The 56,893-nt window shown below is 27.1% G+C and carries 50 protein-coding genes and 4 tRNA genes; 27 read left to right on the top strand and 27 right to left on the bottom strand.

Translation table 11 applies throughout. The annotated features are described in order from the left end of the window. Positions 1-40: 40 nt before the first annotated feature. The 6 genes from ACYQ44_RS04365 to mnmE all read right to left on the bottom strand — a co-directional run bounded on the left by ACYQ44_RS04365 (position 41) and on the right by mnmE (position 2,532). Positions 41-115, bottom strand: a tRNA-His gene (locus ACYQ44_RS04365). A 20-nt stretch (positions 116-135) separates the two neighbouring features. Beyond that, a tRNA-Arg gene (locus tag ACYQ44_RS04360) sits at positions 136-212 on the bottom strand. Next, positions 213-288, bottom strand: a tRNA-Gly gene (locus tag ACYQ44_RS04355). Between the two features lie 21 nt (positions 289-309). Further along, positions 310-385: transfer RNA gene (locus tag ACYQ44_RS04350), tRNA-Pro, on the bottom strand. 90 nt (positions 386-475) lie between these two features. Beyond that, positions 476-1,183: a hypothetical protein gene (locus ACYQ44_RS04345; protein WP_459995495.1), complete on the bottom strand. Its 708-nt coding sequence runs from the start codon at positions 1,181-1,183 to the stop codon at positions 476-478. Between the two features lie 8 nt (positions 1,184-1,191). Continuing rightward, complete coding sequence (gene mnmE / locus ACYQ44_RS04340; protein ID WP_459995494.1) at positions 1,192-2,532, bottom strand: tRNA uridine-5-carboxymethylaminomethyl(34) synthesis GTPase MnmE; 1,341 nt, start codon at positions 2,530-2,532, stop codon at positions 1,192-1,194. 198 nt (positions 2,533-2,730) lie between these two features. Here mnmE and ACYQ44_RS04335 point away from each other — a divergent pair, with 198 nt between their 5' ends. Then, complete coding sequence (locus ACYQ44_RS04335; protein ID WP_459995492.1) at positions 2,731-3,273, top strand: GNAT family N-acetyltransferase; 543 nt, start codon at positions 2,731-2,733, stop codon at positions 3,271-3,273. A 12-nt stretch (positions 3,274-3,285) separates the two neighbouring features. On the opposite strand, the gene ACYQ44_RS04330 is transcribed toward ACYQ44_RS04335, so the two are convergent. The 3 genes from ACYQ44_RS04330 to ACYQ44_RS04320 all read right to left on the bottom strand — a co-directional run bounded on the left by ACYQ44_RS04330 (position 3,286) and on the right by ACYQ44_RS04320 (position 5,277). After that, positions 3,286-4,131 (bottom strand): GNAT family N-acetyltransferase, encoded by an 846-nt coding sequence (locus ACYQ44_RS04330; RefSeq protein WP_459995490.1) that lies wholly within the window; start codon positions 4,129-4,131, stop codon positions 3,286-3,288. An 84-nt stretch (positions 4,132-4,215) separates the two neighbouring features. Further along, positions 4,216-4,662, bottom strand: a complete 447-nt coding sequence (fliS, locus tag ACYQ44_RS04325) for a flagellar export chaperone FliS (protein WP_459995488.1) — start codon at positions 4,660-4,662, stop codon at positions 4,216-4,218. 9 nt (positions 4,663-4,671) lie between these two features. Next, entirely contained in the window at positions 4,672-5,277 is a 606-nt protein-coding gene (locus ACYQ44_RS04320) for a DUF8042 domain-containing protein (RefSeq protein WP_459995486.1), read from the bottom strand. 313 nt (positions 5,278-5,590) lie between these two features. On the opposite strand from ACYQ44_RS04320, the gene ACYQ44_RS04315 reads away from it, so the two are divergent. The 9 genes from ACYQ44_RS04315 to ACYQ44_RS04275 all read left to right on the top strand — a co-directional run bounded on the left by ACYQ44_RS04315 (position 5,591) and on the right by ACYQ44_RS04275 (position 13,444). After that, on the top strand, positions 5,591-6,124 hold the full coding sequence (locus ACYQ44_RS04315; protein WP_459995485.1) for a helix-turn-helix domain-containing protein: 534 nt from the start codon (positions 5,591-5,593) through the stop codon (positions 6,122-6,124). 29 nt (positions 6,125-6,153) lie between these two features. Continuing rightward, the gene (gene speD, locus ACYQ44_RS04310) at positions 6,154-6,549 is read left to right on the top strand and encodes an adenosylmethionine decarboxylase (protein ID WP_459995483.1); all 396 of its coding nucleotides are present in this window, start codon (positions 6,154-6,156) and stop codon (positions 6,547-6,549) included. An 11-nt stretch (positions 6,550-6,560) separates the two neighbouring features. After that, positions 6,561-7,442 (top strand): polyamine aminopropyltransferase, encoded by an 882-nt coding sequence (speE, locus tag ACYQ44_RS04305; RefSeq protein ID WP_459995482.1) that lies wholly within the window; start codon positions 6,561-6,563, stop codon positions 7,440-7,442. 60 nt (positions 7,443-7,502) lie between these two features. Further along, the gene (locus ACYQ44_RS04300) at positions 7,503-8,495 is read left to right on the top strand and encodes an elongator complex protein 3 (RefSeq protein ID WP_459995481.1); all 993 of its coding nucleotides are present in this window, start codon (positions 7,503-7,505) and stop codon (positions 8,493-8,495) included. A gap of 309 nt (positions 8,496-8,804) precedes the next feature. Further along, positions 8,805-9,899 carry an iron-containing alcohol dehydrogenase family protein gene (locus tag ACYQ44_RS04295; protein WP_459995479.1) on the top strand — a complete coding sequence of 365 codons (1,095 nt, stop codon included), beginning with the start codon at positions 8,805-8,807 and terminating at the stop codon, positions 9,897-9,899. Positions 9,900-9,931: 32 nt separating this feature from the next. Next, entirely contained in the window at positions 9,932-10,570 is a 639-nt protein-coding gene (locus ACYQ44_RS04290; protein WP_459995477.1) for a histidine phosphatase family protein, read from the top strand. Next, entirely contained in the window at positions 10,567-11,277 is a 711-nt protein-coding gene (locus tag ACYQ44_RS04285; protein ID WP_459995475.1) for a 2-phosphosulfolactate phosphatase, read from the top strand. Before ACYQ44_RS04290 ends, ACYQ44_RS04285 begins: the two co-directional genes overlap by 4 nt. 15 nt (positions 11,278-11,292) lie before the next feature. Further along, complete coding sequence (locus ACYQ44_RS04280; RefSeq protein WP_459995473.1) at positions 11,293-12,951, top strand: peptidylprolyl isomerase; 1,659 nt, start codon at positions 11,293-11,295, stop codon at positions 12,949-12,951. Positions 12,952-12,994: 43 nt separating this feature from the next. Further along, positions 12,995-13,444 carry a flavin reductase family protein gene (locus tag ACYQ44_RS04275; protein ID WP_459995472.1) on the top strand — a complete coding sequence of 150 codons (450 nt, stop codon included), beginning with the start codon at positions 12,995-12,997 and terminating at the stop codon, positions 13,442-13,444. A 21-nt stretch (positions 13,445-13,465) separates the two neighbouring features. Here ACYQ44_RS04275 and ACYQ44_RS04270 read toward each other — a convergent pair whose 3' ends face one another. After that, entirely contained in the window at positions 13,466-14,578 is a 1,113-nt protein-coding gene (locus tag ACYQ44_RS04270) for a DUF362 domain-containing protein (RefSeq protein ID WP_459995471.1), read from the bottom strand. A 91-nt stretch (positions 14,579-14,669) separates the two neighbouring features. Between ACYQ44_RS04270 and ACYQ44_RS04265 the strand changes: the two genes are divergently transcribed. Next, complete coding sequence (locus ACYQ44_RS04265; RefSeq protein ID WP_459995469.1) at positions 14,670-15,500, top strand: DMT family transporter; 831 nt, start codon at positions 14,670-14,672, stop codon at positions 15,498-15,500. Between the two features lie 7 nt (positions 15,501-15,507). On the opposite strand, the gene ACYQ44_RS04260 is transcribed toward ACYQ44_RS04265, so the two are convergent. The 13 genes from ACYQ44_RS04260 to ACYQ44_RS04200 form a co-directional block, all read right to left on the bottom strand. Then, on the bottom strand, positions 15,508-16,047 hold the full coding sequence (locus ACYQ44_RS04260) for an NUDIX domain-containing protein (protein ID WP_459995468.1): 540 nt from the start codon (positions 16,045-16,047) through the stop codon (positions 15,508-15,510). Positions 16,048-16,078: 31 nt separating this feature from the next. Then, positions 16,079-16,756, bottom strand: a complete 678-nt coding sequence (locus ACYQ44_RS04255) for an ABC transporter ATP-binding protein (protein WP_459995467.1) — start codon at positions 16,754-16,756, stop codon at positions 16,079-16,081. Continuing rightward, the gene (locus ACYQ44_RS04250; protein ID WP_459995465.1) at positions 16,690-17,679 is read right to left on the bottom strand and encodes an ABC transporter permease; all 990 of its coding nucleotides are present in this window, start codon (positions 17,677-17,679) and stop codon (positions 16,690-16,692) included. The genes ACYQ44_RS04255 and ACYQ44_RS04250 overlap by 67 nt, the downstream gene beginning before the upstream one ends. Positions 17,680-17,685: 6 nt before the next feature. Beyond that, complete coding sequence (locus tag ACYQ44_RS04245; protein WP_459995464.1) at positions 17,686-18,621, bottom strand: ABC transporter substrate-binding protein; 936 nt, start codon at positions 18,619-18,621, stop codon at positions 17,686-17,688. Positions 18,622-18,882: 261 nt separating this feature from the next. After that, positions 18,883-20,205, bottom strand: a complete 1,323-nt coding sequence (locus tag ACYQ44_RS04240; RefSeq protein ID WP_459995463.1) for a sodium/glutamate symporter family protein — start codon at positions 20,203-20,205, stop codon at positions 18,883-18,885. After that, entirely contained in the window at positions 20,186-21,304 is a 1,119-nt protein-coding gene (locus tag ACYQ44_RS04235; protein WP_459995461.1) for a lysophospholipid acyltransferase family protein, read from the bottom strand. The genes ACYQ44_RS04240 and ACYQ44_RS04235 overlap by 20 nt, the downstream gene beginning before the upstream one ends. A gap of 86 nt (positions 21,305-21,390) precedes the next feature. Continuing rightward, on the bottom strand, positions 21,391-23,073 hold the full coding sequence (locus ACYQ44_RS04230; RefSeq protein ID WP_459995460.1) for an alpha-amylase family glycosyl hydrolase: 1,683 nt from the start codon (positions 23,071-23,073) through the stop codon (positions 21,391-21,393). A 15-nt stretch (positions 23,074-23,088) separates the two neighbouring features. Then, positions 23,089-23,895: a MurR/RpiR family transcriptional regulator gene (locus ACYQ44_RS04225; protein WP_459995459.1), complete on the bottom strand. Its 807-nt coding sequence runs from the start codon at positions 23,893-23,895 to the stop codon at positions 23,089-23,091. 12 nt (positions 23,896-23,907) lie between these two features. Next, on the bottom strand, positions 23,908-24,879 hold the full coding sequence (locus ACYQ44_RS04220) for a carbohydrate ABC transporter permease (RefSeq protein WP_459995457.1): 972 nt from the start codon (positions 24,877-24,879) through the stop codon (positions 23,908-23,910). Continuing rightward, positions 24,873-25,739 (bottom strand): carbohydrate ABC transporter permease, encoded by an 867-nt coding sequence (locus ACYQ44_RS04215; RefSeq protein WP_459995455.1) that lies wholly within the window; start codon positions 25,737-25,739, stop codon positions 24,873-24,875. The genes ACYQ44_RS04220 and ACYQ44_RS04215 overlap by 7 nt, the downstream gene beginning before the upstream one ends. A 55-nt stretch (positions 25,740-25,794) precedes the next feature. Further along, on the bottom strand, positions 25,795-27,075 hold the full coding sequence (locus tag ACYQ44_RS04210; RefSeq protein ID WP_459995454.1) for an ABC transporter substrate-binding protein: 1,281 nt from the start codon (positions 27,073-27,075) through the stop codon (positions 25,795-25,797). A 170-nt stretch (positions 27,076-27,245) separates the two neighbouring features. Next, positions 27,246-28,562 (bottom strand): glycosyltransferase, encoded by a 1,317-nt coding sequence (locus tag ACYQ44_RS04205; protein ID WP_459995453.1) that lies wholly within the window; start codon positions 28,560-28,562, stop codon positions 27,246-27,248. A 117-nt stretch (positions 28,563-28,679) separates the two neighbouring features. After that, the gene (locus ACYQ44_RS04200; RefSeq protein ID WP_459995451.1) at positions 28,680-29,561 is read right to left on the bottom strand and encodes an ADP-ribosylglycohydrolase family protein; all 882 of its coding nucleotides are present in this window, start codon (positions 29,559-29,561) and stop codon (positions 28,680-28,682) included. Positions 29,562-29,652: 91 nt separating this feature from the next. Here ACYQ44_RS04200 and asnS point away from each other — a divergent pair, with 91 nt between their 5' ends. After that, positions 29,653-30,951 carry an asparagine--tRNA ligase gene (gene asnS / locus ACYQ44_RS04195; protein ID WP_459995450.1) on the top strand — a complete coding sequence of 433 codons (1,299 nt, stop codon included), beginning with the start codon at positions 29,653-29,655 and terminating at the stop codon, positions 30,949-30,951. Between the two features lie 89 nt (positions 30,952-31,040). Here the strand turns inward: asnS and ACYQ44_RS04190 are convergent, their stop codons facing one another. Then, positions 31,041-32,411, bottom strand: a complete 1,371-nt coding sequence (locus ACYQ44_RS04190) for an MATE family efflux transporter (protein WP_459995449.1) — start codon at positions 32,409-32,411, stop codon at positions 31,041-31,043. Positions 32,412-32,566: 155 nt separating this feature from the next. On the opposite strand from ACYQ44_RS04190, the gene ruvB reads away from it, so the two are divergent. From ruvB to ACYQ44_RS04155, 7 genes are read left to right on the top strand one after another with little or no spacing between them, the layout of a single operon-like run. Beyond that, positions 32,567-33,592 carry a Holliday junction branch migration DNA helicase RuvB gene (gene ruvB, locus ACYQ44_RS04185; protein ID WP_459995447.1) on the top strand — a complete coding sequence of 342 codons (1,026 nt, stop codon included), beginning with the start codon at positions 32,567-32,569 and terminating at the stop codon, positions 33,590-33,592. Between the two features lies 1 nt (position 33,593). After that, complete coding sequence (locus ACYQ44_RS04180; RefSeq protein WP_459995446.1) at positions 33,594-34,277, top strand: YggS family pyridoxal phosphate-dependent enzyme; 684 nt, start codon at positions 33,594-33,596, stop codon at positions 34,275-34,277. 5 nt (positions 34,278-34,282) lie between these two features. Then, positions 34,283-34,582 carry a YggT family protein gene (locus tag ACYQ44_RS04175; protein ID WP_459995444.1) on the top strand — a complete coding sequence of 100 codons (300 nt, stop codon included), beginning with the start codon at positions 34,283-34,285 and terminating at the stop codon, positions 34,580-34,582. A gap of 4 nt (positions 34,583-34,586) precedes the next feature. Continuing rightward, entirely contained in the window at positions 34,587-35,414 is an 828-nt protein-coding gene (locus tag ACYQ44_RS04170; RefSeq protein ID WP_459995443.1) for an NAD(+)/NADH kinase, read from the top strand. Then, positions 35,411-36,136 carry a phosphate signaling complex PhoU family protein gene (locus ACYQ44_RS04165; RefSeq protein ID WP_459995442.1) on the top strand — a complete coding sequence of 242 codons (726 nt, stop codon included), beginning with the start codon at positions 35,411-35,413 and terminating at the stop codon, positions 36,134-36,136. Before ACYQ44_RS04170 ends, ACYQ44_RS04165 begins: the two co-directional genes overlap by 4 nt. Before the next feature lie 3 nt (positions 36,137-36,139). Next, positions 36,140-39,589, top strand: a complete 3,450-nt coding sequence (locus ACYQ44_RS04160; RefSeq protein WP_459995441.1) for an LptF/LptG family permease — start codon at positions 36,140-36,142, stop codon at positions 39,587-39,589. Between the two features lie 11 nt (positions 39,590-39,600). Continuing rightward, entirely contained in the window at positions 39,601-40,266 is a 666-nt protein-coding gene (locus ACYQ44_RS04155) for a uracil-DNA glycosylase (RefSeq protein ID WP_459995440.1), read from the top strand. 38 nt (positions 40,267-40,304) lie between these two features. Here ACYQ44_RS04155 and ACYQ44_RS04150 read toward each other — a convergent pair whose 3' ends face one another. Further along, positions 40,305-41,678: an alpha-amylase family glycosyl hydrolase gene (locus ACYQ44_RS04150; protein WP_459995439.1), complete on the bottom strand. Its 1,374-nt coding sequence runs from the start codon at positions 41,676-41,678 to the stop codon at positions 40,305-40,307. A gap of 129 nt (positions 41,679-41,807) precedes the next feature. On the opposite strand from ACYQ44_RS04150, the gene ACYQ44_RS04145 reads away from it, so the two are divergent. The 5 genes from ACYQ44_RS04145 (at position 41,808) to ACYQ44_RS04125 (ending at position 49,390) form a co-directional block, all read left to right on the top strand. Further along, entirely contained in the window at positions 41,808-42,653 is an 846-nt protein-coding gene (locus tag ACYQ44_RS04145; RefSeq protein WP_459995438.1) for a GNAT family N-acetyltransferase, read from the top strand. Positions 42,654-42,790: 137 nt separating this feature from the next. Further along, a complete protein-coding gene (locus ACYQ44_RS04140; RefSeq protein WP_459995437.1) occupies positions 42,791-45,046 on the top strand; it encodes a xanthine dehydrogenase family protein molybdopterin-binding subunit in 2,256 nt (751 codons plus the stop codon). Positions 45,047-45,076: 30 nt separating this feature from the next. Next, the gene (locus ACYQ44_RS04135) at positions 45,077-46,492 is read left to right on the top strand and encodes a pyridoxal-phosphate dependent enzyme (RefSeq protein ID WP_459995436.1); all 1,416 of its coding nucleotides are present in this window, start codon (positions 45,077-45,079) and stop codon (positions 46,490-46,492) included. Further along, positions 46,489-47,844, top strand: a complete 1,356-nt coding sequence (locus ACYQ44_RS04130) for an 8-oxoguanine deaminase (protein WP_459995434.1) — start codon at positions 46,489-46,491, stop codon at positions 47,842-47,844. Before ACYQ44_RS04135 ends, ACYQ44_RS04130 begins: the two co-directional genes overlap by 4 nt. Before the next feature lie 160 nt (positions 47,845-48,004). Continuing rightward, the gene (locus ACYQ44_RS04125) at positions 48,005-49,390 is read left to right on the top strand and encodes a sensor domain-containing diguanylate cyclase (protein ID WP_459995433.1); all 1,386 of its coding nucleotides are present in this window, start codon (positions 48,005-48,007) and stop codon (positions 49,388-49,390) included. A gap of 32 nt (positions 49,391-49,422) precedes the next feature. On the opposite strand, the gene ACYQ44_RS04120 is transcribed toward ACYQ44_RS04125, so the two are convergent. Together ACYQ44_RS04120 and ACYQ44_RS04115 are read right to left on the bottom strand one after the other, a co-directional pair. Continuing rightward, positions 49,423-51,576, bottom strand: a complete 2,154-nt coding sequence (locus tag ACYQ44_RS04120) for a Tex family protein (protein WP_459995431.1) — start codon at positions 51,574-51,576, stop codon at positions 49,423-49,425. Positions 51,577-51,631: 55 nt separating this feature from the next. After that, on the bottom strand, positions 51,632-52,912 hold the full coding sequence (locus ACYQ44_RS04115; protein WP_459995428.1) for a trigger factor: 1,281 nt from the start codon (positions 52,910-52,912) through the stop codon (positions 51,632-51,634). 208 nt (positions 52,913-53,120) lie between these two features. Between ACYQ44_RS04115 and ACYQ44_RS04110 the strand changes: the two genes are divergently transcribed. The 3 genes from ACYQ44_RS04110 to purB are packed head-to-tail and all read left to right on the top strand — an operon-like array spanning position 53,121 to position 56,732. Continuing rightward, positions 53,121-54,776 (top strand): GGDEF domain-containing protein, encoded by a 1,656-nt coding sequence (locus ACYQ44_RS04110; protein ID WP_459995427.1) that lies wholly within the window; start codon positions 53,121-53,123, stop codon positions 54,774-54,776. A gap of 4 nt (positions 54,777-54,780) precedes the next feature. Next, positions 54,781-55,440 carry an MBL fold metallo-hydrolase gene (locus ACYQ44_RS04105; RefSeq protein WP_459995425.1) on the top strand — a complete coding sequence of 220 codons (660 nt, stop codon included), beginning with the start codon at positions 54,781-54,783 and terminating at the stop codon, positions 55,438-55,440. Then, entirely contained in the window at positions 55,437-56,732 is a 1,296-nt protein-coding gene (purB, locus tag ACYQ44_RS04100; RefSeq protein ID WP_459995423.1) for an adenylosuccinate lyase, read from the top strand. Before ACYQ44_RS04105 ends, purB begins: the two co-directional genes overlap by 4 nt. Positions 56,733-56,893 lie beyond the last annotated feature (161 nt).

The following is a 56,893-nucleotide window of genomic DNA, read 5'->3' as shown; positions in this document are numbered from 1 at the left end:
ATATAACAAAAAAAGGAAGCTCAAAGCTTCCTTTTTTGTTTGGGGTGGCATGTGGGATTTGAACCCACGACATCCTGATCCACAGTCAGGCGTTCTACCACTGAACTAATGCCACCATCGCTAAATAAAAAAAGGTGGCGCGCCCAGAGGGACTCGAACCCCCAACCCTTGGATTAGAAATCCAATGCTCTATCCTATTGAGCTATGGGCGCTGGAGCGGCCGACGAGACTCGAACTCGCAACCCCTGGCTTGGAAGGCCAGTGTTCTACCAATTGAACTACAGCCGCACTAAAAAGGTCGCCACCTTCTGGTCGGAGCGACTGGGATCGAACCAGCGACCTCCGGTTCCCAAGACCGGCGCGCTACCATCTGCGCTACGCTCCGACGCATTCATCTTCATCAGATGTCCGAGAATTATAATACCACAAAAATCATTACTAGTCAAGTAAAAAAATATTTCAAGATTTTTACAAGTTATATTTCATCTAATTTTTTAATAACTTTTTGAAGAATATCGGGTTCTTCATAAAACGAAATAAGATCTCCATCCATTGTAGATATAGAAATACAAAAACTTTCTAAATAAGGTTTATGCAATGTTCTTAACCTTCTATTAGGTAAAAATAAATCCTGTATTTTTGTATAATACAACTCTTGTTTTCCTTTAATGTCATATAAATTGTATGAATTTATTTTTTCTATGGGAATAATATTATTATAAAAATCACCATTCGGCATTTTAACAGAATATGCTATTTTTCTTTCTCCTATTGCAAAGACAGATGGTATTAATTTTCCCGCTTCTTCAATAGAAGAAATTTCACCTCTGCCAAAAAATAAATGATAAAAACTCCATTTTTTATAGTCAAAATTATTCGATTTAATATATTCGCGCAATATATCCACTTTTTTTTCTTCATTAGCAGCGACTAAAAAAATTCCTGAGACAATAATCAAATAAAATAAAATAAAAAAATTAGTAAAGCCAAAAAGTAAAGCTATAGCTTCACTCCCGATTATTGTTGCAGATAAAAAAGAAAATACTTGTTTTCCTTTATTTTTTAAAATTTGATAATAAATTATAAAAGCAATTAGAGAGATTCCAAAAAACAGCCAACCCTTAATATATAATTGAGCAAATGGAATTAATCCAAATAAAATAGATAAAATTGTATAATTCATATATACACCTACTTTCCTACACAGAAATTTCCGAATATATTATCTAGTAATGTTTCAGTATAATCTTCGCCTGTTAGCTCATTTAATCCTTCAATAGCTTTTCTTACATCAAACATAATAGCATCATTGGTTAAACCTAGTTCAATCCCTTCAATAGCTTTAATAATAGAATCAATAGCTTTTTTAACAGCTATTTTTTGTCTTTCATTAGTTAGAGTTAAATTATTAGTAGTAACGGTATTTTTTAATTTATCATAGATTAAATCTTCTAAATTATTGATATTTCCAGTAGCGGCTGAAATTCTTACAATATCATGGTTTTTCCATGGGACATAAAAATTATCATTATTTTTGATATCTGATTTATTTATAACTATAATAATATCTTTGTTTAATTTTTTAATTTTTTCATATATTTCTATGTCATAATCTTCAATACCTGTGGAATTATCTAAAATAAATAGTATTAATTTAGATTCTTCAACAGCTTTTAAAGATCTTTGAACACCTATTTTTTCAACAATATCTTCTGTTTCTCTTATTCCGGCAGTGTCTATAGATTTTATATATATTCCTCTTATATTTAGATTTTCTTCAATTGTATCTCTTGTAGTTCCAGGGATATCCGTTACTATTGCTCTATCCTTTCTGAGTAATGCATTTAATAATGTTGATTTCCCTGCATTAGGCTTTCCGACAATAGCCATTTTTATTCCTTCGATCGCAGATATTCCGTTATCGGCATTTTCATATAAGTATGTAAGTTCATTTTTGATTTTATTTAAAGATTCAAGAAATTCAAAATTGTCCACTTCGAAATCATCTGGATAATCCATTTCAACTTCTATTCTCGCAGCAATTTCAAATAGTTTATCTTTAATATTTTTGATTTTTTTTGAAAGAATGCCCTCCATTTGATTTGCGGCAGCTTTCAATGCATATTCTGAATTTGCGTGGATTAATTCATTGATTGCTTCAGCTTTCATTAAATCCATTTTTTTATTCATTACAGCTCTTTTTGAAAATTCTCCAGGCAAGGCTTCACGAATATTTTTGGATAAAATAATATTCAATATTCTTTTGGTTACTAAAATGCCGCCATGACCAAAGATTTCGAGCATATCTTCGCCGGTATAACTTTTTGGACCTTTGTGATATACCCATGTAACTTCATCTATTATTTCATTATTATCTTTAATCCAACTATAATACATTTTTTTGGGTTCAGGGTTTTTAGTATTGAAAAGATCATTAATTAAGTTTATAGTTTTATTGCCAGTAATTCTAATAACTGAAATTGCACCAGTTCCTAATGGAGATGAAATAGCAGCTATTGTATCAAAAATCATAATATCACTCCCAAAAATTTTTCTTCTATATTATACCATAATTACATATATACTTTTTTAATATTATAGTCTTGAAATGTAAATAATTAGAAGTTAATAACGATTTTAAAATTTGAATTTTATTTCTATTAATTGACATAAAAGGGGAGAAATTGTTATACTATTATAAATTAATTTTAATTTTTTGGGGGTGAAAAAATGTTTGAGGGGAAAAAGGTTAGATTAAGGGCATATAAAAAAGAAGATTTAGATAAAGTTGTTGAATATATTAATGATATTGAAGTTAGAAGAGGATTAACACCAGGTATTATGTTTCCTTTTAGATATGAAGATGAAGAAAAATGGTATGAAAGTATTAATCCTCTAGGGAATGGGGAATATAATTTTGCCATTGAATTGAAAAAAACGGGAGAGTATATTGGTGGTTGTGGTATTCCTAATGTTGATTGGAAAAACTCTGTTGTAACAGTTGGTATTTTTATAGGGAAGCCATTTTTAAATAATGGATATGGAACTGAAGCTATGAAATTATTGGTTAATTTTGTTTTTAATGAGATGAATATAAATAAGGTAAAATTGCATGTTTTTAGCTTCAATAAACGTGCAATAAGATCTTATGAAAAAGTTGGATTTAAAATAGAAGGAGTTTTGAGAGAACAGATTTTTAGAGAAGGTAAATATCATGATGAAATAATAATGGGAATTTTAAAAAGGGAATGGGAAAATATTAATCGCGACTGATGTCAGTCGCGATTAATGGATTCTTTTTTCCATTTCTATTTGTTGCAGAAACGAGTTAAATTCAAATTTTTTTATAATAGAATAAAGAGGGTCATTTTCTGGAAGGGATACTAAAGAAACACTTTTAAAGTTTAAATCAGCAAATCTGTTTAATAAGTCCAGCAATATATCTTCATATAGAGTTGGATCAACTACAGGAGAAACGTCTACAATAAAAGCACCATCTTTTGTTGTTCCCCATACAACATAACCTATAGTAAATCCTTTTCTTGTTATTTTTTCCATTTGATATCTGTCTTTTGATAATTCTAGGGTTTTAGGTTCTCTTTGCCAGTTTGGTTTTCTTCCAATATAATGTAAGGCTTCAACAGCTCTATCATGTATAAATTTATAATCTGTGATTACATAATTATATTTCGGTTCATCTCTTTTTTCAATATACTTTATAAAACTTTCTAAAATTCTTTTTTCTTTAAATCCATGTTTTTTGTAAAACTTAATAGCATTTTTTTCATCTCTAACAACTTCTAAAGTTACCTTTGTAATACCTTTCCACTTCATTTTCTCTATTGTGTAATATAGAAGCTCTGATCCGTATCCTTTTAATCTATATTCTTTTAAAAATCCAAAAGCATCTATTCTTCCACGAGTTCCTCTAATTGAAATCAAGGAAAAACCTATGGGGTTATTACCATCAAAAACAATATAAGAATCTTCTAATGAAATAGAATTTTCTCTTATATCATGTTCAAATGAAGTTATTGTCCAATTAATAGGTACGGTATAATCTTTAAAAGTATTGTTAACTAAATCAACAATAGTGACAATAGGAACTTCTGATGCTTTTTTAAATTCCATAATATCCCCCCTTTTTATTAAATTATACCACAAAATTTTTTATAAAAATAAAAAGGGTTGAACTCAACCCTTTTCGAATTATTCCTATGTAGAAATATCAAAACCTTTTCTTTCAGGAGCATTAACTTGCTGTTTGATAACATCTCCCGACTGTTTCATTGCTTCTCGCCAAGCTTCTAATAAAGTATTTAGCAAAGTTTTGACTTCTTCTAAAATTTCTTTATCTTTATTCAAATTAGCCTCTAATAGTCTTCTATACATATATGAATATAATGCTCTTAAATTTTTTGAAATTTCTCCCCCTTTTTCCATGTCCAAAGATAGATTTAATTCCATTATAATATCTTCTACTCTAACAATTTGATTATGAGCATCTGATATTTTTTTACTTTCAATAAATTTTGCAGCTCTATTAAGTCTTTCTATAGCATTTAAATATAATAATTCAACTAATTTTGCCGGACTAGCTGTTTTAACCATATTCTCCACATATTTGTTATTTGCTTGTTGAAAATTGTTTGGTTGATACATTAAATCACCTCACTCTATTTCGTTAATAGCTCTTTTGAAAGCATTTTTAAATATATTCAATAATTCGGGAAAGTCATAATCTAAAATATCGGAGATTTCTACATTATCAGATATGTTTTGAGATTCAATTATTTTTTCCAATATTTCTTTTTGTTTATTCATTTCTTCTTGATTAATAAAAGTTTTATTTAACACTTTGGAAGCTTGTGAGAGTATAGTATTCATAGCCTGTAAACCCTCAGCTAAAGCGTTTATCATTTTATGCCCTTCTTGAGTATTTAACATAATCTCTTTTGATATAGAACTGAGAGAATTTTCGATTTTAGAAATATACTGTTCTCCTTCTAATAGTAATTTTTTTACAAGACCATATAAATTATCAAAAGTCAATTCTATTAACTCTCCTCCTTCAAAAAAAGCGTTCTTTATATCGTCGTAAAATTTCATTGGTATTTCTTTATCATTTATTTTTATTCCTGTAAGTACAGAATTTAGTTTTTCGGTTTGAAAAAAATTGACTAATTCATTGAAATTTTTGAATTGATCTTTAGAAAATTCTCTTTCAAAAACTTCATTATCCGATTCATAGATTATTTTAACCTTTATATTTCCCATGATATTACCTCCTAATATATGTCATGTTTATTATCGTCTAAATCAATTATAACATTAATAAATGAAAACAATAACAACGTAAAAGAGATTTAATATTATAAATATCTTTTTGACAAAAAATTATGTTGACAATTAAATAAAAAAAGATTATAATAATAAACGTATTGTTTATTATAGTGTTCAAATAAATATAAAAGATGTTATAAAATTAGAGAGTTTGTAGAAGTTCTTTATATAAAATAGGCTTGAAAAAAGTGTTATAAGTGTTCAGTATAAAATACAAAAAAGACACTTTAAAAATACAGGTGATATTATGAAAATTGGTGAAAAATTAAAGAAAATGAGACTTTCAAGAGGATTAACTCAGGAAGAATTAGCAGTAAGAGCAGATTTGACTAGAGGATTTATTTCACAATTAGAAAGAGATTTGACTTCACCAACTCTTGAAAGTTTAGAAATGATTTTAAGAGCTTTGGGAACAAATTTAAAAGAATTTTTCTCAGATTTTGAGGAAAAAAAGATTATATATAAAAAATCTGAAAGAGTACCTATTTATGATACACCAGATGGAGTAAAAGAAGAATTGCTCATGACAGATACTGAAGTAAAGAAGCTTGAACCAATAATAGTGGAATTATCCCCTCAAGCACAAACTGAAGAAGAAAATTACCATGAAGGTTCTGAGTTTGGATATGTTTTGGAAGGTAACATAGAATTATGGTTGGATGATGTGAAGTATAAAGCCAAAACGGGTGATGCTTTTTATTTTAAAGCAGATAAAATACATTATATAAAAAACTCAAGTAAAAAGAAAAAAGCAAAGGTTTTATGGATAGAAATACAATAATAAAATATAAACCATGGGGAGGGTTGTAAATGGCAAAATCATTAGGAAGACATATTATTGCAGAATTCTATGAATGTGATAAAGATATTTTAGATGATGTTGATAAAATTGAAGAATTAATGAAAAAGGCTTCTATCGAATCAGGAGCCACAATAGTAACCTCGACTTTCCACAGATTTTTGCCCCATGGGGTAAGTGGAGCTGTTATTGTTTCTGAATCACATTTTGCTATTCATACATGGCCAGAATATGGCTATGCTTCAGTGGATATTTATACATGTGGAGATCATGTAGATCCATGGAAAAGTTTTGAATTTTTGAAAAAAGCATTTAATTCTCAAAGAGCACAAACAATAGAACATTTAAGGGGTATTTATGAAGAAATAGGAATAGATGAAAATTCACCTCATAAGGTTGAAGTTTAGGAGGGATAGAAATGGAGAAAAATCTTGAAGCGGGAAGACATATGTTATACATGGAATGGTATACTGGTGGAGATGTAGGGTTATTTATGAAAATGAATAGGGTATTGTTTTCTGGGCAAAGCGAATATCAAAGAGTTGATGTTTTTGAAAATCCAGAATTAGGTAGAGTTTTTTCATTAGATGGAATAACTATGACAACAGAAGTAGATGAATTTATGTATCATGAAATGTTAGTACACGTGCCAATGTTTATTCATCCAAATCCTAAAAGGGTACTAGTAATTGGCGGTGGAGATGGAGGGTCTACAAGAGAAGTATTGAAACATCCTTCAGTTGAAGAAGTAATATTGTGTGAAATAGATCCAATGGTTATTGAAGCAGCAAGAAATTACTTACCAACAACAAGTGTAGAATTTGATAATCCAAAATTGAAAATAGTAAATGAAGATGGATCAAAATATGTAAGACAATTTGAAAATTATTTTGATGTTATTATAGTAGACTCTACAGATCCTACTGCTGGTGAAGGTGGACATTTATTTACTGAAGAATTTTATAAAGCATGTAATAATGCATTAACAGAAAATGGTGTGTTTTCAGCAGAAACAGAAGATCCATTTTATGATAGAGCTTGGGTTGGAATAGCTTATAATAGAATTAAAAAAGCATTTCCTGTAGCGAAAGTATATATGGGATTTATGACTACATATCCATCAGGAATGTGGAGTTATACATTTGCATCAAAAGGATTAGATCCATTAAAAGATTTTGATCCTGAAAAAATAAGAAGTTTTGAAAAGAAGGATACATTAAAATATTATAATGAAGAAATTCATGTTGCAAGTTTTGCATTACCAAATTTTGTAAAAAAATTAATAGGATTAGAAAAGTAAAAAGTAATAAAAATTACCGGTGGATTTATATCCACCGGTTTAATTAATAGAGGTGAAAATGTGTCAAGGGAATATATAATACCAATTTTTATTCCACATGCTGGATGTAAAAAAATTTGTGTTTTTTGCAATGAATATTCAGCTACAGGTATAAAAATAAAACCAAATAAAGAAAATTTAAATAATACTTTTGAAAAATATATCAAATATTTCCCAAAAAATATCATACCTTTTATTGCATTTTATGGAGCTACATTTACTGGCATGAATGATAAAGATATGAAATTTTATTTAGATTGGGCTCAAGAAAAGATAAATAATAGAAAATCTTTAGGAATAAGATTTTCAACATCACCAGAAGAAATTACTAAAGAAAAGATAAATATATTAAAAAATTATAATATAAATTTTATTGAATTAGGTGTTCAATCATTTTATGAAAATGTTTTAAATGCATCAAACAGACCTCATAATATAGATGATATATGGAATGCAATAGAATTACTCGAAAAAAATAATATAGATTATGGAATTCATTTAATGACAGGCCTTCCAGAGAGTTCATATAATAAAGATATAAATTCTGCAATAATAACAACTTTTTTGAAAGCTAAAAGTGTAAGAATACATCCAACAGTTGTATTAAAAAATGCAAAATTAGAGAAAATGTATGAAAATGGTTTGTATAAACCAGAAACTCTTAATAAAGCAGTTGAAAAAGTGGCAAAAATGACAGAGATAATAGAAGCATCTGGAAAGAGAGTAATAAGACTTGGAATTTGTTTATATGGAAAAGAAAAAGACAATGTTGTAGCAGGACCGTATCATGATTCTTTTGGGGATTTAGTAAGAACTAAAATAGCAGAAGATATTATTTTAAATTTTTCCGATTTATTAGTACCAATGAAATTCAAATCAAATTTTATTGGATTTAAAAAGAAAAATTTAGAATTACTTGAAAATTCTAGAATTAAATTTCATAATGAAGAATATTTTCAATATAAAGGCGAAAAATTGAATTATAAGGATATATTAAATATTATTTTAAAATAGAGCTCATTTGAGCTCATTTTTAATTTTAAGGTATTTTTAAGAAAATAGTGTATAATATAATTAATATATAGAAGACTGTCTAAAAAGTTAAATTCATTCAGACAGCTTGATTGCTAATCCTTAAAATTATTCATTCTCAGCCGTCGCTCAAACAATACATCGTATATTGTTTCGCTCAAAATTACATCCATGTAATTTTGACGGCTTACATTCATAATTTTAAGGCCAATCTTCGAGTCTTCATTTCATTTTAGACTTTTTAGAGAATACATCCTATATAATTAATATATAAGTTATGGGGGTGTTTGGATGTTATATTATATGCCAACAAAATTATTTTATGGAAAAGACTGTATTTTTTTAAATAAGGAAGAGTTGATATTAGGAGAAAAAGCAATAATTGTTACAGGGAAAAATTCCGCAAAAATCACAGGAGCGTTAGATGATGTGATTAAAGTATTGAAAGAATTTGATATTCCATACATTCATTATGATGGTATTGGTGAAAATCCAACATATGAAATGGTAATGACTGGAAAGGAAATAGCAATTAAAAATGAATGTGATTTTGTTATTGCAATAGGTGGCGGAAGTCCAATGGATGCTGGAAAGGCAATTGCCGTTTTAACAGCAAATCCTGAATTAACTCCAGATGACTTATTTGATATGAATAATTACGACGTTGCTTTGCCTATAGTAGCTATTCCTACAACATCTGGTACAGGTAGTGAAGTAACTCCATTTGCCGTTTTAACAAAACCAAATGGTAGAAAGACAGGATTTAAGAGCGAATTAATTTTTCCAGATGTTTCTTATTTGGATCCTAAATATATGATTAAAATGAATAAGAATTTAACGCTCACTACAGCTGTTGATGCTTTATCTCATTCAATTGAAGGAATACTTTCTAAAAAATCTACTATTATGTCTGATATGCTTGCTAAAGAGTCGATTAGACTTATCTATGAATACTTACCAAAAGCATTAGAGGACTTAGAAAATGTTGAATATAGAGAGAAATTGGCAATAGCCTCAACTCTTGCTGGTATGGTAATTGCTCAAACCGGAACAATACTTCCACATTCTTTAGGATATAGAATTACCATTCATAAAGAAATAAGACATGGTCAAGCAACAGCAATATTTTTACCTTTGGTAGCAGAAGAAGTTGATAAATATTCTCCAGAAAAAACAAAAATAATAAAAGATGTATATGGGACCTTAGATAATTTCTTTAAATTTTTAAAAGATTTAGGTGTTTACAATTTTAGTATAACTTTTTCTAATGAAGAATTAGAATTATTTACAAAAGAAGTAATGTCTTCATCTCATATAAAAAATACACCAGGATTTTATGATGAAAAAAAGATTAAAGATATGTATACAAAAATTACGAAAATATGATAAAATATTTAATAGATTAAGGGGGAAAACTTTTGAAAATATATTTAATTCGCCATGGAATGACAGATTGGAATTTAAAAAGAAAATGGCAGGGAAATGTTGATATAGATTTGAATGAAATAGGGATTAAACAAGCAGAAAATTTAGGGAGAAGATTTAAAAATATAAATTTTGTAAAGGTTTATTCTTCACCATTAAAAAGAGCTTATAATACAGCTTTACCTATTGCAGAAAATATTCAATCAAAGCCGGAAATTATTGAAGATTTTAAAGAAGTTCAAGTGTCATTGTGGAATGGATATAATATTAATGAAGTGAAGAAAAAATTTTCAATGGAATTTGAATTATGGTCAAAAGATCCATGGGCTTTTATTAGTGGCGTTGAATCATTAGGGGAAGCTCAAAAACGTGGAGTTAATTCTTTAAAAAAAATTATTAGAAAAAATGATGGAAATATTGTAATAGTTTCTCATGCATTACTTGTAAGAACGCTTATTTGTTGGGTTTTAAATTTACCTTTGAATCAGCATAGGAATTTTATGCTTGATAATGCATCAGTTACAACAATAGAAATTTTGGAAAGCAAGGTAAGAATATTGAATTTAAATGAAACATGGCATCTTGATGAAGGTAATTTAATACATCCTAGTACAGTGGAGGAAGAAATGTGAGACTGTATACATATTTTTTACCAAATTCAAATTTAGAATCTCATAAGTATTATATTGTTATAGATACATTAAGAGCAACGTCTACAATAGCAATACTGTTATCAGTAGGTGTAAAGTATGTAATGGCAACAGACAGTCCAGATAAAGCATTTAAACTTAAAAATGAATATTCTATTTTAGTTGGAGAAAGAAATGCTATAAAAATATCAGGGTTTGATTATTCAAATTCTCCTTCTGAAATATTAAAAAATGCATCAAATCTAAAAGAAAAGAACGCAATTTTATGTACAACGAACGGATCTAAAGCTTTATTATTAGCTAATTCAAAAGGGATAACAATAGCAGCTTCTTTACTGAATTTAAAAGCTGTTATAGAATATATAATATCTAAGAAGATAGATGATATAGGTATTATATGTAGTGGAACAGACAATAGAGTTTCATTGGAAGATGTATTTACAGCTGGAAGACTGCTTTCAATATTATCTAAACAAGATATTACATATTTAAATGATGAATCATATATAGCTTTGAACATGAAAAATATTCCGCATGTGAGAATAATGCAATATTCTTTACATTCCCAAAAGTTAAAAAAGATGGGATTAGATAAAGACTTAACAATGTGTTTTAATGAAGGATTACTAAATGTGGTACCTATTTCAAAAATGGGTGATAATAAGTTTAAATCAAAAATAGATATATAAATTTGGAGGTGTAGGATGAGAAAAGTTGTTTTAGTTTTACTATTAGTTGTATTTAGTGTCTTATCTTTTTCAGAAGTTATTGGATATTTAACAAAAGATGGAAAGGTATTGAATGATTATTCTTTGGATGATAAAACTTTTGAAATTGAGTATATGAATAAAGTTAATTCTTTACAACAAAGTGGGCAGCAATATGACAAAATGAAAGAACCTTATTATATGCTTACTACAATAAAAAATCTTATAAATTATAAAATTTTTGAATATTATGCAAAAACAAATGGGTATATAGTAGATATGGATAAAGTAAACAAACAGGTGGAAGATCTAACTTCTCAATATTTAAATAATCCTCAAACTAAGGAACAAATAATAAATTATTTTGGTTCAGAAGATAAACTTAAGGATTTTTTAAGAGAGGCATTATTATCAAATGAATACTATAAATATATAGATACTACTATTGGTGCGGTAACAGATGAAGAATTGAATGAATACATTAAAAATAATTTTGAAGATATAAAATTAAGAAATGAGAAAGTATTAACTAAACATATCTTAGTTACAGATGAATCAACTGCTAATAGTATATTAAATAAAATAAAATCAGGCGAAGTTACTTTTGAAAACGCAGCTAAGCAATATTCTCTTGATACACAATCAGCTGAAAATGGAGGAAGTATAAATTGGGCTGCAAAAAATCAAATTGCACCAGAATATTTTGATGCAGCATATAATGCAAATATTGGAGATATAGTAGGTCCAATTAAAACACAATATGGATATCATATCATTAAAGTAGAAGGTAAAAAGACATATAATTCTATAGATGATATAAAAACTGATTCTGAATTAATGTCTTCATTAAAAGAAGCAGTAAAAAATGATAAACTATATAATTGGTATATGGAATACTCAAAAGATTTTAGTTATGCACTAAAATACGAACCTTTAATTTATGAGGATAGAATAGAAAAGGCAAAAACTTTGGATGAAAAAATGGATATTGAGAAAAAATTATATGATGCGATTAATACAAATGAAGCAGCTCCAGAATTATGGAAATTAAGTTATTTAAATTTGGTTAAAGAATTAGATCAAACCTTACCAGAAATGATTGAATTAGAAAAAATAATTTCAAAATACAGAAATAGTAAATATATTAATATGAGTGAAGAAGATTTAAGTAACGAAATTGATGAGCTAGATTCTGAAATAAAAAATATTTCAGATGAAAATGTAAAAAAGGAAAAAACAGAGTTATCAAAAGATCTACAAGGTCTATATTATGCAAAAGTAATGTATCCAGATTTAATAAATAAAGAAATAAATATTGATGAAATTCAAAATTATTTTGACCAATTAAAAAATAAAGAATTTAATATATTAAAGGAAATGTATATGAAAAATAAAGATATGGATACTTTAATAAGATTATATCAATTAAATCCTGATGATCCACAAATTGCATTTGAATATAATTATACATATTATCAATATATCAAACAATATATAACCTCTCAGCCAAAAGATGTGATACAACCAGAATTAGAAAAAATCCTTCAAGCCTTTGAAAAAATTGTAGCAACTACAAATGATGATGAAATTAAAACTGAATCTCAAAAAGTTATAGATGAAATAAAAACAACGTTAAAAAATATGATGGGAGAATAATTATACATAGCGCCGAAAGGCGCTTTTTTGATGGAGGGATATTATGGATGCCTTAGGTAAGATATATAATGTAGCCTCAATAGTTACAATGAATTCAAAAGGTAAATTAAATGGAATAACTGTTGCCTGGATAACGAGAGTATCTATTAATCCACCTATGATTGCAATATCTATTGGAAAACAAAGATATTCATATAATCTTCTTGAAAATACAGATAAATTTGGCGTATGTATTTTATCAAAAAAACAAAAAGAGTTAGCTAAATTTTTTGGAAGTAAAAGCGGTAAAAATATGAATAAATTTGAGCATGTTGATTATGAATTATCTTCTAATGGCATTCCTAAATTAAAAGATATTGTAGCTTTTTTTGAATGCGAAATTGTAAGTAAAGCAGAAGCTGGTGATCATGTTATTTATATAGGAAAAATTATCAATCAAGAAATGTTAAAAACAGAAGAACCTTTATTATATGGGGAACATAAATTAAAATAATGCAGTCATTTGACTGCATTATTATATTTCAATTAGTTCATATTTTTTTGTTCCTAAACCAATTTTCTCGGCGTGATTTAACCCAGCTTCCCAATCAGCATTAGGATGAACAAACTTAAATTTATCTTCTCCAACAAAATCATGATTATGATCTTTATAAATTTTACTTCCAGGCAGTCCAGGAGCATTTTTAACTAAATCGACGCTTGCCATATCAAGAGCAACAGGATCAAAAGAAGCAGCTATTCCAATGTCTGGAACTAAAGGATAATCATTATTTGACCAACAATCACAATCAGGAGATACATTCATGATAAAATTGATGTAAAAAGCAGGTTTATCTTTTACAATTGCGTAGGTATATTCTGCAATTTTTTTATTCATAATTTCAGATGATTCATTCCAAATTACTTGAGCAGCATTATATTGACAAACCGCTACACATTGTCCACAACCAACACATTTATCATAGTCAATAAAAGCAATCTTTTTTTCATTTAAATGAATAGCGTCATGAGCACAATTTTTTACGCAAATTCCACAACCAACACAATTTTTTTCTACAATCTTTGGTTGTGAAGTAGAATGTAATTCTAGTTTTCCTCCTCGTGAAGCGCACCCCATTCCAAGATTTTTTAAGGTTCCGCCAAATCCAGCCTGCTCATGACCTTTAAAATGTGTCATTGCGATAACTATATCACTATCCATTACAGCTGTTCCTATTTTAGCAGTTTTACAATATTCTAAATTTATGGGAACTTCTGTGTATTCGGTCCCTTTTAAACCATCTGCGATTATTACATGACAACCAATAGATAATGGATTAAATCCATTTTCATATGCGCTTTCTAAATGATCTAGAGCATTAGATCTTCTACCAGAATATAATGTGTTGGAATCTGTTAAAAAAGGTTTTCCTCCAAGATTTTTTATTATTTTTACTAATCTTGATGCATAGTTTGGCCTGATGTATGCAAGATTTCCAGGTTCTCCAAAGTGGATTTTAATAGCCACAAATTTATCCTTAAAGTCTATATTTTCTATACCAGCTTTTTTAATTAGACGTTCTAATTTATCTAATAAATTCATACCTGGTCTTGTCCTTAAGTTTGTAAAAAACACTTTTGATGACATATTTCCACCTCCATTAACCTATTATATCATTTTTGACAAAAAAAGTAAAAAATGATAGAATTAATTTAAATATAAAGAATGGGGGGATGTAATGTTAAAAGCGTATTTTCTATTAATATTAGTTACATTTGTATGGGGAAGTACATTTCCCCTGGTAAAAGTAACAGTAGGTAGTGATGATGTATATATATTTTTAACAATTAGATTTGCAATAGCTTCATTATTGTCATTTGCTATTTGGAAAAAACAAAATTTTAAATATGGAGTTATTATAGGGTTATTTATTGCATTAGGTTTTATTACGCAAACTATTGGTCTAACCTTAACAACAGCATCAAAAAGTGGATTTATTACATCACTATATATAATATTAACACCATTATTTTCGTATTTAGTTGAAAAAGAAAAACCTCATATTAATCATTTAATAGCTTTACCTTTGGCTGCTATAGGTTCATATTATTTATCTGGAGGAATTCATGGAATTAATTTAGGTGACATTCTTACATTTATATGTGCTGTAGCTTTTGCATTGTCTATGGTTTATATAACAAAATATTCAAAAATAGTTGAAGAAACATCGCTTTTAGGTTATCAATTCATGATAGTTGCAGTTTTAAATGGGATATTAGCTTTTACTAAACCTATTAATATTACACTTCCCATGGTAGGAACAGCAATATTTACAGCGGTATTTGCTTCAACAATAGCTACTTTAATTCAATTGAAATATCAAAAGGTTGTCTCAACAAATACAACTGCTTTTATTTTTGTTGGAGAGCCGATATTTGCAATGATATCTGCATATATTTTTTTAGGAGAAAAAATGACCACTCAACAAATTATAGGTGCTTTAATTTTATTGTCTGCATTAATAATAGCATCAGTAAGATTTGGAATTAAAGAAGTTAGAGAAATATAATAGAGACCTAATTGGTCTCTATTTTTTCTATATTAATTATTTCAGCTTTTTTATGTTCATCATAATTTATTTCCAAATAAAATATTCCTTCTTTTTCATATAAATATGGGATTATTTTTTTGTCTATATTAGTTAGATTTTCCTCAAAAAGTTTATCTTTTGAAACCCATTTTAAAATGCCTTCATTACAATATTTCAATTCTCCTTTTTTTACTTCACCTAAAAATATAAACAATATCCAATTATAGTGATCCGGTCCTTCTTCTGAAGTGAATACTTTTAATCTTAAATTATTTAAAGAAAAACCAGTTTCTTCTAAAAATTCCCTTTTAATGGCTTTTACAATATTTTCATTTTCTTCAACTTTTCCACCAGGTGGAACAAGATGTCCTGCAAATGGTTCATTTATTCTTTCAAGCATTAAAATTTCATTTTCTTCATTTTCTGCATAACAAATAACAGCAATTTTTTGATTATTATTCTTAAACAACCTTTTTATATTAAAATTTATTTTTTCATCTTTAAAAAAATTTTCTAAATTTTTCATTATTCACCACCTTTCAATAAATTATATCATGTTAGGCGGCATTTACTATATTCCCATCTTCAATTTTTATTATTTTTTCTGAATACTTAGAAACAACTAAAGTATTATGAGATATCATTAATGTAGTTATATTGAAATCTTTATTTATTTTTAATGTTAAATCCATTATTTTTTCTGTTGCTACTGGATCTAAAGCAGCAGTATGTTCGTCTAATAATAATAATTTTGGTTTAGAGATTGTTGCCAATATTAAAGCAAGTGCTTGCTTTTGCCCACCTGATAATTCTTTTACTTTTACATCCAGCCTTTTTTCTAAACCCATATCTAGAGATTTTAATAGTTCTAATGAGGGTAATTTCCCAAATTTTAAAAATCTCATTCCTTTTTTAGAACCCAAGATAAGATTTTCTTTTATTGTTAAGTCTGGAAATACGCCAATATCAGGATTTTGATATACAATACTAATCATTTTTGAAAGTTGAAATGGAGTAGAATTATTCATATTTTTATTATTTATAATATATTTTCCTTTTGAAGGCTTTATTAAACCCATTATAACTTTAAATAATGTAGATTTTCCAGCACCGTTAGAACCTATTATTGTAATAAAATCACCATCATTTATTTTTAAATTAAAATTATTTAAACCAATTTTTTCATTGGCTGTTCCTTTGTTGTAAATGACAGTGATATTTTTGAGTTCAACCATTTTTTCACCTCCGAATTTCTTAAAGCAATAACAGTTATTATAAATAAAGCGGTGGCTAATTTAAGGTCACTTGCTTTAAAACCTATATTATATCCATATTTTATAACCATACTTATAATTAATTGATATAAAATTCCACCAAAAAGTGGAGCTGGTATTTTTAATAGAAAATCATTTTTAAAAATTATTTCCCCTAAAATAACTGCTGCTAAACCTGTTACCAGCATTCCTTGTCCCATATTAACATCAGCAAATCCAGCATAAATAGAAAACAATCCACCACTTATACCAACTAAAAAATTTCCTATAGATAAACCTAAAATACTTATAATATCAGGATTTACTCCTATTGTCAAAACACCGTGTTTATTTGAACCAAAAGCTCTTAATAATGTACCTAATTCTGTTTTTAAAAATAAATAATATATAAAAAATACTAGAATTGTTATGATGAATAATTTTAAAAGGGTATGATTATCAAAAGGATTTAAAAATGAAAACGATGTATTTTTCCCTAATATCACATCGCTTTTATTATCTAATAAAAAATCTAATTTCGTTCCTGAAAGGTTTATAGTACTTTCTGATGAATTTTTTGGCAAAGATAAATTAGGACCATTCATTAATCGGATATTTATTGAATAAAGCATAATCATAACTAAAATGCTTGCAAGTAATGGATTGATTTTTGTTTTAGTATGAATTAATCCTGTTAATGAACCTGAAAGTCCTGCAAAGAATGCACCAATTAATAAAGCTATTATCCAATTTATGTTATTATGTAAAGCCAATACAGTAATAGCTCCTCCAAGAACATATGAACCATCTGTGGTTAAGTCAGGTGTGTCAATTATTTTAAAAGTGGTGAACACTCCAAGAGATAATATAGATAATATTAAACCTTGTTCAAATATCTCAATCATAAGTATTCACCTCACAATAATATCAGCAGCATTTATTAGAGAATCGGGGATATCTATATTAAATTTTTTAGCTGATTTTAAATTAATTAATAAATTTAATGCACTCATATCCATAGTTTTAGATTCTAAATCAGAAGTATTTTTGCCTTCTATTATTTTATTTACCATTTTGCCAGTTTCTAATCCTAATGAATAATAATCAAAACCAAAACCAATAATGCTTTTTGCCTGTTTAGCTAATTCAATATCTCCAGAAATAGATGGAATGAAATTATCATTAAGTATTTTTGAAACACTTTCTATAGTTGATGCAAGGAGATTATCAGTAAAAATATATACAATATCAATATCATTAATTTTTGTGTTTAATGAAGTTATCATTTCTGATGAAGTAGTTCCTGGTATTTCTACAATATTTAAATTCAAATCTTTAGCAAATTGTTTAGAAAGTTCTAGTAAAGTTTTTGAATTTTGTTCTCCAGGATTGAAAATAATTCCAATATTTTTAGCATTAGGAAAAATCTTTTTTAATAGAGATAAATGAACATTTACAGGAAGAAGATCACTTAAACCCACTATATTGCCATTATTTTTTCCAAAATGTTTAATTAATCCGGCACTAACGGGATCAGTTACAGCAGAAAAAATTAAAGGTTTATTTTTAATAATATTAGCTGCTGCTTGTGCACTTGGAGTTGTTATAGCTACAATAATATCAGCAGAATTTTTAAATTCTTGAGCTATAGATACAGCATTTTGATAAGAACCTTGAGCGTTTTGGAAATCAATAATGATTTCAGGATGTTTTTCCTTGATGGTTTTGATAATAGCTTCTTTTATCTGGTTTAAAGCAGGATGATCAACAATTTGTGTAATACCAATAGTTAAAGAAAATCCCGTTAAAGTAATTAATAAAACTAATAATAATGCTAACTTTTTCATAATAACACCTCCAAAATTTTTATGTTATAGAATTTTTAATAAAAAAAGGTGGATGCCAATTTGGCATCCACCTTTATTAACCTCACACCTAATTATATATAACAAAAAAGGTATGGAGGTCATCATCGTGGATGCCCTTTCCATACCAATAATAGTTATTTAAATTTATTATTTGTTTTAAAAATTTGGATGAATTTCTCGCAATCATGTTAACACCTCATAATAATTTTTACATTATTCTATCATAATAAATGTATAATGTCAAGCATTTTTTGGTTTTCTAAAGAAAATTAAGAATAATAACAAATTATATACTATCATTAAACCTAATCCATAATAATTATATATAATATTTCCTGTTGTTAAATATAATGCTGGTAAATTTAGAATTGCAATCAATGGAAATCCTATCATTAAAGATAATCCGCTTCCAAAGATTAAATTTTCTGCAACTCCTGTTTCAAGAGTTGGATCTACTTCTCTTAATAAAGCCATTGCAGTTGAAATAGTACCTGTTAACATTCCAAAAAAAGCTATTCTATTTTCTACTTCATGATTTGTTATCACTTTTTTAGTTAAAAACATTACATAAAAATATGTTAATACTCCAGCTATAAAAGTTAATATAAATATTTGCCAGAAATAACCTTTTATTCTTTCTAATGATACAGCACTTATTGAAGCTGCAACCATAAAATCAAATACTACACCTGCAATTCTTTGAAGAAGAAAATTGTTTAAATAGTTTTCTTTAGCAATATTCTTCTCTCTTAATTTTATATATACGCTTCTAAAAATTATAGCAAATATAGCTCCAAATACAAAGTGAAATCCCCAGAGTACAGTACCAAAAGTATGACCTATATTTCCATATTGGTTTAGAAATTCTGTAAGCAGTTTAATTCCATAATATGTTACTGCATATATTATACCAATAAATACAAATTGTATTGTCAGTCCATCCATATCTGAAAATTCATAATCTTTTACTAACACTTCTTTTTTATGAATAATATTTTTCTTTTCTTTTTTCCATTTAGCTAATAATATATTTAATATTATTAATCCTCCAATAGTAGCCCATCCAAATCCAGCAGCTGCTATTGCTAAACCAATTGAACCACCATTAGTAAGCCCTAATTGTTGCCATTGAGAACCTATTGAATATGCCTGACCAGGTCCCTGACCAAATCCTAATGGAATAATAAAACCTATAGGTATAGGAGTTTTTTTATCAAATAGGAAAAATAAACTTGCTAAAGATACTCCTAAAATACCTTGAAATAAATAAGTTGATACGATAATAAAACCGGCTTTGCCATACTTTGTTTTACTTTCTACTTTCCTTAAAGCTAATGCTATAAATCCTATAGCCATTAAATGATAAATAATTCTCCCTAGTCCATCAATATCTAAATCTACTATGTGCAACAAATTTGGTCCCATAATAAAACCTATAAATCCCGCTAAAATGGAATTAGGAATAACAAATTTTTGTAATGCAGGAATAACTCTTTTTAATAAAATTGCAATAGCAAAAAAGATAGAAATCCAAAAAAAATCATCAACCATCGATATGTACATTTTTCCCACTCCTTATTTTATATATGTTATATATTAAATAACTATAATTTTCTGAAGATATTCTGTAAACATTTTCATTATATATAAATTCAAAAATATTTGATACAAAACATACACCATTTTTTATTTTGTCAAATTCAAAATTATTATTATTAATTTTAATTATATTTTCAAAAATTTCAATAGGACCTTTTTCTTTATTCAATAATTTCGGATTAAATAATTTTCTTTCTTCTATAGTACCAATATCCAATACGATGTATTTATTATTTTTTAAATATTCTATAAGTTTTTCTTTTTGATTATATATTATAGTATCGATTCTATTATTATTTACATATCCAAAATCATCTATAACATATTCAAAATTGCATTTTTCACATTTTGCTATGTCTCCATAACTTTTTATACTATTAAAAGAATTACATTTATCACAAAACCATATAATTCTTTCTAAACCATCAGCTTTATTTTTACCTATATATTTTTCTTTAATATTGTTTTGCCAATCCCATTCATTATGCTTAATATAATCTAATGCTGAAGCATCATTAAATTCTTTTAATTCAATATAGATATTCCCTTTTCTTGAATGTTTTGCCCAACGTGGTTTTGATAAATATCCACCTTTAATTTTTGCAGCTAATATAGGTACATTTATTTTATTTAATAGCTTATCTGTTCCAGGTGGAACTGTTTGAAATGCACCAGACCATGTAGTCGAACCTTCTGGGAAGAGACCAACAATTCCGTTATTTTTTAAAACAGTTAGAATATTTCTAGCTGTTTTTATATCAGGAATACCTTTTTGTTTAGGTATAAATTTAAAATGTTTAAAAAGAAAATGATATGTTTTGTTATTATATGTGCCAGATGCAACAACAAAGCTAATGGGGTAAGGAATAACGGATTGAACAAATAAACCATCATGTATGTGTGTATGATTTGTAATAAATAAAAATGGCGGTTTAGGTATGTTTCCTAAAACTTTTATATTATATTTTTTTATAACATAAGGAGATATAAAAAAGGTTAGAAATTTTCTTAATATGCTATCGCCATACATGAATAAACTCCTTTCAATTATATATTTAATCATATTTTATCATAATTTGCTTTACAAACAAAATACCCCCTTTTAGGGGGTATCTATTGCTAATAAAATAATATTAATAGATGAGATTATTATTTAATCCATAACGTTTCATAGGGCATTAATTTAATTATTAATTTGTTATTTATAACTTCAATTTTTTTATTTGATAAAAGATCAACTGGTTTTTCAGATAACATATTTTTTAATACAATAGTTATATCTTTATTTGATACATTTGTTAAAATTAATATTTTTTCATCTTCATATTCTCTAATAAAAGAAAATACTCTATTATCTAAGAATAAAACTTTTTGATCGGACTTTGGATTAAATACTTTATTTGAAATTCTTATTTTTAACATATTTTTAATAGCGTTGAATATCTTATATCTTAAAGAATTGGGATCATTTATTTCTTTTTCAAGAGTTTCATAGTCTAGTTTTTCCCTATTAATGGTTCTATTTATTCCAGTCTTCTTTACACCTTCATAATAATTTCTGGAACCTAATAAACTATGAATATATATTCCTGGAACACCTTTAATTGCTGCAGCTATTGCGTATGCAGAAACAAATTTTTTAATATTTAATTCCATATCTTCATTCTCTTCAAATAACGCGTCAAAATAATTAATATTTAATTCATATGGAGATTTGGATCCATCAGGATTATTTTTATATGAAACAAGGCCATTGTTTTTCAAAGTATGTTCAACAAGATAATCAATCTCTTCATCTTTTAAAATTCCCTTTGCAGGCATTAAGCCTATTCCATCATGTGATGCCAAAAAATTGAAAAATGTAGTTTTATCGCTAGGGGTTTCCAAAGTATCAGCCCAATGAGATATATAATAAGCATTTTTTGATAAAAATGAGTGCAAAACTAATGGAGGTAAAGAAAAATTATATACCATTTGAGCTTCATTATATCCATTACCAAAATAGGATATATTTTCTTTATGGGGCACATTGGTTTCTGTAATAAGTATTACATCTTTTGCAGTTAAATCTAATATATCTCTAAATAATTGTATCATCTTATGAGTTTGTTCTAAATGAATACATGTTGTTCCTAATTCTTTCCAGAGATATCCAATTGCATCTAATCTAATTAATTTAGCCCCTTTTTTTGCATAAAATAATAGTATTTCAACAATTTCTAAAAATAAATTTTCAGATTTATAATTTAAATCAATTTGATCTTCACTAAATGTAGTCCATATATGTTTTTTACCATCAACAGTTTCATATATATGTAATAAAGGTAAAGCTCTTGGCCTCGTCACATGTTTTAATTCTTCAACAGGTTCTTGTTCAATAAAATAATCTTTGTATTTTGGATTTCCTTTTAAATACTCTTGAAACCACTTACTTTTTTTAGAAATGTGATTAATAACAGCATCGAACATTAAATTATAATCTTTTGATAAGTTTTCAATATCTCCCCAAGTTCCTAATTTTGGATTAACTTTTTTATAATCAATTACGGAGAATCCATCATCTGATGAATAAGGAAAAAAAGGAAGTATATGCACAGTATTAATAATCCCCTTTACATGTTTGTTTAAAAACTTATGTAAAGTATATAAAGGTTTTTCACCATCTTTTTTTATTGAATCACCGTAAGTAATTAGAATAATATCTTTTTCCGTTAAGTTAATGTCTTTATCTGAAATTTTATAATTATCAATTAAAGACATTAGTTTTTTATATAATTCATCGGTTTTTTCTGGATATAAGAATTTCAATTTTTCGTATATATTTTGATACATAAAAACACCTCTATTCTAAAATTTCTTTGGCTCTATAACATTTTTTAATTTATTAAAGTGTTCTTCATTAAATTTTTTAGAAACAACAAGATTATATAATAATTCTATAATATACATTTCACCTATTCTGTCATGAGTAAATTCATTTTCAGATGGATCACTTGGTGTAGTATAAATAACATCATGAACTACCATACTCAATGGCGATTCCACACCGGAAGTTATTGCTACTGTATATGCACCAGTATCTTTAGCTATTTGTGTTGATTTAAAAACATCCCTAATATATCCAGAATGACTTATTGATATAACCATATCTTCTTTACTTAAGTTTGCTCCCACAATAACCTGCATATGTGGATCAGAATAAGCTGAAGCAGGTAACCCTAATGCTGCAAATTTTAATGAACTATCAAGAGCTACAGGAAAAGATCTTCCAACGGCAAAAAATATTAATTTTTTAGATTGTAGAATCTTATCAGCAACATTATTTAAAAGTTTCTTATTTAAATTTTTGTATATAATATTTAAACTATTACAAATTTTATTATGAAAATTAGAAAAAATATCTTCTTCGTCATTTGTTTCAAGGGATGGTTCAGACAATTCTTTTGCTAATGCAATTTTAAAATTTTGATAACCGGTAAATCCTAATTTTTTTATTACACGGTAAACCGTGGTTTCGCTTACTTCTGCCCAATTAGCTAACTCCGTTATACTATAATGAATTACATCTGGAGCTCTTTCAATTATATAATCTGCTACCTTTTTTTCTCTTTTAGTCAAAGAGTTATAAATTCCTTTTATTTTATTTATAATCATAAAAATCACCTCTTATTCTTTTACACCTCCAGCAGTTAATCCGCCTGTTAAATATTTTTCCATCAGCATAAACATAATAACTACAGGAACAGCAGTAACTACAGAGGCTGCCATCATTTTTGCCCATATAGCATGTTCAGAATTAAATATTTCATTTAATCCTAATGGTAATGTATAAAATTCGGGGAATGGTCTTACAAATATAGACGCAAATAAAAATTCATTCCATGCAATCATGAATGCATATATATATACTGTAATTATAGCAGGTAAAGATAAAGGAATTATTATTTTTGTAATAACACCCATTCTTGTGGTCCCGTCTATAATAGCTGCCTCTTCAATAGATCTAGGAATAGTTCTAAAATAATTACCTAACATATATAGTGAAACAGGTATTGTTTGCACTATATATATTATAAATAATGCTATTGCAGAAGACATTCCAGAAGATGTCAAACCTATTTTAACAAAAATTTGATATAGCGGAACTGCTAATATTGTACCACCAAATAGATAAACAATTAATACACCTCTTTGTATTGTACCTCTTCCTTTAAACTCTATTCTACTAAATGCATATGCACCAAATATTGATAAAATTAAGCTAACTAAAGCACTTAATCCAGCTAGTAATAAACTGTTTCTAAAAAATCTTAAAAATGGGAATGATTCCTTTTTTCTTTGAGATTCTATTTGAGATAATACAGCTTCTTGTTGTTCTTTTGGAAGAGTTTTTATAATTTCTAATAATTGTTGTTGCTCATTGCTTAATTCTTCACGAACAGATTTTTTAAATCCCAAAAGAATTGCATATGTATCAAAAGTTGGTCTCTTAGGGATTAAACCAGGTTCAAAAGCATCTGTGTCATATCTAAAGGATACAGAAACCATCCATGCGAAAGGATATGTGATAAAAACTACTAAAAGAGCTATTAAAAACCAAAAAACAAATATTCTTAGAAAACTCTTTTTCTTTACCATTTTAACACCTTCTTTACATATAGACCTATTAAAGAAATCATTATTAAAAATAATATTGTAGCAATAGCAGCAGCTACTCCTTGTTCGGGTATACCACTAAATGCTTTCTCATAAATATATACAGGCAATGTATTTGCAAATTTTGACATAAGATATACCTCATCGAATTTATAAAAATTCCATATACCTCTTAATAATGCAACAGAAGCAATGACAAAATATAATTCTGGCAAAGTTATATGAACAAATTTTTGCCAATCGCTAGCTCCATCAATTTCAGCTGCTTCATAATAATCTGAATTAATTGATTGCAATCTTGATAATATCATTAAATATACAAAAGGAAAATTTCTCCATATATTGAAAATAGAAACAACCCAAAAAGCATTATTCGGATTATTTACAAAATCATTACCAGGGTCCATTCCAAACATAGCTAAAAATTGCATTAAAGGGCCATCTATAGGTAAAAAGATATATTTCCATGCAAATACTATAGCTATTAATGGTGTGACATATGGTAATAATATTAAAGCTCTTATAATACCCCTTCCTGGAAATTGCCTATTCATTAACAAAGCTACACCTAATCCTAAAAGAATACTTCCTATAACGGTAGTTAGGGTAAATAATATAGTTATGCCAAAAGATCTCCAGAAGGAGGAATCTGTTAATATTTCTTTATAATTTTCAAGACCTATAAATTTGTTTGGGGCATCTGATATTGATACCTCAAAAAAACTTAGATATATGTTATAAAAGACAGGGTATAATATTAATAAAGCAATAAGTATTACTGTTGGAAGTACTAATTTCCATCCAAATCGAGCATCTTTTTCTTTTAAAGACATTACCGCCATTCTTAAACCTCCTTTTTAAAAAAAGGGGGATAATATCCCCCTTATGAAAAAGAAATTATTTTCCTAAAACTTTTTCAGCTTCTTTTTGAGCCCACATTGCAGTTTGTTGAGGTGTCCAGTCATTAGCAAACATATAATTAATTGCTTTACCGATAACGAAATTAGCACTTAATTTACTCATATCAGTAATAACTTTTCCGTTAATAAATTCAAATCTTTCAACAGAATCTAAAGCAGCTACAATTTCAGCAATTTTTGCTTTTCCATATCTTTCCAATACAGGATTATCTAAGAATGCATCGCTTTCGGCTACAGATTTTCTTGTTGGGTTCATTCCACCAGGTGCCATATGTACCCAGTATACATAATTTTTATCTGTCATTAAGAATTTTATAAATTTTTCTGTTTCATCTTTATTAGCATTTTTTGTTACACCCAATGCAACAACCTGTCCATAAGATGTTGGTCTTGTATTAATCATTTTATTAGCAAAACCAGTGTTTTTAACTAATTCAGGATTAAATTTATTTATTCTACCTTTTTGAACTTCTTCAACAGCAATATCATCCATTATATATGTGGAGTAGAAAATCATTGCGGCTTCTCCATTTAAATAGCCTTTTAATGCATCTAAAACTGTTGTAAAACCAGGTTTTGAATATTTTCCTAATTCTTTATAAAATCTAAATGCTTCAATCATTTCTGGAGTATTAAAAGTAATATTCCCCATTTCATCAATAGGTCTTGCACCATTTGCTAATGCAACTTCTGTAAATACTTGTTCTGCATATGCATCAGCTTTTTTAGGTAAAATTATTCCATATACACCCTTTGTAGGATTGTTTAATACCTTTGCAGCTAATGCAATATTATACCAAGTTACAGGATCCCCTAAATCTTGTGATGCAAACATATCTTTTCTATACCAGATACCTTGAACCCAAGCATGGAAAGGAATTCCATAATATTTACCCTCACCATTGCTTAACATTTTAGCTGCACCATTATAAATATCTCCGAAATCCATAATTATTTTTGTAGCTAAATCTTCATCTAAGAAATTTTCTGAACCTAATAATAGCATTGGTTCGATTCCGCCTTCGATTAAATCAGGTAATGTACCAGCATTTTTTGCGATAGGAATTTGTTTTAACAAATCATTTTCTTCTACTGGCACTACTTCTACATCAATCCCTGTTTGAGCTTTAAAAATTGTAGCTAATGCCCTAATTCTTTGCATTCTGTTTGATTCAACTTCTGTGGTCCAAAATGTAATTTTTGCAAAAACTGCTGATACTAATACCAACATTAACATAACTACTAAAAACTTTTTCATATAAATACCCCCTTTAAAGAATTATTTTTTTTAAAATATAATTAAAAAGAAAATTTTCTTTTTAATTATACACCAAAAAAAATTTTTTATCAATTTCAATATTCTAAGTTATGTTTAATTATTCGTAATAAATAAAAACTACATATGATTATAATAAAAATTCTAAATTTTTAATTTTTAAAAATTTTAGATAATATTAAATTTAAAGTTTCGTATGAATAGAATTTTTTTCCTAATTCAAAATTGTTTTCAATAATTTTAATAGCCTTTTCCTTGTTAAAGAGAATATCTAAAATCTCTTGTGTAGCTTTTTTTATAATGTCTTTTGTGATTTCGTATTTTCCATTAATGTATTTTGCGTTATTTCCTAAGCTTACCAAATTAAAGCCGTTTAACTTTATATCTTTTTCGTATACAGGGTATTCATATATTAAGATAGGTTTTTTAGCAAATAATCCCTCTAATAATTGATTACCAAATCCTTCTAAAACACTTGGATAAGTTATGAAATCGCTAATAGCATAAAAATCCCATAGTGAAAAAGTACCTTTTTCTTCGTCTCTAATTTCTTCTAATAATTCATTGCAAAAAATAGTTTTTACGTTCTTTTCTTTTGCATGATTTATTAGTAGATTTTTATAATCAGGTTCTTCATCAAGCCCAGGTAATAATAATATTATATTAGTATTTTCTGTTATTTTTTTCCCTGTATAAATTTTTTTTCCTATATAATTTTTTATATGTTTTTGTAACTCTGATAGAGTGTCGATGGCTAATTCTATTGCTTTTCTTCTTACAACTCTTGTTGCTTGTAAAAATACAATATCATTTTTAGTTATTCCTGTTATATCTAGTATTTTAGAATTATAATTATCGATTTCCCATAAATGATCTTCGAAATTAAATACATTAGGTACTATTATACTATCAACGCCTTTGTAATTCTTTAAACTTTTTTGAGCTATAGAATTTATTACAATATGTTTTATATATCTTGGAGGCATGACATTTTCTAAAATTTCTTTAATATAATTAGTGGTTGGATTTAAATAAAAATCTCTTTCCCAATAAAAATCATGATGGTGTCCAATTACTTTTATATTTCTTTCTTTAAAATATTTATTTAATGCAATTGCTGCGGATAAATTATGAGCTAGAGAAAAAATATTATTAACAACTACTATATCAAAATCAGTCATGTTTTTTTCTAATTCAATATATATATCGTTAGATAAAAGTTCTATTTCTTTTTTTAGTTTGCTTTCTGACCAATCTTCCAAAGATTGAAAAGCTCTTTTTTTAATTGTTAGATTTCTTGGCTCTTCATATGATAATAGTGGAATTTTTATACCTTTTTCTTTTCCTAGGGTTCCTGCAATAAAAGTTACAGTATGTCCTTGTTTTTCCAAAGCAACCTTCCATTTTTTCATTTCAAGGGACACTCCGTCAGTTTCTCCAACTCTAAAATGCATTAAACCAATTTTCATAAGCTCACTCCTTTCAGTAAGATGATAATATTATATAAAAAATTTTCGTTATTTCACATTACAAAAAAATAAATTTTTTCTCAAAGGGTTAAAAAAATAGAAGTCTTGAATAGACTTCTATTTTGACACATTATAAAGTTTTTCTATTATTTCCATTATTAGATCTTTTTTTGCAATTTTTAAGGTCCATAATTTTGGAATATTACTAAAACCATAATATGCTCCAGCTAACTGACCAATAATGGCACCAATTGTATCGGTATCACCACCAAAATTTATAGCAGTTAATACTGCGCTTTTAAAATCATCAGTGTTATAAAAAGACCATAGTGCAATTTCTAATGAATCTAAAGCAGATGAAGAAATTTTAATTTCATCCTTTGATTTATATTTGAAATCAACTACTTTTAATTTAACTTCATAAACGAGATTCATATGTTTATGAACCTCATCTATTAAAAATTTTTTATTTTCACCAACTATTGCTTGTTGAATTATTCCACCTAATAGTTTGCATGAATGAATTGAATATATATTGTTATGAGTAGTATATGAACTTTGACCAGAATAATAAATAGCATCTTTAAATGAGTTCTTAAAGAACATAGGCACTGGAGCTAATCTGGCTAGGGGTTTGTTTGAGTCTTTTTGTGTAATTTCAGGAAATTTATTATTTGTTTCATAATAAACTAGTGCTTCCATAGTCTGATTGTCTATACCGAATGCTTTGTTTTTTGATGAAAATATTCCAGTATCTATCCATTTTAAATAATGTTTTATCTGACTTTCTAAATCAAAACCATCTTTTATTAGGCTTTCAGCAAGGCATAAAGCCATAGAAGCAGAATCAGTCCATTCACCTACATTTAAGTTATAAATACCACCTTTTGCAAAGTCTGTTATTTTATTAAAATTAATGTTTTTATAGGGAGCACCTAAAGCATTTCCGACAATTAATCCAAATAATGTACCAAAAAATTTATCTTTAATTTTGTTCATTTGTTATAGCCCCCTTTCAAATATTATTTAATTTAATTATAACATATTATATGATATAATATATAAAAATTGAAATTTGGGAGGGAGAAGCATGGAATGGGTATATATTAAAGATATGAAAAAATATATAGGACAAAAGGTGGAGTTTAGAGGATGGTTGTGGAATAAAAGGGCAAGTGGTAAGATAGCATTTTTGCAATTAAGAGATGGAACTGGTTTTGTTCAAGGAGTTGTAGAAAAGTCTACTTTAGGAGAAGAAAAATATTCTCAAGTAAAAAAATTGAAAATGGAAAGTTCTTTAATTGTTAGAGGAGTTGTTGTAGAGGATCAAAGGTCTCCTGTTGGATTTGAATTACATATAGATGATGTTGAAATAGTACATAATCCAGTAGAAGATTATCCAATTTCAAAAAAAGAACATGGAATAGACTTTTTAATGGAACATAGACATTTATGGCTTAGATCAAGAAGGCAATTCCATATATTAAAAGTTAGACATGAAATTATTAAAGCTATAAGAGAATTTTATAATAATAATGGATTTGTATTAGTTGATACTCCAATATTTACAGGGTCAATTGGAGAGAGTGCCGGTAATACATTTGATATAGAGTATTTTGATTATGGAAAAGTTTATCTAGCTCAAACAGGTCAATTATATTTAGAAGCAGCAGCAATGGCTTTAGGAAAAGTATATAATTTAGGTCCTACCTTTAGAGCAGAAAAATCAAAAACAAGAAGGCATTTAATAGAATTTTGGATGAATGAGGCAGAAGTTGCGTATTATAAACATGAAGATAATATGAAATTGCAAGAAGATTTAGTATCTTATATTGTAAAAAAAGTTTTAGAAAACGCATCAGAAAATTTAATTGCACTGGATAGGGATATATCTAAATTAGAAAAAATTCAAACACCATTCCCAAGAATTACATATACAGAAGCTATAAAGTTGTTAAATAAAAAAGGTTCGGATATTAAATGGGGTGAAGATTTAGGTGCAGATGATGAAACACTTGTTTCTGAAGAATTTGATAGACCAGTAATAATAGAAAAATATCCAAGAGAAGTTAAAGCGTTTTATATGCAACCTGATCCAGAAAATCCAGATGTTGTTTTATGTGATGATATGATAGCTCCAGAGGGTTATGGGGAAATTATTGGAGCTTCTGAAAGAATTTGGCAAGAAGAAGTTTTGATTGAAAGATTAAAAGAAAATAATTTACCAGTAGAAGAGTATAAATGGTATCTTGATTTAAGAAAATTTGGCTCTGTTCCACATAGTGGGTTTGGATTAGGTATAGAAAGAACAGTTGCATGGATATGTGGATTAAAACATATTAGAGAAGCAATTCCATTTGCTAGAACTTTATATAGAGTTTATCCGTAATAACAATTGATTATAAAAAATTTAGCTAAAATATACCTCTTCTTGAAAATCAAGAAGAGGTATATTTATTAGGATTCAATTTATTTAAGCTATATTGATGTTAACTCTGTTTCTTTTAATTTTCGTATAGTAAATCTTCCCCATGTAAAAGTTATTATGGATGATGTAGCATTTCCAGTAACTATTCCCCACCATACCCCGGTAATACCAAAATTAAAAACAAAAATGTATAACCATGAAAATAGTAACTGCATAACTATTGTTCTCATTATTGTCACTGTCAAACTTTTAAGGCCATGTCCTATTCCTTGAAACATAGAAGATGTAAACATTCCGAAAGGAACTCCTGGTAAAAATAAACTCATAATTTTTAAAGCGATTACTAAATCGTTATATATAATACTTCCATCTTTTGAATAAGTAAATATTTTAGCTATTTGAGGAGAAAAAATAAATATTATAAATAAAACAAAAAAGCTTATTACTAATCCAAATTTAATTGCATATAAATGTGCCTCGGATAATTTATTTACATCCCTTTGTCCATATGCAGCTCCAGTTACTGTTGTTACTGCTGTAGCTATTCCTATTAAAGGAACTGTTCCAAAATTTATTATTCTCCATGAACTAGTAAATACAGCAACACCTAAATCACCACCGGCTTTTACTGCAAAACTATTTAAAACAAAAATTGCTACAGACATTGAAAGTTGAGATAAAGAAGCGGGAATTCCAACTTTTAATATGTTTTTTGTAATTTTTGAGTTATATTTGAAATCTTTAAAGGTAATTTTTAAATATGTATTTCTTTTAATAAATATCCAATATATTATTAAAAGAGATGATATGCTAAATGAAATAACTGTTGCATAAGCAGCTCCTTTTATTCCAAATTTAAATGTATATATAAAAATTGGGTCTAAAACTATATTTAATAACGAACCCGCAGTTATAGCATACATAGATTTTTTAGCATCACCTTCACCTCTTAATATTCCGTTAGAAACATTATTAAACATTAATAATGGTGAGAATATAATTAGAATATACGCATAATCTAATGCTAAATTTAATGTGTTTCCGCTAGAACCAATAGATTGCAACAATGGTTTTATTACTATTAAAAGAACTATAGCCGATAAGATACCTAAGCCAATCGCCAAAAATATTGAAATTATAGCCGCAGAATCAGCGCCTTCTTTATTTTTTTCACCAATCTTTCTTGAAATTTCCGAGCTAGCACCAACTCCTAACCCTGCAGATAATGCTATAATAACCATAAATATCGGGAAAAATAATCCTATTGCAGCTAACGCATTAGAACCTAATCCTGCAACCCAAATTCCGTCTACTAAATTATATAGTGTTTGTACTAACATAGCTAAAATCATAGGTAAAGATAATTTTCTTATTGCGATTTTAGGATCTCCTTTTAGTAATTTAGTCCCAACAGTTTCCATGTCAGTACTCCTTTCTAAGAAAAATTATTTTAATTATTAAATTATATCATTATTTGTTTAATAGTTCAAAATTATTTTAATATAATTATATCAGATAAATAATCATTAATATAACTTTATATGTTATAATAATAAAAGTAGATTGGAGGTATAATATGGACGAAAGACTTTTAGATCCATCAGAAAAAATAGAAGAAAGTACTATAATTAATTTAAGACCCCAACAATTGGATGAATATATAGGTCAAGAAAAAGTAAAGGAGAAACTAAAAATAACAATAGATGCAGCTAAAAAAAGAAAAGAGCCACTAGATCATATATTATTAGCGGGACCTCCTGGTTTAGGTAAAACTACTTTAGCAAATGTTATAGCAAATGAGATGGGGGCGAATATTCAAATAACAAGTGGTCCAGTATTAGAAAGAGCAGGAGATTTAGCTGCAATTTTAACTAATTTGCAAAATGGTGATGTGTTGTTTATTGATGAAATTCATAGGATAAATAGATCTGTAGAAGAAATATTATATTCTGCTATGGAAGATTTTCAATTAGATATTGTAATAGGGAAAGGGCCAGGAGCTAGATCTATTAGAATTGATTTGAATCATTTTACTTTAATAGGTGCTACAACAAGAACAGGTTTAATTGCAGCACCATTGAGAAGTAGATTTGGTATAATAATGGAAATGAATTTTTATCCTCCAGAAGAATTAAAAGAAATAATTATAAGGAGTTCTAAACTACTAAATGTAAAGATAGAAGAAGATGCAGCATTGTTAATTGCAGAAAGATCTAGAGGCACTCCAAGAATAGCTAATAGATTGTTAAAAAGAGTAAGGGATTTTGCTCAAATAAATAATGAAGGTATTATAGACATAAAATCTGCAGAAAAAACAATGACTTTGCTTGAAATAGACACAGAGGGTCTTGATGAAATGGATAGAAGAATTTTAAGAACAATTATAGAATTTTATAAAGGAGGGCCAGTTGGATTAAAAGCATTGGCCGCATCTCTTGGGATAGAAGCAGATAGTATTAGTGAGGTATATGAACCATATTTACTCCAAAAAGGATTTTTAGTTAGGACACATAGAGGGAGAGTAGTTACAGAAAAAGCCTTAAAACATTTAGGATATTCAAAAGATGATAATAGAAAATTATATTCATTATGGGGGAATTAATATGGATTTTATAATAAAAAATCTAAAAGAGATTACAGAAAAAATACATTTTTATGCAGAAAAATATAATAGAGACTATAATAAAATTCTATTAATTGCTGTTTCAAAAACATTCCCTGTTGAATACATAAAAAAAGCATATGAATTTGGAATTAGGGATTTTGCTGAAAATAAAGCACAGGAATTAAGAAAAAAAGCTGGAGAATTAAAAGATTTGGATATTAATTGGCATTTTATAGGAAGAATTCAAACTAATAAGATAAAATATATAGTACCAATAGCAAAATTAATCCATTCTGTGTATAGAGAAAAGGAAATTGCTGAAATTGATAGAATTGCTAAAAAATATAATAAAATTCAAAATATTCTTATAGAAATGAACATTTCTGGCGAAGAAACTAAGGGTGGAATAACTGAAAAAGATTTAAAAGGACTATTAGAAATAGCAAAAAAATATGAAAATGTTAAAGTAATAGGATTAATGACAATGGCACCTTATACAGATAATGAAAATTTAATAAAACAGGTATTTCTACAATTGAAAAGAATAAGAGATGAATATGGATTAAAAGAACTTTCGATGGGTATGAGTAATGATTTTTATTTAGCGATTGAGTGTGGTTCAACAATGTTAAGAATAGGTTCGAATATTTTTGGGAAAAGAAATTATAACAAAGGAGAGTGATAAAAATGTTTATACTTGGAAATCTATTTTATGCTTTAGCAGTAGTTTTAAGAATTGTGATAAATTTCTTTGAGATATCTTTAATAATATCTTCGATTTTTAGTTTTATTTCTTTTAATTATCATCATCCAATTAGGCAATTTTTTGATTCTGTTTCTGACATAATTGAAAAGCCTATAAGAAGATATTTTAATTTTACCTTTGGAATTTTTGATTTTACACCTTTTGTGGCAATTTTATTACTAATATTGTTAGATAATTTTCTAGTTACATCATTATTTGACCTCGCAAGAGTATTGAGGTGATAAAATGAAAGCTATATTATTTTTTAATCCTATTAAAGCCAAAAAACATGAAATAGAAGAAAATTTTTTAGAAATATTTAGAAATAATGATATAGAAATATTAAAAATAATGCCTGCAGGATCTGCTCTAGCAGATAATTCTCTATACACAGAAGCAGATATTTTTATTGTTTTAGGTGGTGATGGTACTGTTTTAAGAGTAGCTGAATTATCTGCAGAAAATTCTGTTCCAATTATTGGTATAAATCTGGGTACTTTAGGATTTTTAACAGCATATGATAGTACTGAAATAGAACAGGCGGCAAAGGATATTGCATCAAATAATTTGCATTACTCAGATAGATTTTTATTGGAATGTTATGTAGGAGGTAAAAAATTAATATCATTAAATGATATAACAGTTCAAAAAAGTCAACCAATAGGAACAGTTGATCTTGAAATATTAATAAAAGGAGAGACTGTTTTAAATTTTTCAGGTGACGGTGTAATACTTTCTACACCAACTGGTTCTACAGGATATGCATTATCTATGGGTGGCCCAATAGTAGATCCTGAATTAAATTTAATAACAATTAATCCATTGGCATCTCATTCGTTAAATATTAGGCCGTTAATTATATCTCCAAACAATTATATTGAAATTAATATAATCCATATAGATGCAGGAAATGCTTATGTTACTGTTGATGGAGATATTGTTCATAGAATAGAAGCGGGTATGGCTGTTGTTGTATCCTCGTCAGAAAAAAAGGTTACATTAGCTCAAAGGAATGATTATTCTTTTTTTAAAGTGTTGACTGGGAAATTAGGCTTTGGAAGGAGAATTTTATGAGAGATTTATTGTCTGAAAAAACACAAAAAGAAGTAATTTCTTATCATAATGAAATATTAAAAATGGGGCGTCTCGTCCAAGGTATGTTTTTAAAATTTAAAGATGCCTTTTTTGAAAAAAATGTAAAATTATCCCAAGAGATAATAAGTCAGGATATGCGAGTTGATTTTGTTGAAGCAAGATTAGAATTTAAATCTATGGAAATATTAGCAATAAACAATTTATATGGCAAATTTTTTAAGATTATATTTTTGGGTAATAAGATTATAGGAATACTTGAAAATATGGCTGATATGTGTGAATTGATGGCAAAGAATAATATTGAATTACTATCTTACCCAAATTCAATAAATCCATATCAATTTGAAGATTTATTTGAAATTTCACAAAATATGTTAGGAGAGGCATTGAAATTATTTTCAAATATCATTGAGATTGATGAGCCATATTATATAAAAGAAGCAATTAATTTAGCGGAATGGATATGTAAAACCGATACAGAAGTAGATAGTTTATATCATGCTTTTAAAAGAAATTTAATAAGTAGAGTAAATAAGGATAATTTTAAATCAATTATGTCAAATATTGAAATATTATCTAATTTAGAGAAACTTTCTGATTTTACTACAAATATAGCAGAATATTCAATATTTATCCTTACAGGAGATAGATATAAATGTATGAAAGAAGGGTTTGATATTTTTTACTCGTTGGAGGAATAGCATATGCAAAAATTAATAAAATATATATCTAAAGAATTTACAGCTCCTTTTTTTATGGGGTTGGTTGGATTTATAGTTTTTGTAAGTGTTGAATTATTATATCAGCTTTCAGATATAATAGTAAGAAATAAAGTAGGAATTGATAAATTATTTTTATTAATAGCGTTTCATATACCTTATTTTGTAGTTATGGGTATTCCTGTTGGAATACTTTTTTCTATATTTTGGGTGCTATCTCGTTTATCTAATGACAATGAGATTATTGCATTGCAATCACTCGGTATTCCATCAAAAAGAATTGTTATCCCTTTCTTAGTTTTGTCTATGATTCTATCTATCACCACCTTTTTTTTATATGATACGATTGTTCCTAAATCTAATATGAAAGCTAAAGAAGCAATCTCTAAATATGTATATAAAAATGTTGAAGCAAATATAGAAATGAATAAATTTGTTGAAGTAGAAAAAAATAAAAAATATCTTTATGTAAGAAGAATAGATAAGGATTCAGGTATATTATATGGAATTTTATTATATGATGTTGACTACTCTAAAACAACAGTATTTCATGCAGAAAAAGCTTTTAAAGATAAAGATAAATGGTATATGGAAAATGGTCGTATATTTAGATTAACTGACAATGGTTTATTAAAACTAGATATAACATTTAAAAAATTAGAATTAGATATATCCAAAAATGTTGAAGAATATTTAAGATTTTCAAAAAGCCCTAATGATATGACTACAAAAGAGTTAAAACATAAAATAGAAATAACACAAAAACTCGGTGGAGATGCTTCTGCATTAATAGTAGGGTATCAGGAAAAATTTTCGAATTCAGTAGCTCCTATTGTTATAGCTTTACTTGGAGTAGCCTTATCACTTTTTATCAATCTTAGAAGTAAGTCGTGGAGTGTAATATCGACTTTTGTTCTCGTGGTTTTATATCAAGGATCAGGAGCTTGGTTAAGTGCTTTAGGAAAAGAAAAGATAATAAATCCATATTTAGCTCCATGGATACCAAATATAATTTTTGGATTGGTAGGTATTATATTGTTTTTATTATTAGACACACGAACAGCATATAAATTAATTGAACCATTAAAAAGAGTATTGGGTGTGATAATTATTCTCGTTTTTATTAATACCAATGGTATTTCAGAAAATGTATATATAGATGCACCTAATATAACAATAGATGGAACAAAGGTTACATTTGAAGGAAGTACAACTATAAATTATAAAGATTCTATAATAAATGCTTCTTACGGTTATGGAATATTAAATGAAGAGAATAAATTGATGAAAGCTAAACTTTTTGGAAATGTAATTTATAATTATAAAAAAAGAACAATAGAAGCATCTTCTATGGAAATAAATTTTGGAAGTGAAGATGTTTTTTTAAATAACACATATTCAATAGAATCGTTTAAAAATAAAGAGAAAAAAAATGTAAATGTTAGAGTATGGTCTGAAACCTCAGAAAAAAAAATGAATGAAGATATTATATTTTCTGAAAAAGTGAAGATGACAACATGTAAGGAATGCATTACATATTATTTTAAGGCATCTCACGTAACAATATATCCAGAAGAGTTTTTAGTAGCTCGTGATGTAACTCTTGAATTTTTTGGAATACCTGTTTTTTATTTTCCTTTTTATTTTCAAAGTCTTTCAGGTGAAAAAGAAGCACCATTTATTGCGGCCTTTGCGTTCAAAGAAGATACTGTGAGAATATCTGTAAAAATAAATCACACATTTCCTAATAAATCAAAATTATCTTTTTCTCAAGAATACTTACGTAATGTGAAAGAGAATACACTTTCTCAAACAATGAGTTATTTATATTCTATACCATTTATATTAGGTACATTGTCTATATCTAATAGCGTTAAAGATAGTACATTTTCTGATCTAAAATTTATTCTATCTAATGAATTAAAAAATTTGAAATTTTCATCTTCGTTATCCCATAATTTTTCATTAAATACAGATACCTTTTCCCTATCTCTTAAAGACATAAAAACCGGTTTAGGTCAATTATCAATCTCTTCTTCTTTTTCATGGAAGGATAGAAAAATTAACAAAGTAAATTTCATGAATCTAACGACATCTGCTTTACAAAAAAAATATAAAAAAACATTTATAAAGCTTAATTCTACACGAATAAATATTACAGGACCAGCAACAAAAATATTTGAATCGTGGGACAAAAAAAATATTTCTATAAATACATCTTTTGATTCTTTAATATATAATAAAAATAGAAAAAATACAATCAAAATTACATATTCATCTATATTTCAAGAAGATAAACTAAAAAATTATAATCTATATATTAAGGATGAAATTTCTGATAAAATATCTCCTTTAAAATTTAACAAAGATATTTTTTCAATGGATTCATCTATTATGCCAGAATTGAAATATAGTTTTAGGAATAATTTTCCAAATCAAGTATATAATTATTGTGCATATGGATTAAAAGCGAATTTTAAAACGAAACTATCTATATTTCAATATGGAGTATCAGATTATAAATATTATAGAGTATTGGTTAATGAACCTAGGTGGGTATCCAATCCGGCTACACATACAAATATTCTTACAGATTTTATGGGAACAGATTTTAATCTAAATATTCTAAAAATGAAAAATAATTTTGATTTAAGATACAATAGAACATTTGATTTTATGAAAAAAAACCCCAAAGATCAATTTATAAATCATTTTTTGACAACAAAATATAATATGTTTTACGGAAACATCAGTTTAGAAAATAATACAAGAACAGATATAGAAAGAGAAGCCTTTAAATTTATAAAAACAAAATTTAATGGATACATAAAATCAAGTATTTTAAAGCATAATTATACATTTGATTTTAACCATCAAAATGAAGAATTGCCAATTGCTATGATAAATAATAAAGATGAAATAACATTTGGGAAAAATAAAATAGAGATAAGCTATGATTATTTTTTAAAAAAAGAAACATTTAAAGAAATGATCCCTCAAATTAAAACAAAATATATATTTTATGATTCAAAAAATGGGAAATATGAAGGCAATTTAAACTTATTTAATGAGTATAAAAATATACATTATGATCTAAAATATAAATCTAATGGTTCTAAACGTTCATTAAATTTAAATGTGGATTATGATATAGAAAATGAATATTTAAAAACAGGAATAGGATATACAACATCCCCAAAATATGATTGGGCAAAGGTGTCATTTATATATGATATGAAAAACAATGTATGGAATTTTACACAATTTGAAATAAATAAACAAATAATTTGTTGGTCCTTTTATTTTAAAGGTGATTTAAAACTTTTACCTGAGTTTTCTTTAAAACAGTTTGAAATCAAATTTTTTATTACTGATATTCCAGAAAAATCATTCGGATATACAGAAGAAAAAGGTGTTGATATTAATATTTTTTAAGGAGGAATAACATGTCTAAAATTGATGATTTGAAGTTAATAGGTGAAAAAATAAAGCAGTGTGATAATTGCTCGTTAAGTCTATCAAGAACAAATGTTGTTATAGGTGAAGGGAATGTGGAATCGCCTATAATGTTTGTTGGTGAAGGTCCAGGAGCAAACGAAGATTTACAAGGAAGACCTTTTGTAGGACGTGCAGGAAATTTACTCGATAAATTATTAAAAGATGTAGCAAAAGTTGAGAGAAATAATTTCTATATAACAAATGTTGTAAAATGTAGGCCTCCAAAAAACAGAGTTCCGACTACAGATGAAATGGAAAAATGTAGTCACTTTTTAATAGCCCAAATTTCTGTAATAAAACCAAAAATAATAGTAGCTTTAGGCTCTACAGCATTAAATTACTTTCTAAAACAGGTTGTCCCTATAACCAAACATAGAGGACGATTTAAAGAATGGTATGGAGGAATATATATATTCCCAACTTTCCATCCAAGTTATTTATTAAGGAATAGGAGCGAAAAAGAAGGTTCGCCGCTATTTTACGCAAAATTAGATATGCAAGCAATTGGATATATGTATAATCAATTAAAAACAAATCCAAATGTGGATTTAAAAAAGTTAATTGAAAAAACAGAAAAGGGCATTATATCTGCTGAAAATAAGATAAAAAAATAGTTTCAGGTATTCCTGAAACTATTTTTAATCTTATAAATTTAAAGTCTTTTATAAGCAGAATAGGTTTTATACTCTTTTTGTTTCATATAAAAAATTCCAAATGAATTAGCTGGAATAATTCCTTTTACACTCCCCATTTCAATGTATAATTCATTTTCACTAAAGTGATCACTTAAATGCATAGCATCTAATAATAAAGATTCTTCAAGATATAGTTGTATTTCTTTATCATTATTTGTTGGGTTTATTATAATTAAATTTCCATCTTTTATACTTTTATATTTTCTATAATAAGATAATATATTTTCATCGTTGGATATTACTTCATAATATTTTCCTTTTTTTAATGCTTCTGAATTTTTAAATAAGTTGATAAGCTTTTTATAGAAATTTAATGTTTCATTGTCTTCATCAACTTTTTCCCATTCCATTACCCCTCTACAAAATGGATCATGTTCTCCTTCCATGCCAATTTCTTCGCCATAGTATATTAGAGGACTTCCAGGTAATGTAAATTGCATTGCTACTGCTAATTTCCATTTGTTTCCAAAGATATTTTTTATTCTAGCTGAGTCGTGAGAGGATAACATATTCCATGATTTTAATATTTTTAAACCACTTTCAGAAATCACTTTTTTTAGAATTTGTGAAGCTATATATGGCTTTAAAGATCCATTTAACATATTTTTTATTATTACAGTATAATAATAATTCATTATACCATCCATAACCTGAATCCAATCCTTAGGATATGCCCATACTTCACCTATAATATCATGATTACCTAATGATTTTATATGTTTAACAATATCTTCTAAAATATCGAATCCTAGATCATATGCGCAATCTAACCTCCAATGATCAACGCCGAGTTTCGTCCACTTTTTCATTGCCGAGTTTTCATTTTGCCATAATAGTTTTTGTAAATCTTTATTTTCTAAATTTAACTCTACCAATGATTTATGATCTCTCCAATATGTAAAATCTCCATTTTCTCGTCTGAAATAATTTTTTTCTTTCTTATTATTTAAAGCATTTTTAAACCAGTCGCTTTCATTACTCATATGATTTAAAGCAATATCAAGACATAATTCAATATTATTTTGATGAAGTTTTTTTATCAAGCTTATTAAATCATTTTCATCACCAAGTATTGGATCTATTTTAAAATAGTCTTTTGCATCATATCGGTGATTACTGTTAGATGCAAAAATAGGAGTTAAATATAAGAAATCTATATTTAACTCTTTTAAATAGTGTATTTTTTCTTCAATACCTTTTAAATCACCGCCATACATTGTATGAGGAGTATAATTATTAATGGAGATAGGAGTATTCCAATTAACATTTCCTCTGTTATAATATGAATAAAACCTATCAGGAAAAATTTGATATCCGATTTTTGCTTCCATATGACACCTCATTTCTTAAAGGTTGTAGAAAATCAGTAATATTCTATCATAATATGAAAAAAATTTCAATAAATAGATTTAATTATTAGTAATTAATAAAAATAATAAAAATATGCGGAGGGATTAATGATGATTAGAAAAGCAAAGAAAAGTGATAAAGAAGATATAATTGAAATATCAAAATATTCATGGGAAAATGATTATATTCCCGTAGTTTTTGATGAATGGATAGAGGATAAAAATAGTAATTTTTATGTTATTGAAGAAAATAAAAAAGTTATTGGTTGTGGAAGAATGAAAGAATTAAAAACAGGAATCTTCTGGCTTGAGGGGTTAAGAGTTCATAAAGATTATAGAAATCGTGGATATGGAAAAAAAATATCTGAATTTTTTTTAAAATTAGCTGAAGAAAAAAAATATAAAAGATTGATGTTTTCTACATATATAGATAATGTTGAAAGTCGTCATGTTATGGAAAGTTACGGGTTTAAGCTATTTTTGAAGTATAAATGGTTATATTTCAAAAATAATAATAATCCATATACAAATTCAAATTATTTTGAAGTAGCAAAAGATTTTGAGGAAATAAAAAGATGTATTTTTAATTCAAAAGAATACTATTCTTCTAAAGGGTTTATATCTTTTGATTGGATATTTGTGGAATTAGATGAAAATCTATTGAAAGTTCTCTTTGAAAGGAATGAAATATACGTATATAAAGAAAATGGAAAAATAGAGTCTTTGATTATTTTAAGTGATTACATGCAAAAATTTGATACTTTATTTATCTCTTTCATATATAATGATTATGAGAAAGCTATAGATTTTGCAATAAATAAATTTTTAAAAACAGAAAAATTATATTTGTCATATATGAAACCAGAGAATTTATTTAATAAAGATAATATCTTAAAAAAAGGATTTACAGAAGATGATTCTAAAGATAATAATGTATTTTTATATGTTCTCGAATAAAAGTGATTTGACGGCGTTATTTTTATTTAAACTTAAAAAGGAATTCTTTTCTTTTTAAAACGAGTTATTAAAAAAAGACTAAAATAAGGTAAAATTTAAAATAGAATTTATCTTCAATCAATAATTGGGGGGGTACGATGAATATAATTGGAAAGATAACAAAAAGGGTAGAAGGAAAAGAAAAAGCTTATGGTGAATCCAAATATACACCTGATTTATATATGGATAGGATGTTATATGCTGGTGTAGTATATGCGAACATTCCTCATGCTATATTAAAAAGTATAGAAACATCAGAAGCTGAAAAAGTTCCTGGAATCGTTAAAGTAGCAACATATAAGGATGTTCCCGGGACAAACAAATTTGGCGTTGTAACAAAAGATATGTGGTTTTTAATTCCTGTTGGTGAAAAAATCAGATTTGAACACGATGTTATAGCTTTAATAGCTGGTGAAACAAAAGAAGCTGTTGAAGAAGCTATTTCTAAGGTTAAATTTGAAGTTGAAGAATTAACTCCTGTTCTGACTATAGAAGATGCGATAAAAAATGAAATCAAGGTGAATAACCCTGAAACAAATATAGCATTTCATAAAAAAATAAGGCGTGGTGAAATTGATAAAGTTTTTGAAAATGCTGATTTAATAATTGAAAGAGATTTTAAAACAGATTATCAAGAACAAGCATATTTAGAAACACAAGGGGCAATAGCTGATTTTGATGGTGAAATTATGAGAATTTATGCATCGATGCAATGCCCGTTTTATGTTCAGGAAGATGTTTCTGAAATTTTGAATATACCATTTAATAAAGTTGATGTTATTCAAATGGAAACAGGTGGAGGATTTGGTGGTAAAGAAGATGTTCCTTCTTACATTGCTTCAAAAGCGGCTTTGTTATCCTATTTAACAAAACACCCAGTAAAATTAATATATGAAAGAGAACATGATATAAAAGAAACAAGTAAAAGACATCCTTCAAAATCACATTATAAGGTTGCATTTAAGAAAGATGGAACATTATTAGGCGTTCAAACAGAAGTATTTCTTGATATGGGAGCATATTCTACATTATCGCCGATAGTTATGTATCGAACGTTAACTCACGCTGCAGGTGCATATAAGGTTTCAAATGTACATGTTGATGTATATGGAGTATATACAAATAAAGTTCCTTGCGGGGCATTTAGAGGATTTGGCTCTCCACAAGTGTTATTTGCAATTGAATCTGTAATGGATGAAGCAGCTGAAAAGTTAGGAATAGATCCATGGGAAATTCGGTATAAAAATGCATTAGAAATAGGGGATGAAACATCAACAGGTCATAAATTAGAAATTTCTGTTGGTGCTAAAAAAACTTTGGAAAATATAAAAAAGATATCAAAATATGAAGATCTGAAAAAAGAAGTTGAAAATTTCAATAAATCAAATAAAATAAAAAAGCGTGGTTTAGGTTGGTCTCATATTATATATGGCGTTAGTCTAGGTGCTGGAGGACAACATTTAGATGCTTCAAATTCTGAAGTACATGTATTTCCTGATGGAACAGTGAATGTAATGTTTGGTGGAACGGAAATAGGTCAAGGTGCAAAAACAGCAGTATCAATGATAGTTTCAGAAGTTTTAGGTCAAAAACTAGAAAAAATACATGTACTACAAACAGACACATTTATTGTTCAAGACAGTGGTCCAACAGTAGCCTCAAGAACTACCGTGTTTAGTGGAAATGCTGCTAAAGATGCGGCAGAAAAAATCAAAAAAAATATAATAGAATTTTTATGTAATGAGTTTAATGTAAATGAAAATGAAATACATATAGAATTAGGGAAGTACACAATAAAAGGTAAAGAATATTCTTTTGAAGAAATAGCAAAGATGGCAAATGATGCTAATGTAAAGCTTAATGAATCAGGTTGGTTTAAGTCTCCTAAATTGCATTTTGATATGGAAAATGGTGTAGGAGAAGCATATATAACATATACCTATTCAACACAGTTATCTCTTGTTGAAGTCGATACATTAACTGGAAAAATAGATGTTAAAAAGATGTGGATATCCCATGATATAGGTAAAGCTATTAATTACGATGGAGTTATTGGACAGATTCAAGGTGGTGCTGTTCAAGGTATGGGACATGCTATAATGGAAGAAATAAAACAAAAAGATGGAAAAATTATTACAGATAATTTTAATAATTATGTAATTCCAACAATAAAAGATATTCCTGAAATTGTACCAGATGTTGTTGAAGAAGAATTCCCATATGGTCCATTTGGTGCAAAAGGAATCGGAGAACCTTCTTTGATGAGTTCTCCACCATCAATAGCAAATGCAGTATCTAATGCTATTAAAAAGAGGATAACAAAAATACCAATATCTATAGAAGATATTATATAAAAATATACTAAATATTAGGGGGGGTATAGAATGAAAAGAGTGCCAATAGTAGGTCCAACTTATGAGGAAATGTTACATCCAGAAAAAATCGATCCTGAGATCAGACAAAGAGCAATAGAAATGAAAGAAAAAGATCCACTTCATCCAATTAATTTATTTAATATATCTTGGAAGGATGAAAACAATGAAATTAGATATTTTGTTATGCCTAAGGAATTAACAGGTGTTGAAGCAAATATAATCGTATTATACGCAAAAGATTTCCCATCTGGTAGTCATAAGGTTGGAGCAACATATTCTGTTTTAATGGAAAAAACTATAACTCATGAAGTAGATCCTTCAATTCATAAATTAGTTTGGCCATCTACAGGTAATTATGGTATAGGTGGGGCATTTGTAAGTTCAAGAATGAATTATGATTCTCTTGTATTATTACCAGAAGAGATGAGTCAAGAAAGATTTGATATTATAAGAAAATATGGATCAGATGTTATTCCAACTCCTGGTTGTGAATCTAATGTAAAAGAAATTTATGATAAATCTAAAGAATTGTATGAATCCGACCCAGAACATATCAGAATTTTAAACCAATTCGAAGCATTTGCAAATTATAGATTTCATTATTATGTAACAGGAAATACAATGATAGAAGCAGTAAAAAGATATCATATCGGTAATGAAAGAGTTGCTGCAATTGTATTAGGAGTGGGTTCAGCTGGAACTATCGCTAGCGGAGATAGAGTAAAACAAGAATTCCCTGAGACTAAAGTTGTAGCTATGGAACCAGTTCAATGTCCTACTATATCATTAAATGGTTATGGGGGACATGATATACAGGGAATAGGCGATAAACATGTTACATGGATTCACAATGTAATGAATAATGATGCTGTTGTATTAGTTGACGATATAGATAGTAAAAAAATGCTTCAAGTATTAACAGATGAAGAAGGTAAAAAATTTTTAAAAGAATTTGTTGACCCTGAAATGGTTGATTATATTTCTGATAAATTTGGTATTTCTGGTGTTGCTAATGTTATTGGAGCAATAAAAATGGCTAAATTTTATAATTTAAAATCTGATGATAACATTTTTGTTGTTGCAACAGATAATATTGATAGATATCATTCAGTAATGGAACAAATGACAAAAACATACGGAAAACTAGATAGAGCTGAAGCAAAATCCAGAGTAGAAAGAATATTCTTATACCAAGAAACTTCTGGAATATTTGAAGGGGATAAATATAACAGAGAAAGATGGCATAATTTAAAATATTATACATGGATAGAACAACAAGGTAAAACTTTAGAAGAGTTAAATGCACAAAAAGAACAAGCATATTGGGAAGAACATCAAAAGAAAGTAAAAGAAATGGATAAATTATTAGAACAATACAGAGAAGAACATAAAGCTACTTTAAGAAAGGTGTGGCTCGACGAATGAGAAAATTATTTAAAAATATCTCATATCTTGCTACTTTTGATGATAAAGATACTGAAATTGAAAATGCATATATACTTATAGAAAACAATGTAATAAAAGATATAGGCAGTGGAAATTTTGATGAAGAAGTAGATGAAATAATCGATTGTAAAGACATGCTTATAATGCCTGGATTTGTTAATACGCATCATCATTTATATCAATCATTAACACGAAATGTAAAAGGAGCACAAAATGCAAAATTATTCGACTGGTTAGTGTTTTTATATGAACGATGGAAAAACATTGACAGAGAGGGCTTTTACATTAGTTCAATTATAGCAAATTACGAAATGATGAAAACAGGAGTAACTACAACAACAGATCACCTTTATTTATATCCATACGGATTAAATGAAGCTATAGATGCTGAAATTGAAGGAGCTATAAAAACAGGCATTAGATTTCATCCCACACGTGGCAGCATGTCTATGAGTAAAAAAGATGGTGGATTACCACCAGATAGTGTTGTTCAAACAGAAAAAGAAATAATAAAGGAAAGTATTCGCGTTATAGAAAAATACCATAATCCAGATAAATATTCTATGTTAAGGATAGCATTAGCTCCATGTTCCCCATTTTCTGTTACAGCAGACTTAATGAAGGAAACTGTAAAAATAGCAAATGACTATAATGTTCTTATGCATACTCATGTTGCTGAAACCTTGGATGAAGAAGAATACTGCCTTGAAAGGTTTGGAAAACGCCCTGTAGATTATATGGAAGAATTGGGTTGGTTGAATCCAAAAGCATGGTTTGCGCATCTTGTATGGCTGAACGACTCTGATATAGATAAATTAGCAAAAAATGATGTAGGTATGGCTCATTGCCCCTCTTCAAATATGAGATTAGGTTCAGGAATTGCACCTGTAACAGAAATGAAAGATAAGATCAGAATAGGTATTGCTGTAGATGGAAGCGCAAGTAATGATACTAATAATATGATAGCAGAAGTTAGAAACGCTTTATTATTACAAAGAGTAAAATACGGAGCCGATGCATTAACAGTAAGAGAAGCATTAAAAATGGGAACTATGGGCGGAGCTAGAGTTTTAAGAATGGATGATTATATAGGAAGCTTAGAGATAGGAAAAGCTGCAGATTTTATAGGTTTTAACCTTAATAGACTTGAATTTGCTGGAGGTCTTGATGATCCACTTGGAGCAGTGTTAATGTGTGATGGAAAACAAGTAGATTTAAATGTAATAAATGGCGAAATAAAAATTAAAAATGGCAATATTTTAGATGAAGACTTACCAAAACTTATAGAAAAACATAATGAAATATCTAGAAAGGTTATAAACAGCATATAGAAAATCCCAAAATCCCCTTTTTGGGGATTTTTTTAATTTAGTATATTTATTATTGTTAACAACAAAAAATATGTAAAAACTATTAAAATTTACTATAATTTAAAAATAAAGTAATAATTAATTTTTATTATTATATGATATATCTATTACAGGGGGAAATATGAAAGAAAATTTAAAAAATATTATTTTTGAAAAATATTTTGAAAATGGAAATATTGGAATGTTAATAGTAAAACATAATAAAATAGAGTATATAAATAACTCTTTTATAGAGTTAATGAAAATTTTTGATCTTGATTTAAGAGGTGTAACTCCACTGGATTTGTATTATAATTATGAAGTTTTTTTAGAAAAATATCCTGATTTAATAGAATTAAAAGATATAATAGATTATATAAAAATATTTCAAAATTCTAATTCTAATATGTCTTTTAAATCATTAAAAAATTTGAAGGGTAAATATTTAGAATTTGATATTGAAGGAATTATAGTAGATAATGAAAAACATTATTTAATATCAATTTCTGATATAACAAATGAAATAAAACTATTAAATTATAAGTATCTTGAAATCTCAAGGAAAATAAGTGAGATTAGTTTTAAAGAATTATCTCAAAATAATGTTGATAGTAAAAAAATATTTGAAAAAATATATAAAGTATTAAAAGAATATGATATTATTGAAGAAATGGCTATTGCAACTTTGAAAAATAAAAATAAAATTTATTTTGAATTTGGAATTATTGATGAAATAGATATAACAGGTAATGAGATGTTAAGAAGTGATAAATCATTGATTTCATATATCATAGATACTCATAAAAAAATTTATATTTTAAATTCATTAAATTATGAATTGCCGGATGGATATAAGATATATCATATTGGATCTAAGCCCAAACCATATAGTGTTTATGGAGTCCCACTAGTAGATGAAAAAAATATAGTATATGGTGCGATATTGTATGAAAGGCCTAAATCTAATAAGTTTGCGAAGTTAGAAATTACACTACTAAATGAAATAACTTATGCAATTCAATCCGTGATAAAATTCAAAGATTTATATAAAAAGCTATATTATGAAAAGGAAAAGTATTATGAAATCTCAATAAAGGATCATCTCACAAAGGCCTATAATAGGGTATTTATGGAAGAATACTTAAAAAAAGCTTATGATAAAATAAAAAGGTATGATGAAAATATCGTAATATGCTTTATAGATATAGACGATTTTAAGACTATTAATGATAGATATGGTCATGATTATGGCGATATGTGTTTAACAATGTTTTCTGAAGTTGTATTTAATAATATTAGGAAATCAGATGTTTTTTCAAGATATGGTGGCGATGAATTTATTATCGTTTTTCCAAATACAACTATTAAAGAAGCAGAGGTTATAATGGAGAGAATTAGAAAACTTTTGAAAATATCTGAAATTAAATTAGAGATATCATATGGATTAAAGGTTATTGATAAAACTAAATCGTTAAAGGAAAATTTAAAAGAAGTTGATAATTTGATGTATAAAATGAAAAATAAATGAATGCCAAGTCTTTACTCGGCATTCATTTATTTTTATGATCTAAGTTTTAAATTTATTCTTTTTAAATCTTTATCTATATCAAGTATTTCTACAGTTACTATTTGATTAATGCTCAAAATTTCTGAAGGATGCCGTATGAATTTTTCAGAAACGTTGGATTTATGGATTAAACCATTTTCTTTGATACCAAGATCTACAAAAGCCCCAAAATCTGTAATATTAGTTACTCTTCCCTGTAAAATCATACCAACTTTCAAATCATCAAAAGTTAAAATATCTTCATATAATAATGGTTGTGGAAGTTCATCTCTTAAATCTCTACCAGGCTTTTGTAATTCCGAAATTATATCCTTTAATGTAAATTCCCCAATATCAAGCTTATCTGATAATTCTTTTATTTTTTCATTAGTCATAAATTCATTCAATTTTGTTCTAATTAAATTTAATTTTTCATCATTTAAAATATCTTCTTTTTTAAACCCTAGAAATCTTAAGAGCTCTTCTGCTCTTTCATAACTTTCAGGATGAATTCCAGTAATCTCTAATGGATTATCACCATCAAATATTCTCAAGAAACCTGCCGCTTGTTCAAAGGCCTTAGGACCAAATCCTTTTACTTTTAATAAATCCTCTCTGGATTTAAAAGGTCCATTTTCTTCACGATATTTCACTATATTCTCTGCAAGTTTTGGAGTAATACCTGAAATATATTGTAATAATGCTGATGATGCTGTATTTAGATTTACTCCTACAAGGTTTACAACATGTTCAACAGTATTTTCTAATTTTTCTTTTAATAATTTTTGGTTCATATCATGCTGATATTGACCTACTCCAAGCGATTTTGGGTCTATTTTTACAAATTCTGCTAAAGGGTCTTGTATTCTTCTACCAATACTAATTGCACCTCTAACAGTAACATCTAAATCAGGAAATTCTTTGACAGCCAATTTAGAAGCAGAATATACTGAGGCGCCGGACTCATCAGCAAATAAGTATTTTAAGTTTAAATTATGCTTTTTTATAACATCAACAATAAATTTTTGCGTTTCTCTTGAAGCAGTTCCATTCCCTATAACTATAAGATTTAAGTTGTATTTGTTTATCAAATCTAAAACAATTTTTTCTGCATTCTCAAAATCATTTTGAGGAGGGACTGGGTAAATAGTATTATTTTCAAGAAATTTTCCAGATTCATCTAATGCAACTACTTTACACCCAGTTCTATATCCAGGGTCTATTGCCAAAACTTTTTTATTTTTTAAAGGCGGGGTGAGTAATAACTCTTTTAAATTTTTAGAAAATAATTCTATAGATTGTTCTTCGGCTTTTTGAGTTAAAATATTTCTTACTTCATTTGAAATAGACGGGAATAACATATTTTTAAATCCGTAATCTAATCCTTCTTTTATAACTTTATTATTTTCTGGAAATTTAGTTAAATAAAAATCGTATAATTTCCCTATATATTTTTCTTCAATAGTCAATTTAACATTTAAAACCCCTTCTTTTTCTCCTCTATTTATAGATAATATTCTATAATTTGGTATTTTTGAAATTTCTTGTGAAAATTCATGATACATATCATATTTTGTTTTTTCTTCGATAAACTTTTTCTTTTTTGAACTTTCAATTTTTCCGTGTTTTAATAAATCATCTCTTAAAGTTTTTCTTATATTTTCATTATGTGCAAAATATTGACCCAAAATATATTTTACACCATCTAAAACTTCTTCAACTGTTTTAACTTTATCATTAATAAATTTTTTCGCTTCTTCTTCAATATTATCAATTTTTTGAAGAAGTAATTTTTGGGCCAATGGTTCTAAACCATTTTCAATAGCAATATCTGCTTTTGTTTTTTTTCTTTTTTTATATGGCAAATATAAATCTTCAACTTCACTCAATTTCATCGAATTTAAAATTTTGTTTTTCAGTTCTTCAGTTAATTTCCCTTGTTCTTCGATAGCTTTTATAACGCTATTTTTTCTTTTTTCTAATTCGGTATAATATTGATATAGTTCAGCAACCCTTCTTACATCTTCTTCAGTTAAGTTACCAGTAACCTCTTTTCTATATCTGCTTATAAAAGGAATAGTGTTTCCATTATTTAATAATTCAACCGTATTTTTTATTTGCCAGTCTTTAACTTTTATGTCTTTAGAAATCACATATATAATATTCATAAAATCACCTCTGAAATTCTATTTAGAGAAAAAAACAGGGAACAAGTCCCTGTTATTAATTTTCTTCTTTGTTTTCCTCTTTTTGTTTTTCCTCAAAATTTTCAACTTCAATTATTTTTATGTTTTTTGAAATATGTTCAGCTACTTTCTTACTCAAAATATCCCACATTAAATTTCCTAATATTTCTGCGTTTGAATAAATAATTTCTCTAGCTTTATCATGTGGAATTCTATACATATGAGCAAATGAATGAATAGCTTCGCTTAATTCTTTTTCTTCTACTTTGAGATTATTTTCTTCAGCAATTTTGTTTATTATGGTCATTTCTTTTATCGATCTTAAAGCCTGTTCTTTTAATTCTTTTAAGTAATTTTCTTCGCTACCATGTTTTTCAATTTCTTCATCATACTTTCCACTTTGTTTTACTCTTTCCAACGTTTTTTCAACAAAATCATCAATTGTTTCATCAGCTACATCAATTTCAACATATTTATGTAGTTCCGCTAATACATAATTTTTAATATAATCATCTTTCCAAACTTTAAAGGATTCAACTCCTTCTTTAGATAATTTTTCTTTTAATTCTAATACAGAATTTACTTCTGCATCTAATGTCTTTGCGATTTCATCAGTTAATTCTGGAACAATTCTTTTGTATACACCTTCAACGGTTATTTGATATAAATATTTTTTATCTTCAAATTCTCTATTTATTTCTACATAATCACCTTTTCTTTTTCCGATTAAATCAGTAACCATAGGTCTTTGATCTTCTTCATACAATACATATTCGCTTTCTTTATCTTTAAATAATTCTTTTCCTTCTTCATTTAAAACAGTGTATTTAACTTTTACTAAATCTCCAATTTCAGCAGGTTCTTCTTTTTCTTCTAAAATAGGATTTTCTTCTAATAATTCCTTTATTCTATCTTCTACAAATTTTTCAACAATTTCTTTTTCTGTAGGGATTTCAACTTTTAATTCCTCAAATTTTGTTGAAATAACTTCAGGATGTTCATGAATTAAAACTTCAATTTCAGCATAATTTGTATCTAAAGCAAATGATTCTATATATGGACCAAATAAAACTTTTTCATCTTTAAATTCATTTTCTACTTTTTCAATTAATATTTCTCTAACCATTTCTACAAAATCTTCACCAAATTTTATTTTCATAACATTTTTTGGAACTTTACCTTTTCTAAAACCGTGAAATGTGTATCTTTGATTCAATTCTCTAACTATTTGATCTTCAGCTTTTGTAATATCATTTTTATCGAATTTTACAAGATACCTTTTTACATTCTTTTCTTCTGATAATAATTCTTTTTGCACTTTCAACACTCCTTTTTTAGAATTTATTTCTAAGTTATATTATACAGTTAATTTACTTTAATACTGTTAAAATTAGGTCAAAAAAGGATTTCGGAGACGTAATATCTTTTATAATTTTTTGATAATTAGTTATGTTTCTAAATATATAAATGATTTTAAATTTAATTAAAATTATTGTATAATAAAAAGGGGATGGAGGTGATGTAGGGTGAAAAAGAAAAATTTAAAAACCTTATTATTTAATAGAGTGCTTGTAATTATGTCATTTTTAATACTTATACTGATATTATCAGTTATTTTATCAACTAGTATATTATTTAAAAATATTTATCAATCAACTATAGATAATGCAATTATATTTACTAATAGAATTTTCAATGAAGGATTAACGAATTTTGATTATGTTAGTAATCAAGCCAATATCGTTGTTGAAGAATTATTGGACAAAATTTATAAAATTTATTCAAAAAATGATTTTTTAAGAGAGTATGAAAAAATAAAAATAGAATACTTAAAACCTGGATATATTAATGATATTAATTATTATATAATAAATAGTAGTGGCGAGATCAAAGAGACAGATTATTTAAGCGATTTGGGAATAAATTTATCTCAAAGAATTCCTAAATATTGGGAAAAATTAAATAAAATACTTAAAGAAAAAGGTGAATATATTGAAAATCTATCTTTTGAAATAAAAACCAATAATCCAAGAATTTATGGGTATAAATTATTAGACAACGGAAATATATTAGAAATAGGGCTCCTTTTAAATGAAAATTCATTTTTTAATGTATTTAGAAAGATCCAATCTTTAAAATTTAATTTTGTAGACGGAATATATACATATAATATATCTTTTGTTCCTTTTTCACCACAATTTCCATTATTAACCGAAAATGAAAAAAAAATATTTAATCAATTAGACTTCTTTAAAGGAAATATTAAGGAATATAATATTGTAGAACAATCTAACGGCAGAAAAGCTTATATTTATTTAAAGTGGCAACCAGAGAAAAAATATGAATTTTCAGTATTGACAAAAATAGAAATAAATTTTTCTGAATATATATCTTTAAGAAATTTTATTTTTATTATTATAGTAATTTTAATAAGTATATTCCTTTTTGTTTTCTCATTATATCTTAAGAGAAGTGCCGATGAGGTAGAAAGACCTTTGTTAAAGCTAATTGAAGATATTGAAAAAGGAAAAATGGTTGAAGTAGAATCAGGGGTAATTGAAATAGATACACTAATAAAATATTATTCACATATGGTTTCGAATTTAATTGATAAAATTCAAGAAGAAAGTAATGAACTCATGAATTTGAAAACAAAGTTTGAAATGGTTGAAAAAGAGAAAGAAGTCTTATTTGATATGGCCTTAAAAGATAATTTAACTAAATTATTTAATAAAAAAGGTGCAGAAAGTATACTTCAAAAACTTATAGCTGAAGGAGAAAAATTTACTATAATTTATATTAATATAGATAATTATAATAATGTTTTAAAAAAGAATGGTGAAAAAATAGCAAATGATATGATAATAAATTTAGTTGATATAATTAAGAAAACAGTTAGAGACAGAGATTTTATTTTTAGAATAAGTGAAGATAAATTTCTTATAGTATTAAGATATATTGATCTCGGAATATCTCAAAGGGTTTTAAAAAGGATCGTTGATTTTGTAAAGAAATTTAATATTACGTCTGATAAAGAATATAAAATTTCTATTAGTTATGGATTATTAGAATATAAAAATCAAACTATCGAAGAAATATTTATAGAAGCCAGAAATAGAATGGAAGAAATGAAAAGAAAAAAAATAGAATTATTGAAAAAAATAAAAGAGAATTTAAAGTGAAATAATGCAAGCTGAATTAATATATCACGAAAAAGGAATGCAAATATATAAAAAGGTTCTACCACTTTTAGAAGTTAATACATACATTTTAACTTATAAAAATACAATTATCATTGTAGATCCAGGTATTGGTATCAACAAAGAATTAGAAAGATTTAATTATCTTAATTATGAATATAAAGGAATTCTTTTGACACATACTCATTATGATCATATTGTGGGATTAAGAGAATTAAAAAATTTTCAAATAATGATATTAGAAGAGGATAAAAAGGGATTAAGTGATGTATCATTGAACTTAAGTTATATGTTTGGAGAAAATTTTGAAATAAATACTTATATTAATGAACTGTATGAAGGATATTATAATTATGGTGATGTGAAATTTATGATCAAAAATTTTCCAGGGCATACACCAGGATCTGCAATTTATGATTTTGGAAATTTTATTTTTACAGGAGATTTTATATTTTTTAAAAACATAGGGAGAACTGATTTACCTTTTGGAGACAATAAAAAAATGATAGATTCATTAAAAAAGTTTGATAAATATATTTTGAGTAAAGAAAAAAACACCTTAATATTACCAGGTCACATGGAAATATGTACTTTAAATGATCTTAAAAAATACAATATATTTTTAAAATTTGGAGGGAAAAAATGATAGAGCGTTATTCATTATCTCCAATGAAAGAAATTTGGAGTGAAGAGGAAAAATACAAACGATGGTTAGAAATTGAATTATCAGTAATAGAAGCATTCGAAGAAAAGGGCTTAGCTCCTAAGGGTACTGCTGAAAAAATAAAACAGCATGCAGAAATTGATGTGGAAAAAATTTTGGAAATCGAACACGTTGTAGATCATGATGTAATTGCTTTTATTAAATCTATTACAGACAACATGGGAGATGAAGCAAGATACTTTCACAAAGGTTTAACATCTTCAGATATCGTTGACACTGCATGGTCTTTAGGGCTAAAAAGAGCAGGAAATTTAATATTAAAAGAACTAAAAAAACTAGGTGAAATATTAAAAGAAAAAGCTATAAAATATAAATATACATATACAGTTGGAAGGTCACATGGTGTTCATGCCGAACCTACATCTTTTGGTTTAAAAATGCTATCATATCTTGCCGAACTAGAAAGAAACATAAATAGGTTAGAATTATCTATTGAAAATATTTCTTTTGGTAAATTAAGTGGAGCAGTAGGGAATTATGCAAATATAGATCCTGAAATAGAAAAAATCGCATTAGATAAATTAGGTTTAAACCCAGAAAAAGTTGCGACGCAAATTGTACCAAGAGATAGACACGCAGAATTTTTATCTTCATTAGCTCTTTTAGGAGCTGGCATTGAAAGAATTGCTGTAGAAATAAGACATTTACAAAAAACAGAAGTATTAGAAGCTCAAGAGCCATTTAAAAAAGGTCAAAGAGGTTCATCAGCAATGCCACATAAGAAAAATCCAATTTTATGTGAAAGATTAACAGGTATGGCGAGAATGTTGCGAAGCTATACTGTTGCTGGTTATGAAAATATAGCCTTATGGCATGAAAGAGATATATCTCATTCTTCTGTAGAAAGAGTATTTTTGCCAGATGCAACATTAATAGCATTTTATATGATTAAAAAAGCTCAATACTTAATAAGTAATTTAATTGTTAATGAAGATAAAATGAGAGAAACATTTGATAGATCATATAATCTTGTTTATTCACAAAGAGTTTTGTTATCATTAATAGATAAAGGTCTTAGCAGGGAAGAAAGCTATAAATTTGTTCAAAAATATGCATTAAAAGCATGGGAAGAAAGAAAAGACTTTAAAAAATTATTATGGGAAAATAGTAGAATAAAAGAGTTATTTAGGTCTGAAGAATTTGATGAAATATTTACTCCTGATTATTATTTAAGAAATATTGATGCAATATATGAAAGATTCAATTTAAAATGAAAAAAGTAAATTTAGAATTGAACAAAATAAAAAGTAAAATCCCCGTTTTCGGGGATTTTTAGGTAGTATAATAAAAAGTGTATAAAATAAAAAAGTGAAGGAGTTAGAAATTTAAAAAAGTGAAAAATAAGGGGAAAATAATTTGTGGGGGGATAACAATA

Source organism: Marinitoga arctica, from assembly GCF_054657315.1.
Note: the sequence above shows the minus strand (reverse complement) of the source record. Positions and strands in the feature narration are given on the sequence as shown.

Excerpts from the sequence above, each read along its gene's own strand:
- speD (WP_459995483.1), top strand. The coding sequence starts at position 6,154 with ATGGCAAAATCATTAGGAAGACATATTATTGCAGAATTCTATGAATGT.
- ACYQ44_RS04145 (WP_459995438.1), top strand. The coding sequence starts at position 41,808 with ATGATTAGAAAAGCAAAGAAAAGTGATAAAGAAGATATAATTGAAATA.
- ACYQ44_RS04180 (WP_459995446.1), top strand. The coding sequence starts at position 33,594 with ATGGATTTTATAATAAAAAATCTAAAAGAGATTACAGAAAAAATACAT.
- ACYQ44_RS04200 (WP_459995451.1), bottom strand. The coding sequence starts at position 29,561 with ATGAACAAAATTAAAGATAAATTTTTTGGTACATTATTTGGATTAATT.
- ACYQ44_RS04120 (WP_459995431.1), bottom strand. The coding sequence starts at position 51,576 with ATGAATATTATATATGTGATTTCTAAAGACATAAAAGTTAAAGACTGG.
- ACYQ44_RS04240 (WP_459995463.1), bottom strand. The coding sequence starts at position 20,205 with ATGTACATATCGATGGTTGATGATTTTTTTTGGATTTCTATCTTTTTT.
- ACYQ44_RS04175 (WP_459995444.1), top strand. The coding sequence starts at position 34,283 with ATGTTTATACTTGGAAATCTATTTTATGCTTTAGCAGTAGTTTTAAGA.
- mnmE (WP_459995494.1), bottom strand. The coding sequence starts at position 2,532 with ATGATTTTTGATACAATAGCTGCTATTTCATCTCCATTAGGAACTGGT.
- ruvB (WP_459995447.1), top strand. The coding sequence starts at position 32,567 with ATGGACGAAAGACTTTTAGATCCATCAGAAAAAATAGAAGAAAGTACT.
- ACYQ44_RS04280 (WP_459995473.1), top strand. The coding sequence starts at position 11,293 with ATGAGAAAAGTTGTTTTAGTTTTACTATTAGTTGTATTTAGTGTCTTA.
- ACYQ44_RS04260 (WP_459995468.1), bottom strand. The coding sequence starts at position 16,047 with ATGAAAAATTTAGAAAATTTTTTTAAAGATGAAAAAATAAATTTTAAT.
- speE (WP_459995482.1), top strand. The coding sequence starts at position 6,561 with ATGGAGAAAAATCTTGAAGCGGGAAGACATATGTTATACATGGAATGG.
- ACYQ44_RS04150 (WP_459995439.1), bottom strand. The coding sequence starts at position 41,678 with ATGGAAGCAAAAATCGGATATCAAATTTTTCCTGATAGGTTTTATTCA.
- ACYQ44_RS04135 (WP_459995436.1), top strand. The coding sequence starts at position 45,077 with ATGAAAAGAGTGCCAATAGTAGGTCCAACTTATGAGGAAATGTTACAT.
- ACYQ44_RS04105 (WP_459995425.1), top strand. The coding sequence starts at position 54,781 with ATGCAAGCTGAATTAATATATCACGAAAAAGGAATGCAAATATATAAA.
- ACYQ44_RS04245 (WP_459995464.1), bottom strand. The coding sequence starts at position 18,621 with ATGAAAAAGTTAGCATTATTATTAGTTTTATTAATTACTTTAACGGGA.
- purB (WP_459995423.1), top strand. The coding sequence starts at position 55,437 with ATGATAGAGCGTTATTCATTATCTCCAATGAAAGAAATTTGGAGTGAA.
- ACYQ44_RS04320 (WP_459995486.1), bottom strand. The coding sequence starts at position 5,277 with ATGGGAAATATAAAGGTTAAAATAATCTATGAATCGGATAATGAAGTT.
- ACYQ44_RS04270 (WP_459995471.1), bottom strand. The coding sequence starts at position 14,578 with ATGTCATCAAAAGTGTTTTTTACAAACTTAAGGACAAGACCAGGTATG.
- ACYQ44_RS04190 (WP_459995449.1), bottom strand. The coding sequence starts at position 32,411 with ATGGAAACTGTTGGGACTAAATTACTAAAAGGAGATCCTAAAATCGCA.
- ACYQ44_RS04275 (WP_459995472.1), top strand. The coding sequence starts at position 12,995 with ATGGATGCCTTAGGTAAGATATATAATGTAGCCTCAATAGTTACAATG.
- ACYQ44_RS04345 (WP_459995495.1), bottom strand. The coding sequence starts at position 1,183 with ATGAATTATACAATTTTATCTATTTTATTTGGATTAATTCCATTTGCT.
- ACYQ44_RS04205 (WP_459995453.1), bottom strand. The coding sequence starts at position 28,562 with ATGAAAATTGGTTTAATGCATTTTAGAGTTGGAGAAACTGACGGAGTG.
- ACYQ44_RS04225 (WP_459995459.1), bottom strand. The coding sequence starts at position 23,895 with ATGATTATAAATAAAATAAAAGGAATTTATAACTCTTTGACTAAAAGA.
- ACYQ44_RS04250 (WP_459995465.1), bottom strand. The coding sequence starts at position 17,679 with ATGATTGAGATATTTGAACAAGGTTTAATATTATCTATATTATCTCTT.
- ACYQ44_RS04210 (WP_459995454.1), bottom strand. The coding sequence starts at position 27,075 with ATGAAAAAGTTTTTAGTAGTTATGTTAATGTTGGTATTAGTATCAGCA.
- ACYQ44_RS04335 (WP_459995492.1), top strand. The coding sequence starts at position 2,731 with ATGTTTGAGGGGAAAAAGGTTAGATTAAGGGCATATAAAAAAGAAGAT.
- ACYQ44_RS04255 (WP_459995467.1), bottom strand. The coding sequence starts at position 16,756 with ATGGTTGAACTCAAAAATATCACTGTCATTTACAACAAAGGAACAGCC.
- fliS (WP_459995488.1), bottom strand. The coding sequence starts at position 4,662 with ATGTATCAACCAAACAATTTTCAACAAGCAAATAACAAATATGTGGAG.
- ACYQ44_RS04130 (WP_459995434.1), top strand. The coding sequence starts at position 46,489 with ATGAGAAAATTATTTAAAAATATCTCATATCTTGCTACTTTTGATGAT.
- ACYQ44_RS04220 (WP_459995457.1), bottom strand. The coding sequence starts at position 24,879 with ATGGTAAAGAAAAAGAGTTTTCTAAGAATATTTGTTTTTTGGTTTTTA.
- ACYQ44_RS04140 (WP_459995437.1), top strand. The coding sequence starts at position 42,791 with ATGAATATAATTGGAAAGATAACAAAAAGGGTAGAAGGAAAAGAAAAA.
- ACYQ44_RS04165 (WP_459995442.1), top strand. The coding sequence starts at position 35,411 with ATGAGAGATTTATTGTCTGAAAAAACACAAAAAGAAGTAATTTCTTAT.
- ACYQ44_RS04315 (WP_459995485.1), top strand. The coding sequence starts at position 5,591 with ATGAAAATTGGTGAAAAATTAAAGAAAATGAGACTTTCAAGAGGATTA.
- ACYQ44_RS04125 (WP_459995433.1), top strand. The coding sequence starts at position 48,005 with ATGAAAGAAAATTTAAAAAATATTATTTTTGAAAAATATTTTGAAAAT.
- ACYQ44_RS04295 (WP_459995479.1), top strand. The coding sequence starts at position 8,805 with ATGTTATATTATATGCCAACAAAATTATTTTATGGAAAAGACTGTATT.
- ACYQ44_RS04155 (WP_459995440.1), top strand. The coding sequence starts at position 39,601 with ATGTCTAAAATTGATGATTTGAAGTTAATAGGTGAAAAAATAAAGCAG.
- ACYQ44_RS04235 (WP_459995461.1), bottom strand. The coding sequence starts at position 21,304 with ATGATTAAATATATAATTGAAAGGAGTTTATTCATGTATGGCGATAGC.
- ACYQ44_RS04330 (WP_459995490.1), bottom strand. The coding sequence starts at position 4,131 with ATGGAATTTAAAAAAGCATCAGAAGTTCCTATTGTCACTATTGTTGAT.
- ACYQ44_RS04215 (WP_459995455.1), bottom strand. The coding sequence starts at position 25,739 with ATGGCGGTAATGTCTTTAAAAGAAAAAGATGCTCGATTTGGATGGAAA.
- ACYQ44_RS04160 (WP_459995441.1), top strand. The coding sequence starts at position 36,140 with ATGCAAAAATTAATAAAATATATATCTAAAGAATTTACAGCTCCTTTT.
- asnS (WP_459995450.1), top strand. The coding sequence starts at position 29,653 with ATGGAATGGGTATATATTAAAGATATGAAAAAATATATAGGACAAAAG.
- ACYQ44_RS04230 (WP_459995460.1), bottom strand. The coding sequence starts at position 23,073 with ATGTATCAAAATATATACGAAAAATTGAAATTCTTATATCCAGAAAAA.
- ACYQ44_RS04170 (WP_459995443.1), top strand. The coding sequence starts at position 34,587 with ATGAAAGCTATATTATTTTTTAATCCTATTAAAGCCAAAAAACATGAA.
- ACYQ44_RS04265 (WP_459995469.1), top strand. The coding sequence starts at position 14,670 with ATGTTAAAAGCGTATTTTCTATTAATATTAGTTACATTTGTATGGGGA.